Origin of the sequence: Providencia sp. PROV201 (assembly GCF_028479545.1) — a bacterium.
In the GTDB taxonomy this organism is placed as follows: Bacteria; Pseudomonadota; Gammaproteobacteria; order Enterobacterales; family Enterobacteriaceae; genus Providencia; species Providencia huaxiensis.
Window position 1 is genome coordinate 1 of sequence record NZ_JAMPNW010000031.1, and the last position, 48,344, is coordinate 48,344.

Consider the following 48,344-nt stretch of genomic DNA (forward strand, 5'->3'; position numbering starts at 1 on the left):
ATTAGCGGCCTATTTATTATTAAATGGAGAAGTTAGTGCTATTTATTATTGGCTAAATCAATCGGCTGAATGTTGCTTGTATCTGTATTGATGTTGTCATCTTCAGTAATCACTGAATCTAAAGTTTCATTTTTTGTTGAAAATGCATGAGCCAGCTTTTCTGTGTCGAGTTCTTTTTCCCAACGTGCAACAACGATACACGCACATGCGTTGCCGACTAAGTTAGTTAAAGCGCGGCACTCAGACATAAATCGGTCGATACCTAAAATAAGCGCCATACCTGCAACAGGAACGCTTGGTACCACCATCAAAGTGGCTGCTAAGGTAATAAAACCTGCACCCGTTACACCAGCTGCCCCCTTCGAGCTTATCATGGCAACTAGCAGCAATGAAATTTGTTCCCAAATAGTCAGTTCAATATTGGTGGCTTGGGCAATAAATAATGCGGCCATCGTCATGTAGATGTTGGTGCCATCAAGGTTGAATGAATAACCAGTAGGGATCACTAAGCCTACAACAGATTTTTCACACCCCGCATGTTCCATTTTTCGCATTAAACTTGGTAATGCGGCCTCAGAAGAAGAAGTTCCTAATACTAACCAGAGTTCATCTTTGATGTACTTAATCAGTTCAATGATTGAGAAACCGTTATATTTGGCTACCGCCCCCAACACCAGTAAGACAAATAGCAGTGATGTTATATAGAAAGTCATAATCAGCATCATTAAGTTGCCGATAGAGGATATTCCATATTTACCAATGGTAAATGCCATTGCACCGAATGCCCCGATAGGGGCGAGTTTCATTAGCATCGCCACCATCTTGAATACAGGTTCTGAGAAGTTTTGTAGCAGTTTTACTATTGGCTCACCGTGTTTACCTGTTGCTGCGAGTGCTAATCCGAAAATGATAGAAATAAACAGAACTTGTAGGATGTTACCGTTGACCAATGGACTAATGACGGTATCAGGGATGATATTCATCAAAAAGCTGACAATCGAGGATTCGTGTGCTTTTTCAACGTAGGTGGCAACTTTGCTGCTATCCAAAGTCGCAGGGTCAATATTAAGCCCCGAGCCTGGACGAATGATATTCGCGACGATAAGACCGATGATGAGAGCAATTGTCGAGAAAGTGATGAAGTAGAGCATTGCTTTACCTGCGACACTTCCCACGGCCTTCATGTTTGACATCCCTGATATACCGGTGACAACAGTTAAGAAGATAACTGGCGCGATAATCATTTTAACGATTTTGATGAATGCATCACCAAGCGGTTTTAATGACTCTCCAATGTCTGGAAAAAAGTGACCAAGTGCTATACCCAGAACGATGGCTACTATCACTTGAACATATAATATTTTATATATTGGTTGTTTTATCATGTTTCGCATAAATTTTCTCTGTAAAAATGTTGCGTTTGGCAATTTATAATTATTAGGTTTAAAACTTTTATTAGAGTTTTTGAGAGCTAATTTAGTTGGAATGGAGGAAGGGGCTGAATTCATTAGTACCAGGGAGTGATAATAATTTGACTGGTAATAATCATACCTAACTACAATTCTAGGGAAGGTTACCACTTTAAATGGTTACATAGAAATGATTGAAGTCACATATTTGATAGAAAAGTTACCTAAACGTAAATTTTATAGGGTAAATGTTGCCCTAAGATCACTTTTAGCGATTAAGTTGCTACTTATTTAGTGGTGTTGGGATTAAATAAATAAAGATATCGCCAAAAAATAATCAGTTAAGCTAAAAAACAGAGGTGAAAATATAGAAAACAGTGGAAATGAATCCCCTGTTTATTAAAAAACGAACGTGTCTGCTGTTTTTTTATTTTTTATTTCATTTATCAATAAAAGTGATAAGAGAGATTAGAGGTAGGGTTTTGTACATAAATACGTTATGCCTAAATGCACTGCGGGGTATTAAGGGAAATCTAATTTATGGGGGATTAAAGAGAGAATGGCTGGGGTACCAGGATTCGAACCTGGGGATGCCAGGATCAAAACCTGGTGCCTTACCGCTTGGCGATACCCCAACAAAAAGAAATGGTAGCTACGACGGGATTCGAACCTGTGACCCCAACATTATGAGTGTTGTGCTCTAACCAGCTGAGCTACATAGCCATTATAATTTCTTTGAAATGATTGTTTGCAACAAGAAGGGAAAGTAGATGGCTGGGGTACCAGGATTCGAACCTGGGAATGCCAGGATCAAAACCTGGTGCCTTACCGCTTGGCGATACCCCATCCGGGAAATTCTACTATTGATTGTATTAAGATGGCTGGGGTACCAGGATTCGAACCTGGGAATGCCAGGATCAAAACCTGGTGCCTTACCGCTTGGCGATACCCCAATCTTAAATTCAATACTACCGAGAAGGAAATGGTGCGGGAGACAAGACTTGAACTTGCACACCTTGCGGCGCCAGAACCTAAATCTGGTGCGTCTACCAATTTCGCCACTCCCGCAAAATAATGGTGGCTATGACGGGATTCGAACCTGTGACCCCAACATTATGAGTGTTGTGCTCTAACCAGCTGAGCTACATAGCCATCTTTTTTTGCATAACCTTCGTCGGCGTTGCGGGGCGCATTATGCTAATTACAGACACGACAGTCAACAGCTTTTTGCACTATTTTTCAGAAAATGCGTCTGTTTGTTTGATGAATAATCATTTTGTCGATAAAGTCAGCAAAAAACAAGCCCATATTTGAAAAAAATCACTTTTTATCTTACCTGTTAGATAAATGTAATTTGGTGACGCGTGAAGTAATACAGTGAAAGGGCGCAAAAATTTGTAACAGGAACAAAGCAGGAAGAATACGAAGCGATTGAAAAATAGCCTATGAAACGAAACGTTCAAATTATTGCTAATAAAAAAGCAGGTATCTCGACCTGCTTTAAAGAAAACAACGGTAAAAATTAGCTTTCAAACAGTTTTTGTAATAATTCACCATTGAGCATCGCGCGTTTTGTGAGAGCGAAAGCGCCTATTGCCGAGTTGTGAACCAACTGTGATGTCACGATAGGGAGATTTTCCCGAAACCCTTTTAAGGCTTGTGTGTCAATGCAGCTTTGAATCGCGGGTAATAGAATTTGTTCCGCTTCCGTGATATCCCCCGCAATAACAACTTTTTCAGGGTTAAATAAGTTGATTGTGATAGCAATCGCTTTACCAATTTGACGACCAACGTGTTGAATAACTTCCGTGGCAAGCGGGTCTCCTTTATTGGCGGCTTGGCAAATATGGGAGATCGTGCAAGTTTCCAGTGTAAGGGCGCTTGAATAGCCTTGTTCTAAACGTTGTTTTACGCGAGCTTCAATTGCTTGGTTTGAGGCAATGGTTTCTAAACAACCAAAATTGCCACAGTGGCAAAGCTCACCAAGTGGGTCAACTTGGATATGGCCGATTTCTCCGAGATTACCTCTATGGTTGAGCAATATCTCTTTATTGATGACTAAACCAGCTCCTGCGCCTCTGTGGATACGTACGAGAAGTGAGTCTTCGCAATCACGGGTTGCCCCAAAATAGCTCTCAGCGAGCGCTAGGCTGCGAATATCATGCCCTGCATAACACGTTATTCTAAAGTGTGCTTGTAAATTGTCGATGAGATGCCAATTGTCGACTTTAATATGCGGCATGTAGTAGACAATTCCACTATTTGGGTTAACTAACCCAGGGAGAATAATTGAAATTGCGATCAACTCTTTTAAGCGTTTTTGGTTGTGTTCGATAAAATCTTCAAGGGCGGCAATCAGCTTTTGTTCCACCGCTTGCTGAGAGGGTTCAGTGATAGGGTAATGAGCATCGATAATCATTTTGCCACCTAAGTCGTACAAGGCGATGGTGGCATCATAGCGGCCTAAGCGGACGCCAATCGTATGAAAATTTTTGTGCTCAGAAACAATAGATATGGCACGACGGCCCCCAGTGGAGGCCTGTTGGTCAACTTCTTTAATTAAACCACGTTCGAGTAGCTGGCGAGTGATTTTAGTTACACTGGCTGGGGCAAGTTGGCTTTGCTCCGCGATTTGAATTCTTGATATCGGGCCATGTTGGTCAATTAAACTATAGACAACAGCGCTATTTAGTTGTTTGACGAGATCAATATTACCAATTTGCTTCAGCGAGTGGCTTTGATTCATTAGCTAGTTACTCATTTTTTGTAGACTTCTGCTCCGTTAACATAGGTTGCGAGGACGTCGAAGTCGTGGTTAAACGCGGTTAAATTCGCAATTTTACCCGGAGCGATAGACCCTAAAGTCTCATCAACTCCTATGGCTCTTGCGGGGTAGAGCGTTGCCATTCTCAGTGTTTCATCTAATGGAATACCCACGTACTCTACACTGTTTCTCACTGCTTCTATCATGGTGAGTGATGAGCCGCTGAGTGTGCCATTTTCATCTACACATAATCCATCGCGGTAGTATATGGTTTTACCTGCGAAGATAAAATGATCCATTTCACCAGTTTGAGGATCTATTCCTGCGGGCGCGGTGGCATCAGTCACTAAAATTAATTTATCACCTTTCAAGTGTTTGCTATTACGGATATTTGCCCATTGGACATGTAAGCCATCAGCGATAATTCCTGCATACACTTCAGGAGTGTCATAAATAGCCCCGACTAAACCCGGACCACGGCCTGAAATATATGGCATGGCATTGAAAAGGTGCGTTGAAAAGCGAATTCCGGCTTTAAAACCCAGTTTGGCTTCTTCATATGTCGCATTTGAATGTCCAGCTGAAATAACAATGCCGGAGTCTTTCAGTTGATGAATGTAATCAAGCTCAACCATTTCAGGCGCTAATGTGATCTTCGTAATCGCATCTGCATGAGCAGCTAAATAATCAATCATCTGCCCGGATGGTTGACGGATAAATTCAGGGTTATGTGTGCCTTTTTTAATAACATTAATATATGGGCCTTCTAAATGAAGCCCGAGAGCTTGGTTTTTGTGGTCTTTTAAGTACTCGGTCATGACCTCAATACCATGCTTCATTAATTCGTCAGAGCACGTAATTAACGTTGGCAGGTAACTGGTACATCCCGTACGCTCATTGGCTTTTTGCATGATATCCAAATTCTTTAATGTGACATTTTCTTTATTATCATTGAATTGGACACCACCACAGCCATTGACTTGCAAGTCAATAAAACCAGCAGATAGGGTTGCACCTTGTAGGTCATGTTGTGGAATATCGGAAGGTACTTCAGAGACAGGACAAACATCTTTGATGATTTCACCATCGATGATGACCGCATGGTTATCCAGTCTTTCATGACCTGTATAAATAATGCAATTTGTTAATGCATACATGGCTTAAACTCCTGACCTCTGTAAGGTGGGTCACCGATCAGCCTTCGCTGATCGGGTGATTGATAAACATAATATTAGTTAAACTTTTCAATAATTTCAGATTCTAGCTGTTTGAAATATTTAAGCGTTTTGACTTTTAATTCGAGTGTTGCGGGTTCATCACAGACGATCAGTGCTTTTGGGTGCATTTGCACGCAGCTTACTGTCCACATATGGTTGATTGAACCTTCTACCGCAGCATGAACTGCATTTGCTTTATTCGCACCAGTCGCGAGTACCATTAACTCTTCAGCGTCCATTAATGTGGCAACCCCCACAGTTAAAGCGAATTTTGGTACTTGGTTGATATCATTATCAAAGAAGCGTGAGTTCGCTTGGCGTGTTTCGGGTGTTAATGTCTTAATACGGGTACGAGAGTTCAGTGAAGAACCGGGTTCATTAAAAGCAATATGGCCGTCGTTACCTACGCCGCCCATAAATAAATTAATTTTGCCGTAAGATTTAATTTTATCTTCATAGCGTTGGCACTCTGCATCAACATCAGGGGCATTGCCATTCAGTAAATTGATATTTTGCGCTTGAATATCGATGTGGTTAAAGAAATTCTCATGCATAAATGTGTGATAGCTTTGAGGATGATTAGCTGGAATACCAATATATTCATCCATATTAAATGTGACCACATGCTTAAAACTGACTTTTCCTGCGTTATATAAAGCAATCAGAGCTTTATAAGTAGCAAGAGGGGTACCGCCTGTTGGTAACCCAAGAACGAAAGGGCGCTCAGCAGTAGGGTTGAATGCGTTGATTTTATCAGCGATATACTGTGCGGACCAAATGCCGACATCATGCGCATTGTTAAGTGGAATTAGCCTCATGTCTCAATTACCTCTAATAAGTCTGTGAAATCTTTCATATATATATGTATCCCTGATGTTATTCATTAGATATAGGAATACTCGTTATACTACAAATTTATTACGCGTTGGTGTTGGTATACAGTGCCGTTTTAACGGCGACACCTGCATTTTAAACGCGCTGAGAATATACAGGTTAATAGTATAAAAAAGTTATTTTTAATAATAAAATAAGTTTTCAATAATAGCTAGTAATTTAGTCATATCGGTAACTCTTTCGTTGACATTTATCACAAATCGAACCTATTTATTTTGCATCGCGAAACAATTAATTTAGACTATAAAATTGATACTCTCAATAACCTAAATTATGATTTAGGTGTGTGAACAATAAGATCCCGTAAATGGGGCAAAAATAGGGCTATAAAGGGGGAGTTTGTGAATATTCTTAGCTACTTACAGCGGATTGGTAGGGCACTTATGGTGCCAGTTGCAGTACTACCAGCCGCAGCAATCCTGATGGGGATTGGCTATTGGATTGACCCAGATGGTTGGGGAGCCAATAGTGCAATCGCGGCGTTACTGATTAAATCGGGCGCGGCTATTATTGATAATATGTCCGTGCTATTTGCTATTGGTGTTGCTTATGGGATGTCAAAAGATAAGGACGGTGCGGCTGCACTGACCGGTTTTGTCGGCTTTTTAGTGGTGACAACACTGTGTTCTCCTGCATCTTATTCCATGATCATGAATGTTCCGTTGGAAAGCGTTCCTGCGGCATTCGGTAAAATAAATAACCAGTTCGTGGGTATTTTAGTTGGGGTTTTGTCTGCGGAATTGTACAACCGTTATAGTGGCGTAGAGCTACCAAAAGCGTTGTCTTTCTTTAGCGGCCGTCGCCTTGTACCAATTCTGACATCATTCTTAATGATCATCTTAGCCTTCATACTGATGTATGTGTGGCCAGTGGTCTATAACGGTTTAGTGTCTTTCGGTGAAAGTATTAAAGACTTAGGCTCAGTGGGTGCGGGGATTTACGCATTCTTCAACCGTTTATTAATTCCTGTTGGTCTTCACCATGCACTTAACTCAGTGTTCTGGTTTGACGTTGCAGGGATCAATGATATTCCAAACTTCTTAGGCGGTGCTAAGTCAATTGATGCAGGCCTGGCAACGGTGGGGATCACGGGTCGTTATCAAGCTGGTTTCTTCCCAATTATGATGTTTGGTCTACCTGGTGCGGCATTAGCGATTTACCACTGCGCACGTCCAGAAAATAAGGCAAAAGTTGCTGGTATTATGATTGCTGGTGCGTTTGCTGCATTCTTCACCGGGATCACTGAACCGCTCGAATTCTCTTTCATGTTCGTGGCACCGATTCTGTATGTAGTCCACGCATTGTTAACCGGTATTTCGGTTTATATCGCAGCAACAATGGAATGGATCTCAGGATTTGGTTTCAGTGCTGGTTTAGTCGATATGCTATTGCAATCACGTAACCCACTAGCTGTTCAGTGGTATATGTTGATTGTCCAAGGCTTAGTCTTCTTCTGCATCTACTATGTCATTTTCCGCTTCATGATCCGCAAATTCAACCTGTTAACACCAGGCCGTGAAGAGAGCGCAGGTGATGAAACGATTGATGGTTATGACGAAAGCATTAGCCCTGCTGATAGCAGTGACAGCGATATTCAAAAAGAAGCTCGCCAATATGTTGCAGCGGTGGGTGGTAGCGACAATATCGTTAGTATTGATGCCTGTATCACTCGTTTACGTTTAGGTGTTAAAGATTCAGCGGTTGTTAACGACGCCATGACAAAACGTTTAGGGGCTTCAGGTGTTATCCGCTTAAGCAAACAAAATGTTCAAGTGATTGTCGGTACACGTGCTGAATTGGTGGCAAAAGCAATGACTGAAGTGATTGCAAAAGGCCCAATTGCAGGCTCTGCTCCAGTTGCAGTAGCTGAAGAGAAAAAAGCCGCAGAGCCTGCAAAAGCAAAAGGTAATGTGATTTTATCTCTGGTTGCGCCAGTGAGTGGTCAAGTTTTCTCACTTGATGATGTGCCAGATGAAGCGTTCTCTAGCCGTATTGTGGGTGATGGGATTGCCATCAAACCAACAAGTAGTGAAGTGTTAGCCCCTGCATCAGGTACGGTAGTGAAAATTTTCGAAACTAACCATGCATTCTGCCTTGAAACAGAAAATGGCGTCGAACTCATTGTCCATATGGGTATTGATACTGTTGCACTGAAAGGCGAAGGTTGTGCACGTTTAGTGGAAGAAGGAGCTGAAGTAACTGCGGGTACGCCTATCCTAAAATTAGATTTACCGTTCCTTGAAGCGAATGCTAAATCAATGATTAGCCCAGTTATCATTAGTAATATCGATGACTTCGCTGGCGTTGAGATTTTAGTTGAAGGCGACGTGAAAGCAGGCGAAACGGTTATTTATAATGTTCTGAAATAATTCAGCTTAATATTATAAGTGAGTAAGAGGGTGGCTTAGGCCACCCTCTTTATTTATGTAGTTTAAATAAGAAAAAGATAATCATATAGGGCATAACAAATAATGATAATCAGTATAAATTGAGTTTGGTTTATAAATTAAATATAATTAATTGTTAGCTTTGTGGAGAGGCTGAAATACGAGAGTAATTAAAATAAAAGTGCCTAAAAGCAATATAACAAAGAATCTATACGGAGAAAAATGGGATTGAAAATTCATTTGGTTTGATAAACAAACCAAATGAATATGTTGGTGAAGAGTATTCTCTTGACTTAGGGGATGCTGGTAGCATTATAGAAAAAACTATTAACCCTGAATAAAATATTATTATAATGGTTGTTTTGATGTACTTTCTGATTGGGTCTCTAATCTTCAAAAGCATATAAAACATAAAGTTAAATTTAATAAATATGATTATCAAGTTTCATTAGATTATCGAGAAGAATGGTAATTATTTATATTTATAAATTATTAGTAAATCATTTAATTTGCTTATTTTTATGCAGGTTAATATTTTCCCATAAAAATAGGGGCTATTTAAAATAATTGGTAATTTATTTAAAATAAAGATAAAAATCTGTGGAAATATTAGGGATTTATTCAAAGTAATAACATAAAGAATATGTATTATGACAGAGTCAATAAAGCACCTACAGATCCATAAACTAGAAGATATGAATATACATAGAAACTTAGGCGCAGGTCATGACCCGATGCAGATAGGGCCACCCAGCATAACCATTCATGTGGCGCCTAAAGGTAGTCCAATTTACAATCAGTTAGGAGAAGACACGGGGAATACATCACAATGGGGACATACCTATATTAGTATTCGAGGCATTAATCCTGTGACACATAGTTATGAACAAATTAGCATGGGACTTAGTCCAGGAGAAGATTGGGGGTCATCAAAAGATAATTTGTCTTTTAATGATCATGTTCGTTATAAAAGTGCTTCCACATTGACGATAACATCAAATAATCAACAGTTTTTTAGTCATTTCAATAATCTGTATACGGCTATGCATGATTATAAAACAGGAAAAACGCAGCCTCCGAATTATAATCCATTTAGTTTAACTGGGGAAAAAACGTGCGGTAAATTTGTTCAGTCAGAGCTAGAAAAAGCAGGCATGCAAGGCATTAATATCCCTTTTTGGCCTGATGATGTTTATGAGAACTTAGACAATTTGGCTGATGATTACGAAACACCATTAGTAATTGACTTAGGTGGTAATGGTGTACAAACTTTAGTAGAAAGTTTTGGCGTTGAATTCGATTTTAAAGGAAATGCAATTAAGTCGCGAACAGGCTGGGTACACCCAGATGATGGATTACTGGTGTGGGATAAAAATAAAGATGGCATGATTAATTCAGGTAACGAATTGTTTGGTAACAATAGCCTACAGATTAGTAATACACAACTGAAAGATGGCTTTTCTGCTTTATCTGAATTGGACAGTAATACTGATAGAACTATTAATTCAAGTGATAAGTTTTGGTTGGAGTTAAAAGTCTGGCAAGATAAAAATTCGGATGGTATTAGTCAATTCCATGAATTAACAAATTTAAGTAATATGGGCATTAACGCAATTGAGTTGAATGCAAATGAGCTCAATTTTTATGATGAGAATGGTAATTTCCATAAATTAATGGCTAAGGTAAGTTGGGATAATAATAAGCAAACTGAAATCGTTGATGTATTATTTCACCAGCGAACGAATACGATTAATTTACAACAAAATTTTAATCGACTTATTGATAATATCGTTGGTTTTTCATTCCCCTCAAATGATGACTGTATCTTTTTAATTGCAGACACCATAACAAGCTATCCTCATGCAACTTCACTTTCTACCAATGATTTAGGAAAAATCTCGTGAGGTTGCTTTCATGGTCTATCGTTATAGGAGCGTTCATGATAGGGACTCCAACTTGGGGAGGAAATACAAATCCTCCTTTAATTCCAACTGTAAGAGATCGTCTATATACCATTGGGTATAATGAAACAGAACTACGTTATGACCCAGACCTACCTAAAAAAGTTTCTTATCCTGCAAACCAACAGCAAGTGCTTGAGTTATATCATCGGGCATTAAAAAATAATAATGAAGATGATAATTATGTTTTGTTTTCTTTTTTCAGAATTGGTTGCACCGATTTTAAGCATTTACATAATGTGAAAGCTGCAAAAGAAGAGTGTGCACTGGCAAATTTCTTTTTGAAGAGAGTATTAAAAATTAATTCTAACAATGGGTTAGCTCTGTTATTTACAGGGGTAAACTATCAGCATGGTAATGGGGGGGAAATAAATATGCCAGAAGCAATTTCATATTATGAACGAGCTTACCACCTTCATGGTAATAAGGTACTTGTCGCAGGAAAAAATCTTTCGACGATTTATTTACATGGACTCGGCGGGATCCCTCAGGACTTTAATAAAGCTAAATACTATTTAGAAATGGCCGCAAGAGATAACCCAAAGGGGCAAGATGCATATTACCTCAAGAATTTTGATACATATGTTGATTTACTCAAAATATCAAATGAAGGTGATAAATGTAAGCAACAAAACCCGAATAACCGTATCTGGGTAAAAGAATGTAATGATAAAGTAGAAAAGAAAATAGAAGCGTACTTAAAAAAACATAGAGGAAATCAGAAAGAGAAAGATGCGATTGGTTAATTTATCAAAATTTTATTTTATGACTAATATGAAAGGTCGTTATGAATAATACGTTAAAAGTTGCATTTATTAATAATATTGGCGAAATCTCAAACTAAGTTGTCAAGTTTGCATAAGCAAGGGGCTTTTTTCATCGATAAAATATTTTCTCAATAACTTGAGAGGGTTTATCTGTGGAACTGCTTTTGTGTTTATTTGGCTTTATTTCGGGGATCACCACCGCACTATTCGGCTTCGGTGGCGGTTTTATTACGGTTCCACTGTTATATGCCTTGATTACCTTAGTGTGGGGGCCGCAAAGCGATGCAGGCAGTGTGGCAATGCAAATTGCGGTGGCAACATCAACCTGTGTGATGATCTTTTCATCGACGCTTTCGAGTCGTGCTCATTACCTTAAAGGCAACCTGAGTTGGCCAATTATTCGCCCTTTTATTATCCCTATTTCAATTGGCGGAATTCTAGGGGCAATAGTGGCGTTATCCGTAGATAGTGCATTAATTCGTTGGATATTTATTGGTTATCTCGTCATCACTATTTTAGATTGTTTTATTCGTCCCGGCTTTATGAATACAGGATCTACAGGTATACAAGACTCCCGTGGCGGTATTTTTGCCGATACTCCTATTGGTGTGGTGATTGGTGCTGTTGCGGCATTTCTTGGGGTTGGTGGCAGTGTGATGACAGTCCCTTTAATGCGACGTAGAGGCGCGAGTATGATCCAAGCTGCTGCATTTGCGAACCCATTAACATTACCAATGGCAATCACGGGTACATTAACTTATTTTTATTTCGCCATTGATAAACATATTGACCTTGGAGCGGGTTTTCTGGGGATGATCTATATCAAAGGGGCGTTAATTTTAATTGCGACATCGTGGTTAGGGATCCGTTTTGCTTCTTTATTAATGCTTTACCTGAGCGATAAACGCCATGCCCAAAGCTATCCGCTACTGTTACTCGTGGTTTTAGCTGTCATGATACTGGCTTAGGATCGCGTATATTGGTGAGTAAAGATGAGGTTTTTGTCCTAAATTCCTACTGATCATCGCTTTTGCTGCACTTGGCGCAATCAAACGGTTGTTTCCTGATTGATTATGGTAGAATATATTTAATTACCACACGCTTTTAGCGCGCTTTTGGCATTGAGGAATGATGACAATGAATGAGGCAGATGCTCGCCCAACAAATTTTATCCGTCAGATCATAGATGAAGATCTGGCGACCGGAAAACACACGTCAGTGCATACGCGTTTTCCACCTGAACCGAATGGCTATTTACATATTGGTCATGCGAAATCAATCTGCTTGAATTTTGGCATTGCCAAGGATTATCAGGGCCAATGTAACTTACGTTTTGATGACACTAACCCGGTAAAAGAAGATGTCGAATACGTTAACTCCATTCAAGAAGACGTTAAATGGCTTGGTTTTGAGTGGAGCGGTGATGTCCGTTATTCCTCTGATTACTTTGATACCTTGTATCAGTACGCGATCGAGCTGATCAAAAAAGGCTTAGCTTATGTTGACGAACTCAGCCCAGACGAAATTCGTGAATACCGTGGGACACTCAAAGAGCCGGGTAAAAATAGCCCATACCGTGAGCGCCTAATTGAAGACAACTTAGCATTATTCGAAAAAATGCGTGAAGGTGGTTTCGAAGAAGGAAAAGCGTGTTTACGCGCGAAAATCGATATGGCATCCCCATTTATGGTGATGCGTGACCCAGTTTTATATCGTATTAAGTTTGCGGAACATCACCAATCTGGCAACAAATGGTGTATTTATCCAATGTATGACTTCACGCATTGTATTTCTGATGCATTAGAAGGCATTACGCATTCTTTATGTACGCTAGAGTTCCAAGATAACCGTCGTTTATATGATTGGGTTCTAGACAATATCACGATTGATTGCCATCCACGTCAGTACGAGTTTTCTCGTCTGAATTTGGAATACACGGTGATGTCTAAGCGTAAACTGAACCAATTAGTCACTGAAAAACATGTAAATGGTTGGGATGACCCACGTATGTTAACCATTTCAGGTTTACGTCGTCGTGGCTATACCGCAGCCTCTATTCGTGAATTTTGCCAACGTATTGGTGTTACTAAACAAGACAACAACGTTGAAATGGCCTCTTTAGAGTCTTGTATCCGTGATGACCTGAATGAGTCAGCACCGCGTGCAATGGCGGTTATCGACCCAGTTCGTGTGGTGATTGAAAACATGCCTGCTGGTGAAGAGATTTTAACAGCGCCAAACCATCCAAATAAACCGGAGATGGGTACGCGCCAAGTACCATTTAGCAATGAAATCTATATTGACCGCGCGGACTTCCGTGAAGAAGCGAATCGTCAATATAAACGTTTAGTCTTAGGTAAAGAAGTTCGTTTGCGTAATGCATACATCATTAAGGCAGAGCGTGTTGAAAAAGACGCTGATGGTAATATCACAACTATTTACTGTACTTATGATGCAGGCACATTGAATAAAGACCCAGCAGATGGCCGTAAAGTCAAAGGCGTTATTCATTGGGTTAGCGTCGCTCATGCATTACCGGCAGAAATTCGTCTGTATGACCGTTTATTTACAGTACCAAACCCAGGTGCAGAAGACGATTTCTTATCGGTTATCAACCCTGAGTCGCTGGTTATTCGCCAAGGCTTTGTTGAGCCGAGCCTGAAAGGTGCTGTGGCAGAAAAGGCGTACCAATTTGAGCGTGAAGGCTATTTCTGTGCTGACAACCGTTTAAGCAGTGCAGATCATTTAGTGTTTAATAGGACTGTGGGGTTGCGTGATACTTGGGCGAAGCTCGAGTCTAACTAAAATCCTCGTTATCCTTCGCGCTGTAGGTGTGTTAGCTTCACCCACTAGCCCTAGTCACATACTTATGTATGCTCCTAGGGTCTAGCGGTCTTGCTGCCTTCCTACAACACGAATGATTTAGAGGATTGCCCCTGACAAATAAATTATTTAGAGGGCTGTTCGAGAGCATTAGAACAAAAAAAGCCGTGATATTTCTAGTTAATATCACGGCTTTTTCTATGGGTAATACGACTTACTGAGATTTGTTATCCACTTTTTCTTTTAATAATTCATGCAGATATTCATTCGCGGAAGTCACATTTCCTTGTGCATCTTTGACTTGATACTCTTCACCCGTAACTGATGACTTTGAAGCAACGTTATCAATAAATTGTTCTGCAGTATTGAGGCGTTTCTCTGTTTTGCGTAATTTTAATCTCAAGTGAGACTCTGCATCGACAGCGGAATGTTCAGTACCATTACGGGTAAATGTAAGATTTTGCTGTTTACCAAGTGCTGCTAATAATGATTCAGTACGCATTTTTTCTTCAGGGCTTAATGCAAGGGCTTGAGTGGTAACAAAAACACTTAAAAAAAGTACTAATGCAGATGAAAAACGGTTTGATAGCTGGGTAGTAAGCATTTGCACGAATTTCTCTCCATAGAAATAAAGGTGAGAAAATTATAAGCAGACTTTTAATTTAAACTATCGGTAAGATTCTTAGAATTCAATTATTGATAGTTGATTAAGGCATAAAGCGATAACCAATCCCTGTTTCGGTTAATAAGTGAATAGGGCGAGCAGGGTCATTCTCCAGTTTTTGTCGTAGATGACCCATATAGATACGTAGGTAATGATTATGTTCCACATAATTAGGCCCCCACACTTGTAGTAACAAATGCCGTTGAGTCAATACTTTGCCACTGTTAGCCACCAGTTCACTGAGTAAACGAAACTCAATTGGGGTAAGGTGGAGCTCTTCACCTTGTTTGGTAACAATTCGATTAATAAAATCGATAGTGATATCCCCAAACTGGCATTTTGAGTTTTCTTGAGAAACTTTGCCAAACCGCCGTAAAGCGACCCTAACACGAGCCAGTAATTCACTAATACCAAAGGGTTTTGTCAGGTAATCATCAGCGCCTGCATCCAATGCAGCCACCTTTTGTGACTCCTCTTCACGAGCGGATAAAACAATGATAGGGATACTACTCCACTGGCGTAGTTCACGAATCAAATTGAGTCCATCGCCATCAGGTAAGCCAAGGTCTAAAATCAATAAATCAGGTTGCCGCGTACCGGACTCAATGAGGCCGCGTTGGTAATTTTCCGCCTCAAAGACCTTCCAGCCTTCACCTTCCAGCGCCAAGCGAACAAAGCGACGGATTTCTTTTTCATCTTCAACAACTAGAATTTGATGGCTAGTGCTCACAATATTGCTAATCCTTTATGTTTCTACTTCGATATCAGGTAGTTGCTTTAGGGGTAAGACAAAGTGGAAGCTGGCTCCACCTTTATCATTATTCTGCGCCCAAATTTCCCCTTCATGTAATTGAATTATAGCACGGCAAATAGCGAGCCCTAAGCCAACCCCTGGGATCGCTGACTCTTTTTGCGCTCGAGAAAATTTGTCGAAAATATTTTTTTCTTGCCCGTTTGGGATCCCATTGCTGGCATCCCATATTTCGATGTGAATTTTTTGACCTTCAACGGCAGCTCGAATACCAATCGGGGTATCGTTATGGCTGTATTTTACAGCATTTTCTAATAGATTGATTAGAACCCGTTCAATCAAATTAGCATCACAATAAAGTAATAAATCGGCTGGAATATCAATTTCTAAAGGGTGACTGTGTAAGGTGTAATCCAAAGTTCTAACGGCACTACTGGTAATTTCTTGCAGCGATTCCCACGCTAAATTGGGCTGAATACTACCAGATTGCAAGCGAGCCATATCCAATAAATTATTCACTAAACGCGAGGTGCTAAGCACTTGCTGGCGCATTTGGTTAACTTGCTCTGTAAGTGGTGAGTTTTCCGCAGATAAATTCAACATTAAAATTTCAGTTTGACCGAATAAAACGGTAAGCGGTGTTTTTAGGTCATGAGAAAGTGCAGCAAGTAACGAGTTTCTCAGTTGTTCACGTTCAATATCTAATTTGGCAGACTCAGCTTGTTTGGTCAGTTGTAGACGAGCAAGAGCACTAGCAATCAACCCCGTGAAGGTTTGCAGCATACGTTGTTGTTCTGGGATCAATAACTGGCGCATATTTCTTGGCTCAATGGCAAGAACGGCAAGAGTTTGATCTGCTGTAGTGATCGGTTGTAATTGATAAGGAACACTTGGCAAAGTATCCGTACCAGCACCGGCGGGCTGGCGTTTATCAAAACTCCACTTAGCAATGGCTTTATCAATTTGCATTGCAGTGTAGCCATCACATTGTAACGGTGTTAATTGGCCATCCTCATCAGGTAATAATAAGCAACTTTTGGCTTGGAAGGCATTATTGAGAAAATGATACCCTGTTTTACCGATATCATCTGTAGTGATGGCTTGGCCTAATTCTTTTGTCATTTCATATAGATGACGTGTCCGTTGTTCGCGATACCGAGCGATACGTGCTTGGTATCGCATACCCGCAGTTAGATTTCCCACAACAACCCCAACAATTAGCATCACCGTAAAAGTGACTAAATATTGCATGTCCATGATAGCAAGGGAAAAATGGGGTTGAACAAAGAACAGGTCAAAACTGATCACGTTGACCAGCGCGGCAAAGACAGAGGGGCGTCGGCCATAAAATAATGCGATTAACACGACACCTAATAGATAGAGTGTCACGAGGTTGGCTTTGTCGAGAGCCAATAAAAAAGTGCGAGAAAATAAAGTGATAGTGGCGCACATTACAATAGCCATTAAATAGCCATTCATATCTGATCGCCATTTTTCAGAGAACGGCTTTCTTTCCGGTTCTTTATCCCACTCACTTTTCTCTTCAAGTGCGACGATCACTAAATCCAGATCAGGGCCGAGCTTACCAAGGCGATCGGCAAAGCCGGGGCGCCAATTGAGCTTAAACCATTTGTTTGATTTATCACGTCGGCCAATTAATATCTTTCCTAAATTATGTTCTCGTGCATAACGTAATATCGCTTTTTCTTCTGAAGGGTCGGATAACGTTGCCGTCTCTGCCCCTAAGTCTTGAGCAAGGCGTAACGCTTTTAAGATAGCTCTGCGCTGGGTTTCAGGTAGCTGATGAAGTGCAGGGGTTTCAACATAAACAGCATGCCAGACACTACCGAATTTTGCAGCAAGCCGAGCAGCTGTACGAACTAACTTTTCATTTCCCCTATTATGGCCGATGCATAGCAATAGCCCATCGCGGGTATGCCAAACAGGTGCTTGGCCTTTACCGCCGCGAAATTCACGCATTTGGTCATCAACTCGGTCAGCTGTACGGCGAAGTGCGAGCTCACGAAGTGCAATTAAATTTCCTTTGCGGAAAAAATGTTCAATGGCGCGTTCGGCTTGCCCTGGTATGTACACTTTGCCTTCTTTAAGGCGCTGTCGTAGATCGTCAGGAGGAAGGTCAACTAATACCACCTCGTCAGCAGCATCAAAAATATGATCTGGAACCGTTTCACGTACACGAATACCTGTAATGCTTCCAACAATATCATTCAGACTTTCAATGTGTTGAACGTTAATGGTTGTCAACACATCAATTCCGGCATCAAGCAATTCTTCGACATCTTGCCAGCGTTTAGGATGGCGGCTGCCATTGGGGTTACTAAATGCTAACTCATCCATTAAAATTATGGCTGGATGTCTAGCAATTGCAGCATCAATATCGAAGCCATTTAGGCGACGACCGTGATGAATAATGCGTCTGGGTGGCAATAGAGAAAGGCCGTCAAGTAGCGCGGCCGTTTCTTCTCTTTCATGGGTTTCTACTACGCCAATCAGCACATCTAGCCCTTGTGCTCTGAGTCTTTGTGCTTCTTGGAGCATGGCATACGTTTTTCCAACGCCTGCACAGGCCCCGAAAAAAATCTTTAATTTGCCTCGTCCAATTTCATTGGCTTTGGCCAAGAGTTCATCGGGGTTAGGGCGGAGAGGTTCCTGATTGTTCATCATAGCCCCTAGTGAGTTTGACTATTTATTTGTTGTTGATATTCATCAAGTGCTAAGTTCAGTTTTAGCACATTAATGACTGGTTCGCCTAAAAAGGGTAACAGTGCCTGTTCAGTATGTGTTTCTATCAATGATTTTACCGCATCCAATGGAATTTGCCTGCTTTTTGCAATGCGTGGCGCTTGGTATAACGCTGCATCAATAGCAATATTGGGGTCTAAGCCACTGGCAGACGTTGTGAGTAAATCCACGGGAATTGCACGACTGGCATCGGGATTTTCTGCGCGCAGTTGTTCACTGCGTTCAGTCATAACTTGTTGTAATAATGGATTGCTGACCGCTAAATTACTTCCACCAGAAGCTAATGCATTGTAGGGGCTATCAATAGTTGAGGAGGGGCGACCGTGAAAGTAGCGGACGTTACTCACATTTTGCCCGACCAAAGCTGAGCCAACAATACGCTCATCTTGAGTGAGCAAAGAGCCATTAGCCTGCCATGGAAAGAAAACATGAGCGAGGCCCGTTACCATTAATGGGTAGGCTATACCGGTAAAAAGAGTGAGTATTAATAGCATAATAATCGATGAACGGATCATATTCATAATCAATACCTTAAATCCCAAAGAGACTAATAAATAGATCAATGAGCTTGATCCCAATAAATGGCACAATCAGCCCGCCTAAACCATAAATACCTAAGTTACGTTGCAATAATGATTGTGAGCTCATTGGGCGATAATTAACCCCTTTAATTGCTAGAGGGATCAGGAAAATAATAATTAATGCATTAAAGATCACTGCGGAAAGAATTGCAGAGGCAGGTGAGTGCAAATGCATTACATTTAATGCGTTAAGTTGTGGCCATGTTACGGCGAAGGCCGCAGGAATAATCGCAAAGTATTTAGCAATATCATTGGCAATACTGAACGTCGTTAATGAACCACGGGTCATCAGCATTTGTTTACCAATATGCACCACTTCAATCAGCTTGGTTGGGTTAGAATCTAAATCCACCATATTACCGGCTTCTTTTGCTGCTTGGGTACCAGAGTTCATTGCCACTGCGACATCCGCTTGCGCCAGTGCTGGCGCATCGTTGGTGCCGTCACCTGTCATGGCAACCAAGCGGCCTTCAGTTTGATATTGGCGGATCAACGCGAGTTTGGCTTCCGGTGTGGCCTCTGCAAGGAAATCATCCACTCCTGCTTCAGCTGCAATTGCCGCGGCTGTTAAATGGTTATCCCCTGTGATCATCACAGTTTTGATACCCATACTGCGCATTTGGGCAAAGCGTTCTTTCATACCCCCTTTGACGATATCTTTTAATGCAACAACACCTAAAACCGTCTTATTATCAACCACCACAAGTGGAGTTCCACCTAAATGGGCTACTTTTTCGACCAGTTGATCCGCTTCAACAGGGAATTTACCTTGGTTAGCTTCAATATAACGGCGGATCGCATCAGCAGAACCTTTGCGGATCATCCGTTCGCCAATATTGACTCCACTCATACGTGTCATCGCGGAGAAAGGAACAAAGGTTGCATTCAGGGCATGAATGTCTCTTTCGCGTAAATTGAACTTTTGTTTCGCTAGCACCACAATGCTGCGCCCTTCAGGTGTCTCATCGGCTAAAGAAGACAATTGTGCGGCATCAGCCAGTTGCTGTTCAGTGATACCCGTTAGCGGTAAAAATTCGGAGGCTTGGCGGTTTCCCAGTGTAATTGTCCCCGTTTTATCGAGTAATAGAACGTCAACGTCTCCTGCTGCTTCCACTGCGCGACCGCTGGTGGCAATCACATTTGCCCCTAACATGCGGCTCATCCCTGCCACGCCGATAGATGAAAGCAAGCCGCCAATGGTGGTTGGAATTAAACAGACTAATAGGGCAATCAATACTAAAATAGAAACCGCATCGCCAGCACCTGCATAATCTGCGGCAAAAAGGGTAAAAGGGTACAAAGTTGCACAAACGAGGACGAAAATTATCGTGAGTGCAGTTAACAAAATAGTGAGTGCGATTTCATTGGGTGTTTTACGGCGTTGCGCACCTTCAACCATGGAAATCATTCTATCTAAGAAGGTTTCACCGGGGTTAACGGTACATTCCACGATCAGCCAATCGGAAAGTACGCGAGTTCCCCCTGTTACAGAGGAAAAATCTCCACCGGATTCACGGATCACAGGGGCGGACTCCCCAGTGATTGCGCTTTCGTCCACCGAAGCACCGCCTTCGATGACTTCACCGTCACATGGAATGGTTTCTCCTGCACGGATCAACACTATATCGCCTTTACGTAACTGGTCTGAACTCACTATTTCTTGGCTCGCATCCAGTGAGGGCAAAGCTAAACGCGTTGCGCTACTTTGTTGTTTAACGCCTTTTAAGCTTTGGGCTTGTGCTTTACTTCGCCCTTCAGCAAGTGCTTCTGCAAAGTTGGCAAAAATAACTGTAAACCATAGCCAAAGGGTGATCATTCCACTGAACCAAGCACTGCCTTGTGTGTAATCCATTACCATGGCTAACCAGAGAAACGTAGTGATAATACTGCCAATAAAAACTACAAACATCAACGGGTTACGCCATTGTGCTTGTGGTGTACATTTTTTGATAGACTCAAAAATAGACTGCTTGATTAGCTTATTATCGAATAATTTAATATTTTTATTGTTCATATTTTCCTCCTCATCATCCCGCAAAACCAATGTGTAATTGTTCAGCAATTGGACCTAAAGCAAGGGCTGGTACAAAGGTTAGGGCACCAATGAGAAGCACAGTGAAAATCAGTAACCCAATGAATAAAGGGCCTGTCGTTGGTAAAGTGGCGTGGCTTTGGGCTTGTGGTTTTTTATTGGCCATAGACCCCGCGATCGCTAGAACAGGAAGAATGACACCAAAGCGACCGATAAACATAGCTATTGCAAGTAGCACATTGTAGTACGGGGTATTTGTGCTGAGACCTGCAAAAGCGCTACCATTATTATTGGCAGCAGAAGAAAAAGCATATAACACTTCACTAAACCCATGAGCGCCTGGATTTAAAATCCCTGCCCGCCCAGCTTCGCTCATTAATGAAATAGTTGTACCTAGCAGCACTAAGGTTGGGGTGACCAAAATTGCCAGTGCAACCATTTTCATTTCACGCACTTCGATTTTTTTACCGAGGTATTCAGGGGTTCGACCAATCATCAGGCCAGCAAGGAATACAGCAAGTAGCACAAATAGCAACATACCGTATAAACCTGAACCGACACCACCAAATACGACTTCACCAATTTGCATTAACCACATTGGTACCATCCCGCCCATTGCGGTAAAGGAGTCATGCATTGCGTTAACCGCACCACAAGATGCCGCGGTGGTAACGACGGCAAATAAAGCGGAGCCAACTATACCGAAGCGACTCTCTTTTCCTTCCATATTGGCGGAGCTCGTTGCGTGTAGTTCGGTTAAAAATGGGTTTCCCACATATTCCGCTTTAACCACGACGATGACAGCAACCACAAAAATGATCCCCATAACCCAGAGTAAAGTGTGGCCTTGTTTGTTGTTACCAACAACACGGCCAAAAGCAAAGCAAAGCGCGGTAGGAATGAGGAAAATCGCTAACATCTGTACAAAATTACTGAGTGCCGTTGGGTTTTCAAAAGGATGTGATGAGTTAGAGCCAAAAAATCCACCGCCATTTGTGCCGAGCAATTTTATCGCTTCCTGTGATGCAACGGGCCCCATAGGGAGTAGCTGTTCACTGCTATCTAAAGGATGAATAAGTAAATAACTGGAAAAATTTTGAATAACACCTTGGCTGACAAAAAAGAGCGCAAAAATAACCGCTAAAGGGAAGAGTAAATACACCGTAATTCGGTAAATATCTAACCACGCATTGCCGACAGTTTTACTGCCATGGCGTGAAAAAGCACGAATAATTGCGAAGGCAACGGCAAGCCCTGTGGCAGCAGACAGGAAGTTTTGGACTGTCAGCCCTGCCATTTGGCTTAAATAGCTTAATGTATTTTCGCCACTATAGGCTTGCCAGTTTGTATTAGTAATAAAACTAACCGCGGTATTGAAGGCTAAGTCCCAGCTCATTCCCCCAAAATGTTGTGGATTAAGCGGTAAATAGCCTTGATTCATTAAAATAGCGAATAATAGAATAAAACCTAAAAAATTAAATAATACAATCGCTAAGGCATATTGCTGCCAATTCATCTCAGCCATGTGTCTTCCCGGCTGTTTGACACCTGTTAAACGCCAAAGTAGGGATTCACTGGCTTCTAATCGACGGGGTATGTCATTGTCGATTAACCGAGCAATACCATTACCTAAAGGTTTTGCTAAGATGAATAGGATCAGTAAAAAGCTACCTAAAAATAGCAATGTGGTAGTCGCCATATCAGAAATCCTCCGCGTTAAGCAGGGCATAAATCAGATACGCTAGCAGTAAAACGACGAGAACTGCCCCAGTAATGGAAAGTAATGACACAGTGTTTTCTCCTTATTATTTCCATGTGATAAGGCTAAAGGGTTCACTGTAAAGAAGCTGATAAAAAGCACGGGCTGGGTGTAAAAAAAGTATAAAAATGACGATTTATTTGCTTGAAAGAGTACGTGGTTATCTCTGAAGGGAATTGCCAATTGTTATGTGATTGTGATTTTTATGTTTATATAAAACATAATTCGGTTAAATTATGTAGTAAAAATACGGAATGGTCCGTTTTTTTAGTCATATTTACATTTAAAGTGGTCAGATGAGTGGTTTTATTACACAATTTGCGATATTCTATTCACAGTCAATATTTTTCATATTATCTGCTCGGTTTTAGTCGCTCTTTACTACTGTGTTAATGGGAAATGTGTGTTAATGGGGAATGATAGAGCAACGCTGGGATCGACAAATAAAGTGGCAACTGAAGGAGGATATCGATGTCCACATATCGCGAATATTCCCGTAATCAGGTACTTGCACGCCGCACTGCTGCTGTAACAGCTGGCATTATTGCGTTTCCGGTTATGGTTTTTTATCCAAAAAGAGCAAAATTTTATAGCCATTTACATAAGGTTTGGGCTAAGACTAGCGATAAACCCGTTTGGTTAGAACGCTCAGAGACAACACTGGAAAGTCATCGCTAATTTAGAGTTGAGTGCCTAGTAATAACCCCTACAATGTTGAATTGTGGGGGTTTTGTTTTTTTATCTTCCATTCTTTATTTTATGATCAGTTATTTTCCATGGGGCAATACCCGCGATTTGCTCTAAATAACACAGAAAAAAATCATGTTTCCGTTTATGCTTATTGATTATCAGTTAATTACGTTCAAACTGGTGGGTAAACAGTTTAGCTGTGCAGTAAAAAGGACAATATAATGCATAACTTAAGATTAGAAGAAATCATTAATGATGAATTGAAAGTTAGTGAGTTCCAAGATTTTGCACCGAATGGATTGCAAGTTGAAGGGCGGCCACATGTACATAAAATCATCACCGGTGTGACAGCTTGCCAAGCATTGCTAGATGCCGCTGTTGAAAAGAAAGCCGATGCCATCATTGTTCACCATGGCTATTTTTGGAAAAATGAGCCAGCCATTATCAAAGGGATGAAAAAAAATCGCTTAAAAACATTATTAGCGAATGATATCAACCTATATGGTTATCACCTCCCATTAGATGCGCACCACAAATTAGGTAATAATACCCAGCTTGCTTATATTATGGGGGTGCAGGTGAATGGCCAAATCGACCCATTAATGCCATTTGGTTTTTTTGACCAACCCATTACGCCTTCAGAGTTAACGTCTCGTTTAGAAACTCGTCTTGGCCGTAAAGTCCTGCATTGTGGTGATAATGCAAAAGAAGAAATTCGCCAAATCGCATGGTGTACAGGGGGAGGGCAAGGCTTCATTCTACAAGCAGCTGAATTTGGTGTAGATGCCTTTGTAACAGGGGAAGTTTCTGAGCAAACCATTCATATAGCAAGGGAAATGGGGATCCATTTCTACAGCGCAGGGCATCACGCAACGGAGCGTTATGGGATCAAGGCGTTGACTAAGTGGCTCGTAGATGAACATGGGTTAGATGCCGAATTTATCGATATCGATAACCCTGCCTAATCTTCTTCGTCTTTCAAACCACAGCGTTGTTGGCTGCATTCGTGAACCCTAGTCACATACTTGTGTATGTTCCTAGGGCTTCACTCTTTTGCCGCCTAGCTGTGATTCGAAATACTTAGAAGATTGATAATCTATTGAAAATAAAAATAAAAATAGCTATTGGGTTCGGTATTTTAACGATGCGAAAACTAATACTGCACTTGAAATAGTTAACACTAAACCTAAGTGTTGGCTCCAGCCAGCGACCATTAGACCGATGGCGAGTCCGATGTAGTAAAATAAACCTAAAATTGCGCCAGCGGTGCCTTTTCTGTCACCATAACGGTTTAATGCATGGGCAAGTATGTTCGGGATCGCAATTCCGTAACCAATAACGACTCCGATAACGGGTAAAACGAACCAAATTGAATCCATTAGCACAAAAACCAAACAGCCACTCACCAAGGAAATCACGCTAGACAGTTTTACAAGCTGCTCAGATGTGTGTTTTTTAGCCAATAAATAGCGATTTGATATCGAACCTAAACCAACCCCAAGCGCTAATAATATCCCTGTTAATCCAAACTGTTGTTGAGTGAGCATTAATTGTTCAAAACTGAATGGAGCCAGCTGATAATAGCTAAATAAATTAATATTGAAAAATGCAATCAAGATCACATTTCTAGCAATTTCTTTATCAGCGATCATGCGTAAAAATGTCTCAATAAATGAGACTTGCGTCACGTTTTCAGGCTTGGTCTCAGGTAAACGACAGGCTGACCAGAGAAAAAGCACCACAGCTAAAATAGCTAAGCCGATAAAAACGGTTCGATAACCGCCAAAACTGACGAGTCCAGCACCAGATAACATTCCCAACGCAGGGCTGATTGCTAAAGCAACACCCATGATAGAAAAAACTTTCGCTAATTCATGGCCTTGGTAGCTATCACGCATAGCGGTTTGTGTACCGATTGAACCGACGGCAGCGCCAAATGCAGACAACATTCTCATTAATAATAATAAATAAAAATGTGTGACAAATAATGCACCAACAGACGCAATACCGTAAATCAATAAACCCGCCAAAATAGTCGGGCGACGCCCTAAGGTGTCACACATACGTCCCCAAAACACCACGCCTAATGCAAAAGCAAAGAAATAAAGCGACAGTGTTTGTGAAGCTTGTTCCGCATTTACTGAGAAAGCGCTGGCAATATCAGTGAGAGCGGGGCTGTATATGGTTTCCACAATTTGAGGAAACATCATTAAGGCAACAGCAAGCCATAATGAAAGAGGGTGTTTCATACTTTTTCCTACCAATCGACTAAAAATAAAGGGTCTAATTAGATACAACGATTTAATAGCAGGTAGTTTAGTGTTATTTTCATTGTCTTATTACAATAATAAAGACTATAAATATCAAAAAAGAGACATTATGGCTTGGCTAAATCAAACAGATAAATTTCAAACTCATTGGTATCGTGCGCCAGTATTGGGGATCGCGGCAAAAATGGGGCAGCATGACTCTGGTTTTCATAAACATGAAATGGGGCAGCTTTTGTTTACACAACAAGGGTGTATACGAATTTCACTGGAAAATCGCCTGTCTTTGCTTCCCCCTGGTAGAGTGGCTTGGATCCCTCCATTTGTTCTTCATCGGGCACAAATGCAGGCATCCGTGGGGTATCGATCGGTTTATTTATCAGAAGAATATGCCAAAAAAATCGGGAACGATGTGGTTATTTTGAATATTTCCCCATTACTAAGGGAAGTGCTAGAACGTATTGCTATTGCGCCGTTTGAGAGTGATTGGCAGCAGGGGCGTTTGGCCAACTTATTACCGGTATTTATCGATGAGCTACAAAGTGCAGCTTTAGAGCCAACACTGTTGCCATTACCGCAAGATAGACGCTTTAAAGGGATTGATATCGAGCAATTACCACCGAATTTAAACCAGTTAGCGCAGACTATCGGTGCGAGTGAGAAAACAATCACGCGTATTTTCTTGAAAGAAACAGGCATGACATTTCAAACATGGCGACAACAATGGCGGTTTATTAAAGCGATTGAGTTGCTTGCACAAGAAAAACCTTATCACTATATTATTCAAGAGCTTGGTCTAACAAGTGATAGCGCGTTTATCAGTTTTTTCCGCAAAATGAGCGGAATGACACCAAGGGAATATCAACAGCAGTAAGCTAAATGACATCAGTAAAAAAGAAAAAAGCCCCGAAAATTCGAGGCCTTAGCATATGTAGGGTTCAGATTTAATTAAATATTATTTTTTTGCTAATTCAGAGTTGAATTCACGTTTGTCATAGCCGGTATATAGCTGGCGAGGACGAGCAATTTTCAGGCCGTCATCGTGCATTTCATTCCAATGTGCAATCCAGCCAATGGTACGTGCAATGGCAAAAATAACAGTAAACATTGAAGATGGAATACCCATTGCTTTCAAGATGATACCTGAGTAGAAGTCAACGTTCGGGTACAGTTTTTTCTCAATGAAATACGGGTCGTTCAATGCGATACGTTCCAGCTCCATAGCGACTTCCAGCAAGCTGTCATTCAAGCCAAGTTCATTTAGAACTTCATGGCAAGTTTCACGCATTACCGTTGCACGTGGGTCATGGTTTTTATAAACACGGTGACCGAAGCCCATCAAGCGGAAAGAGTCATTTTTGTCTTTAGCGCGCTCGATAAATGCAGGAATGTGCTCAACAGTTTGGATCTCTTCCAACATACGTAAGCAAGCTTCGTTAGCACCGCCGTGAGCAGGCCCCCACAGTGAAGCGATACCTGCCGCGATACAAGCAAATGGGTTTGCACCGGATGAACCCGCAGTACGTACAGTCGAGGTTGAAGCGTTTTGTTCGTGGTCAGCGTGTAGGATTAAGATACGATCCATTGCGCGTTCTAAAACAGGATTAACTGTGTATTCTTCACATGGTGTCGAGAACATCATATGCAAGAAATTACCCGCGTATGACAGGTCATTACGTGGATAAACAAAAGGTTGGCCAATTGAATATTTGTAACACATCGCTGCGACTGTTGGCATTTTCGACAGCAGGCGATAAGCCGTAATTTCACGGTGGCGTGGGTTGTTAACATCTAATGCATCGTGATAGAAAGCTGCTAGTGCGCCAGTAACACCGCATAATACAGCCATTGGGTGTGAGTCACGGCGGAAACCATTAAGCATGCGAGTAATTTGCTCATGGATCATGGTATGGCGAGTCACCGTATTTTTAAATACGTCATATTGTTCTTGAGTTGGTGCTTCACCGTATAGCAGGATATAACAAACTTCGAGATAAGAGGCTTCAGTGGCGAGTTGATCGATAGGGAAACCACGGTGCAACAGGATGCCTTGATCACCATCGATATAGGTGATTTTTGATTCACAGGATGCAGTAGAAGTAAAACCAGGGTCGTAGGTAAAAAACCCTTTAGAACCTAAAGTTCGGACATCGATAACGTCTTGACCAATCGTTGGGCTTAAAATATCTAGGTCAATATCACCCTTACTACCAGTCGTTAGCTTAGCTTTGTTATCAGCCATTACGGTCTCCTTAGCGCTTGATAATCGACACCCAACAACCCAGAAGCTCAGCGTTATACTGTGTCTTCATGCATTGTTCTACCGGTATGCTTTGGAAATCAGCTCGCTATCACATAAAACCTGAAATCTGAGACCGACGACAATGTAATTAGGTTGTTTATGAGTGTGTAGATGTTATGTTCTTTTTGTTGTTTTCCCTACAATATCATTATTTGTGGTAAGGGGAACAACTTTCATAACTTTTGTTATTAATACCCATCATAGTTCAAATTGAAGAGTACTTAACATTGCAACATTCACGTTTTTTTCTTTTACGATGAAGTGTCAACAGCACCGTTAAGATAATTCTGCCAGACCTATATGTAAGATAAATGTTGAATCATTGTCAAATAAGATAAGCACATTTATACAAAATGTTTAAATCGTGATCCCTCTCACTGTTCGGGCTAAATGTCTCCAAACATTTTGTGTGGGAATTGTAATGGCATTGTGAAGACTTTATACTAGCGGCAGGTCTCCGGATTACCCTGTAGTAGGAGTTCCCAGCGTGATCAGTATGCAACTTTATTTAAACATGATGGATTAGAGTTTGTGTTAAGTTGCATTTTGTACCCCTGTCGCTGTCTGATTTCCACCCCAGGTCCGGAGGATGGAAAATAATAAAGAGCTGTGTGGGCAAAATTGTGAAAAAACAAAGACCTGTCAACCTTGATTTGCAGACGATTCACTTCCCGATCACTGCAATATCTTCGATCTTGCACCGTGTCTCTGGCGTCATTACTCTCATCGCAGTTGGTATTCTGCTTTGGTTGTTAGGGACATCTCTCTCCTCTCCAGAAGGTTTTCAATACGCGTCTGAAATAATGACTGGCTTTTTTGCTAAGTTCATTCTTTGGGGCATCTTGACAGCTTTGGCTTACCACATTTGTGGTGGTATTCGTCATATGCTAATGGATTTCGGTTGTGTTGATGAAACGCTTGCTGCTGGTAACTCATCTGCAAAAATTACATTTGTCATTACCGTGATTTTAGCAATTCTGGCGGGGATTTTAGTATGGTAAGTAATGCTTCAGCTTTAGGCCGTACTGGTATCCAGGACTGGCTATTAATCCGTGGTTCTGCGATTGTCATCGCGCTCTACGTACTCTACATTGTTGGTTTTGTTGCTATTAATGACATTACCTATGACGTCTGGCGTGGCTTTTTTGCCTCTTCTGTGACGAAAGTATTCACTATCCTCACGTTGTTCTCGATTCTTGTTCATGCGTGGATTGGCATGTGGCAAGTGCTGACTGACTACGTTAAACCTTTAGCAATTCGTTTAGTATTGCAACTGGTTATCGTTGTAGGTCTGTTGGCTTATTTAATTTACGGAACAATTGTTGTGTGGGGTGCATAAATGAATCTGCCAATCAGAGAGTTTGACGCTATCGTTATCGGTGCGGGTGGCGCAGGTATGCGCGCAGCACTTCAAATTTCACAGATGGGCCTATCTTGTGCGCTTCTGTCAAAAGTTTTTCCAACTCGTTCTCATACTGTATCAGCGCAAGGTGGTATCACGGTTGCTTTAGGTAACACGCATCCTGATAACTGGGAATGGCACATGTATGACACCGTTAAAGGTTCCGACTACATCGGTGACCAAGACGCTATCGAATACATGTGTAAAACAGGGCCAGAGGCTATCCTCGAATTAGAACATATGGGGTTACCGTTCTCGCGCCTTGATGATGGAAGTATTTATCAACGTCCATTTGGTGGTCAGTCTAAAAACTTCGGTGGTGAGCAAGCTGCGCGTACTGCAGCTGCAGCTGACCGTACTGGCCATGCACTGTTACATACCTTGTATCAGCAGAACTTAAAAAACCACACAACCATTTTTTCTGAATGGTATGCCCTTGATTTAGTTAAAAACCAAGACGGCGATGTTGTAGGTTGTACTGCAATTTGTATGGAAACAGGCGAACTGGTTTATTTCAAAGCGAAGGCAACTATTTTAGCAACGGGTGGTGCGGGTCGTATTTACCAATCAACCACTAACGCACACATCAATACGGGTGATGGCGTGGGAATGGCTGCTCGTGCAGGTGTTCCACTGCAAGATATGGAAATGTGGCAATTCCACCCTACGGGGATCGCTGGCGCGGGTGTTCTCGTGACAGAAGGTTGTCGTGGTGAAGGTGGTTACCTGTTGAATAAAGACGGCGAGCGTTTCATGGAGCGTTATGCGCCGAACGCGAAAGACCTTGCGGGCCGTGACGTTGTTGCGCGCTCAATCATGATTGAAATTCGTGAAGGTCGTGGTTGTGATGGCCCATGGGGTCCACACGCCAAGCTGAAACTGGATCACTTAGGAAAAGATGTTCTGGAATCTCGTTTACCGGGTATCCTTGAATTATCTCGTACCTTTGCTCACGTTGACCCAATCAAAGAGCCAATCCCTGTTATTCCTACCTGTCATTACATGATGGGCGGTATTCCAACGAAAGTGACGGGTCAAGCTCTGCGTTATAACGAAAAAGGCGAAGATGAAGTCATTCCTGGTCTGTTTGCGGTCGGTGAAATTGCCTGTGTATCAGTACATGGTGCTAACCGCTTAGGGGGTAACTCACTTCTCGACTTAGTGGTATTTGGTCGCTCAGCGGGTCTGCATTTGAAAGAATCCATCATGGAGCAAGGTTCAATGCGTGATGCATCTGAATCTGATATTGATGCAGCGATGACACGTTTTAACCGTTGGGAAGGTGCGCGTACGGGTGAAGACCCAACTGAAATCCGTAAAGCACTGCAAACCTGTATGCAGCATAACTTCTCGGTATTCCGTGAGGGTGATGCAATGGCGAAAGGTTTAGAAGAGCTGAAAGTGATCCGTGAGCGTCTGCAAAATGCACGCCTTGATGATACTTCGACTGAATTTAATACTCAGCGTATCGAATGTTTAGAACTGGATAACCTGATGGAAACGGCTTATGCAACGGCACAAGCTGCAAACTTCCGTACAGAAAGTCGTGGTGCGCATAGCCGCTTTGACTACCCAGAGCGAGATGATGCGAATTGGTTATGTCACTCATTATATTTACCGCAATCTGAAACGATGACGCGTCGTGAAGTCAACATGCAGCCAAAACTGCGTGAAGCCTTCCCACCGAAAATTCGTACCTACTAATGCGTGGTGTTAATCCAGTTGCGGAGAAATAAACTATGAAATTACAATTTTCGATTTATCGCTACAATCCTGATGTGGACAACGCACCACGTATGCAAGATTACACGCTAGAAGTTCCTGAAGGGCGTGACATGATGTTGCTGGATGCGTTAATCCAAATCAAAGAGCAAGACCCAACACTCTCTTTCCGTCGTTCTTGTCGTGAAGGGGTATGTGGTTCCGATGGCCTGAACATGAACGGTAAAAACGGGTTGGCGTGTATTACGCCATTATCTGCTTTAATCCGTGGTGGGAAGAAAATTGTCATTCGTCCATTACCGGGTCTGCCTGTTGTGCGTGACCTGATTATCGATATGACTCAGTTCTATACCCAATACGAAAAAATTCGTCCATATCTGATTAATGATAACAAAAACCCACCAGCGCGTGAGAATTTACAAACTCCTGCACAACGTGAAAAACTCGATGGTTTATATGAGTGTATTTTGTGTGCTTGTTGTTCGACTTCTTGCCCATCGTTTTGGTGGAATCCAGACAAGTTTATCGGGCCTGCAGGCTTGTTGGCAGCGTATCGCTTCTTAATTGATAGCCGTGATACTGAAACCGATTCACGATTAGATGATCTGAACGACGCTTTTAGTGTCTTCCGCTGTCATAGCATCATGAATTGTGTCAATGTATGCCCTAAAGGGCTAAATCCAACGAAAGCTATCGGTCATATTAAATCTATGTTACTAAAACATAGCGCTTAATTATGCATATTTAACCCACAGTGCTCAGGTGCTGTGGGTTAAAAGAGAAATAGCACAAAATAAAAACATAAGTAAAAAGAAACGCGTAAAGTAAAAGCAATAATAGGTTTTTAATGCGCGGAAGCTCACAAAAGCACGAAAACGAAATACCAACAAAGGGCGTCAGAAAGTAACATTGTCACCCATAAAAAGTAGTACTTATTAAAACGTTGTCATTACAAAAGCGTAAAAAAGTGAAAGCAAAGAAAGTAACAGTAAAAAGTAGAAAAAATAGCCAACTGCAAAAGATGAAGACGACAGCCCAAGCATAGGGGCCTTTAAAAACCGCAGCCAGTTTTTAAAGGTTCCTTAAAAGGGAAACCCTTACTGATAAAGGGCCTCCCAAAGAGAGAACATGCATAAAGCACGTCCAAGAGAACCTTTATCGAGGTCGCTTAAATGCGGCAATTAGTTAACCACGGCGAAAACTAAAGCTTTAAAAGCTTAAGGGATCACAATGCAGAACGGCGTAATGAAGGACTGGCTGGATTCAAGCTTTCTGGCAGGCGCGAACCAGACTTATATAGAACAGCTCTATGAAGATTATCTGACTGACCCTAACTCTGTCGATGCCGAGTGGAAAGCAATTTTTGAGCAACTTCCTGGTGCAGCATTAGGCACTAGCGGTGAACAATTCCACTCCCAAGCGCGCGATTACTTCCGCCGCTTAGCAAAAGACTCTACACGTTATCACACCTCTGTTAGCGATCCAGCTATCGACGCAAAACAAGTTAAAGTTTTGCAATTAATCAATGCGTTCCGCTTCCGCGGGCACCAAAATGCGAATCTTGATCCGTTAGGTCTTTGGAAACGTGAATCTGTTCCAGATTTAGACCCAGCATTCCACAACCTGACGAAAGAAGACTTCAACGAAACTTTCAACGTGGGTTCATTTGCGATTGGCAAAGAAACCATGAAGCTGAGTGAGCTATATGACCACCTGAAACGTATTTATTGCGGTTCTATCGGTGCAGAATATATGCATATCACGAATACAGAAGAAAAACGTTGGATCCAACAGCGTCTTGAGTCTGTTGACGTTTCTAAAATTTTCTCAGTAGAAGAGAAAAAACGCTTCTTAGCTGAATTAACGGCAGCTGAAGGGCTTGAGCGTTACATCGGGGCTAAATTCCCAGGTGCAAAACGTTTCTCATTGGAAGGTGGTGATTCACTGATCCCAATGCTGAAAGATTTAATCCACCACGCAGGCAAGCAAGATACCCGTGAAGTTGTTTTGGGTATGGCTCACCGTGGTCGTTTAAACGTTCTAGTTAATATCTTAGGTAAAAAACCGGGCGAATTATTTGATGAGTTCGCGGGTAAACATAAAGACCACTCAAGCGCGGGTGATGTTAAATATCACCAAGGTTTCTCCTCTGACTTTGAAACCGCAGGCTCTCGTGTTCACTTAGCGTTAGCATTTAACCCGTCTCACCTTGAGATTGTTAGTCCAGTGGTTATCGGCTCAGTGCGCGCACGTCGTGACCGTCTGGATGAAGGCCGCAGCAACATGGTTCTGCCAATTACCATTCATGGTGACTCAGCAGTAACTGGCCAAGGTGTTGTACAAGAAACACTGAACATGTCTCAAGCTCGTGGTTATGAAGTTGGCGGTACGATGCGTATCGTGATTAACAACCAAATTGGTTTCACGACTTCAAATCCAAAAGATACACGTTCGACAGAATACTGTACTGACATCGTTAAAATGGTGCAGGCACCAATTTTCCACGTGAATGCGGATGACCCAGAAGCGGTGTCTTTCGTGACTCGTTTAGCGCTTGATTTCCGTAACACGTTCAAACGCGATGTTATGATTGATTTAGTCTGTTATCGCCGCCATGGCCATAACGAAGCGGATGAGCCAAGTGCAACTCAGCCTGTGATGTATCAAAAAATCAAACAGCACCCAACACCACGTAAAATTTATGCAGATCGTTTAATTGCAGAAAACGTATTAAGTGCTAATGATGTCACTGAAATGGTTAATCTGTATCGCGATGCGTTAGATGCAGGTAACTGTGTGGTTGAAGAGTACCGTGAAATGGGGCTGAACTCATATACATGGGCTCCATATTTAAACCATGAATGGGATGCATCCTATAAATCAACAGTTGATATTAAACGCTTAACGGATCTGGCTGTTAAAGTCAGCACTATCCCAGAAGGCGTGGTTGCGCAATCTCGTGTTGAGAAAATTTATACCGACCGTGCCGAAATGGCAAAAGGTGAGAAATTACTCGACTGGGGCGCGGCTGAAACTTTAGCGTACGCAACGTTAGTTGATGAAGGTATTCCTGTGCGTTTGTCCGGTGAAGACGCAGGCCGTGGTACATTCTTCCACCGTCATGCAGTTATTCACAACCAAACAAATGGTTCAGTTTACGTTCCACTGCAAAATATCCATAACGGCCAAGGCGTCTTTAATGTTTGGGACTCTGTTCTGACTGAAAACGCGGTATTAGCATTCGAATATGGCTATGCCACTACTGAGCCTCGTGCACTGACTATTTGGGAAGCCCAATTTGGTGACTTTGCTAACTGTGCTCAAGTGGTTATCGACCAATTTATTAGCTCTGGTGAGCAAAAATGGGGTCGTATGTGTGGTCTGGTAATGCTACTGCCTCATGGTTATGAAGGTCAGGGGCCAGAGCACTCATCTGCACGTTTAGAACGTTACCTGCAACTGTGTGCTGACCAAAACATGCAAGTGTGTGTGCCGTCAACACCTGCTCAGGTTTATCACATGTTGCGTCGCCAAGCCTTACGTGGCATGCGCCGTCCTCTGATTGTGATGTCACCAAAATCTCTGTTACGTCACCCATTAGCGGTCTCTAGCATGGAAGAATTGGCAAACGGTACATTCGAGCCAGTTATCGGTGAAATAGATGATATCAATCCGAAAAATGTGAAACGCGTCGTTATGTGTTCAGGTAAAGTCTATTACGATCTGTTAGAACAACGTCGTAAAAATGAACAAACTGACGTGGCTATCGTGCGTATCGAACAGTTATATCCGTTCCCACACGAAGATATCCAAAAAGCGTTGGCGCAATTTACTGATGTAAAAGACTTTGTATGGTGTCAAGAAGAGCCATTAAACCAAGGTGCTTGGTATTGCAGTCAACATAACTTCCGTGAAGCTATCCCAACAGGGGCAACTTTACGTTATGCAGGTCGAGCTGCTTCTTCATCTCCAGCAGTTGGCTATACGTCCGTACACCAGGAACAACAGAAAGCCCTGGTTAATGACGCTTTGAACATTGAATAATTAAAGGATAGAAAATGAGTAGCGTAGAAATTCTTGTTCCCGATCTTCCTGAGTCCGTTGCAGATGCTACGGTTGCCACATGGCATAAAAAACCAGGTGACAGTGTTCAGCGTGACGAAGTACTGGTTGAGATCGAAACAGATAAAGTCGTATTAGAAGTTCCTGCAAGTGAAGCTGGTGTATTAGAAGCTATCGTTGAAGATGAAGGTGCAACGGTATTGTCTAAGCAATTACTGGGTCGCATTCGTTTAGGCGATAGCACAGGTATTCCTGCTGAAGTGAAAGAAGCACAAGAGTCAACACCTGCACAGCGTCAAACGGCAAGTTTAGAAACTGAAAGCAATGATGCTCTGACCCCTGCGATCCGTCGTTTGATTGCAGAGCACGACTTAAACCCAGCTGACATCAAAGGTACGGGTGTTGGTGGTCGTTTAACGCGTGAAGATGTTGAAAAACATTTAGCTGCAAATAAATCTGCGGCACCTGCGGCGAAAGCCCCAGCGGCTCCTCAAGCGCCTTTAGCACACCGTAGCGAAAAACGTGTTCCAATGACGCGTTTACGTAAACGTATTGCTGAGCGCCTGTTAGAAGCGAAAAACACGACCGCCATGTTGACGACCTTTAACGAAGTCAATATGCAACCAATCAAAGACTTACGTAAACAATATGGCGAAGTATTCGAAAAACGTCATGGTGTTCGTTTAGGTTTTATGTCTTTCTATGTGAAAGCTGCGGTTGAAGCACTGAAGCGCTACCCAGAAGTGAATGCTTCTATTGATGGCGATGATGTGGTTTACCATAACTATTTCGATATCAGTATTGCGGTTTCAACACCACGTGGTTTGGTAACACCAGTTCTGCGTGATGTCGATGCAATGAGCATGGCAGATATCGAGAAGAAAATTAAAGAACTGGCTGTTAAAGGTCGCGACGGTAAATTAACTGTCGAAGACTTAAGTGGTGGTAACTTCACTATCACTAACGGTGGCGTATTTGGTTCTCTGATGTCTACACCTATCATTAACCCACCACAGAGCGCGATTTTAGGCATGCATGCCATTAAAGACCGCCCTATGGCTGTAAATGGTAAGGTAGAGATTCTTCCTATGATGTATTTAGCACTGTCTTACGACCACCGTTTAATCGATGGTAGTGAGTCAGTTGGCTTCTTAGTCGCTATCAAAGATATGCTGGAAGATCCAACTCGTTTACTGCTGGACGTATAGCAACATAACAGGGCAGGGTACAACTTGCCCGGTCTGAAGTAACCGATGCAACCCGTTCGCGGGTTGCTAAATCAGTAACAATTGCAGGAGGCGAATAAACGCCTCTTCAGACTCAATTATGGATAGAACATCATGAATTTACACGAGTACCAGGCAAAACAGTTGTTTGCACGTTATGGGATGCCTGCACCGACAGGTTATGCCTGTTCATCAGTCGCTGAAACCGTCGATGCTGCTAAAAAAATTGGTGACGGCCCTTGGGTAATTAAATGCCAAGTTCACGCAGGTGGACGTGGTAAAGCTGGCGGCGTAAAAGTCACTAGTGATATCAACGAAGTGAAAGCATTTGCAGAACACTGGTTAGGTAAAAACTTAGTTACCTATCAAACAGATGCAAACGGCCAGCCTGTTAACCAAATTCTGGTTGAAACGGCAACTGATATCGCTAAAGAACTCTATTTAGGTGCGGTTGTAGACCGTAGTACTCGCCGCGTTGTATTCATGGCATCTACCGAAGGTGGCGTGGAAATCGAGAAAGTCGCAGAAGAGACTCCAGAGTTAATTCACAAAGCGATTATCGACCCACTGACTGGCCCAATGCCTTTCCAAGGCCGTGAGTTAGCATTTAAATTAGGCTTAACTGGCAAACAAGTTAGTCAATTCGCGAAAATTTTCATGGGTCTGGCTACATTATTCCTAGAACGCGATTTAGCATTAGCGGAAATCAACCCACTGGTTATCAGCACTGCGGGTGATTTAGTTTGCTTAGATGGTAAATTAGGTATCGATAGCAACGCGTTATATCGTCAACCAGAGATCCGTGAACTACGTGATGAATCACAAGAAGATGCACGTGAAGCACAAGCCGCTCAGTGGGAACTGAACTACGTTGCGTTAGACGGCAACATCGGCTGTATGGTTAACGGTGCGGGCCTTGCAATGGGTACTATGGATATCGTTAAGCTGCACGGTGGTGCACCGGCTAACTTCTTAGATGTTGGCGGCGGCGCGACAAAAGAGCGTGTAACTGAAGCATTTAAAATCATTCTTTCTGATGAAAACGTGAAAGCCGTTTTTGTTAACATCTTTGGTGGTATCGTTCGCTGCGACCTGATTGCAGACGGCATCATTGGTGCAGTAGAAGAAGTTGGCGTAAATGTACCAGTCGTTGTGCGTTTAGAAGGTAACAATGCAGAGTTAGGTGCTAAAAAACTGGCAGATAGCGGCTTGAATATTATCGCTGCAAACAGCCTGACTGATGCAGCTAAGAAAGCAGTAGCAGCAGCGGAGGCTAAATAATGTCTATTTTAATCGATAAAAACACCAAAGTAATTTGCCAAGGTTTCACTGGTGGCCAAGGTACATTCCACTCAGAACAAGCGATTGCTTATGGCACGCAAATGGTCGGTGGTGTGACGCCAGGTAAAGGTGGCACTGTTCACTTAGGTCTGCCTGTATTTAACACTGTTCGTGAAGCTGTAGAAGCAACGGGCGCAACAGCCTCTGTTATCTATGTTCCAGCACCATTTTGTAAAGATTCTATTTTAGAAGCTATCGATGCTGGCATTAAGCTGATCATCACTATCACTGAAGGTATTCCAACTCTGGATATGCTGACAGTTAAAGTGAAATTAGACGAAGCAGGCGTTCGTATGATTGGCCCTAACTGCCCTGGTGTTATCACGCCGGGTGAATGTAAGATTGGTATCCAACCTGGCCATATCCATATGCCAGGTAAAGTCGGTATCGTTTCACGTTCAGGTACGTTGACTTATGAAGCAGTTAAACAAACAACAGATGCAGGCTTAGGCCAATCGACTTGTGTAGGTATCGGTGGTGACCCAATTCCAGGTTCAAACTTCATTGATATCCTGAAGTTATTCCAAGCAGATCCACAAACTGAAGCTATCGTGATGATCGGTGAAATCGGTGGTAACGCAGAAGAAGAAGCAGCTGAATATATTAAAAAGCATGTTACTAAGCCTGTTGTAGGCTATATCGCAGGTGTAACTGCACCAAAAGGCAAACGTATGGGCCACGCAGGTGCAATCATCGCAGGCGGTAAAGGGACTGCTGATGAGAAATTTGCTGCACTAGAAGCTGCTGGCGTGAAAACCGTTCGTAGCCTTGCAGACATCGGTGATGCAGTCAAATCTCTGCTGAATAAATAAGTAATTCGCTAGGCAACTAGCAAGAGTAAGAGACGAAAGCCCGTGCTCATGTGAGCACGGGTTTTTTTATGCCTTTTAAATATTTTTATAGGGTTATGCGGTTTTTTGAAATGTGTGTCTATACTTAAAAGTGCGTTCTATAGGCTTATATGAAGGAAAATTGATAATAAAAAGGCAATTTAGGTGAGCAGGGTAGTGCTAATAGCACTTTATGCAAAAAAAAGCGAAATTGCGGCATATCAATTTTATAATATTGACGGTAATTCAATTAAGCCAATATAACAGTTTAGTTGAGAAAACGGCTATATTAATAAAATTCATAATAAGTTTAAAATAAGATACTATTACAAATTAAATATTCTTTTTTCGAGTCGTTAATTCAATGATTATATTTTTTGTTAATCTTTGGAAAAATTAAGAACATTTATATCATTATCAATAACAGCAATTTAACAAGTAAATAACCATTAATTGACTGACAGGTATAGCAATTAACAACAGGAAAAAAATTGACGCAAATCAATTCATTGCCTCTGGCTTTATTTGTTCAAATTGCTTAAATTGGTGCTCGATCAAATACTCGATTTTCTATTAAAGGGTATAATTATTGATGTAAATTCAGAATTCAAATCTGAGTCACGTAAAAGAAGTTTATTGTGTGTGAAGATAAGCGTACTATTATTATGGTAACGTTTGTTCTTTTAATTTTGTTAATTTTTTGTTGTTTTGAGGCATTTTTTGCTGGTAGTTAAGAGGCTTTCTAAGTATTTAAAACTGGAAGCTGGGTTGCCGCAAGTCGGTGTCTTCCTGCTAGGAGCAAGGAGTCAAGATGTTTGATATTGTCGAACTGTCACGATTACAGTTTGCCTTAACTGCGATGTATCACTTCCTGTTCGTACCATTAACGCTAGGTATGGCGTTTTTGCTTGCGATCATGGAAACGGTATATGTACTGTCAGGCAAGCAAATTTATAAAGATATGACTAAGTTCTGGGGTAAGTTATTTGGTATTAACTTTGCTCTGGGTGTTGCAACGGGTCTGACCATGGAGTTCCAATTCGGTACTAACTGGTCTTACTACGCGCACTATGTTGGAGATATCTTCGGTGCACCTCTTGCAATCGAAGGTCTGATGGCGTTCTTCTTAGAATCAACGTTTGTCGGTTTATTCTTCTTTGGTTGGGATCGTTTAAGCAAAAAACAACACCTAGCTGTAACATGGTTAGTTGCTTTAGGTTCTAACTTCTCTGCTTTGTGGATCTTGGTTGCGAACGGTTGGATGCAAAACCCAATCGCTGCTGATTTCAACTTCGAAACAATGCGTATGGAAATGGTTAGCTTCTCTGAGCTAGTCTTAAACCCAGTTGCGCAGGTTAAGTTCGTCCACACAGTTGCTGCGGGTTATTGTACCGGTGCAATGTTTGTCCTTGGTATTAGCTCTTACTACCTGCTTAAAGGTCGTGATGTTGCTTTTGCTAAACGTTCTTTTGCTATTGCTGCAAGCTTTGGTATTGCTGCTGTTCTGTCTGTTATCGTTCTTGGTGATGAATCAGGTTACGAAATGGGTGACGTTCAGAAAACCAAACTGGCTGCTGTTGAAGCAGAGTGGGAAACCCATGCTCCACCAGCTGCGTTTAACTTAATCGCTTGGCCGGATACTGAAAAGCAAGAAAATAAATTTGCTATCTCGATTCCTTGGGCGATGGGTATTATTGCAACCCGTTCAATCGATACGCCTGTATTAGGTCTGAAAGACTTAATGAAACAGCACGAAGTTCGTATTCGTAACGGTATGATTGCATACGGTCAGTTACAAGAGCTTCTTGCAGGTAATAAAGATCCTGAACTGCGTTCGGCATTTGAAGTAAACAAAAAAGATCTCGGATATGGCCTTCTGTTAAAACAATATGCACCAAATGTTGTTGATGCAACTGAAGCTCAAATCCAAAGAGCAGTGAAAGATAGTATTCCTAACGTTGGGCCTCTGTTCTGGGCATTCCGTATCATGGTTGGTGTTGGCTTCCTATTACTGTTGATTATTGGCTGGGCATTCCTGTCAGTAGTTCGTAACCGTATTGGTCAAAATAAACTATTGCTGCGTATTGCACTATTCGGTATTCCACTACCATGGATTGCAATTGAATCAGGTTGGTTCGTTGCGGAGTATGGTCGTCAGCCATGGGCAATCGGTGAAGTGTTACCTGTTTCGGTTGCACACTCCAACTTGACGACTCATGACCTGATCTTCTCTATGGTATTGATCTGTGGTCTGTACACACTGTTCTTAATTGCTGAAATGTTCTTAATGTTCAAATTCGCTCGTAAAGGGCCAAGCAGCCTAAAAACTGGCCGCTATCACTTTGAACAGAAAAACCCTTCTGCACACGACGTTCAGTAAATAGGAGCCACTTATGTTTGATTATGAAGTTCTTCGGTTTGTGTGGTGGATCCTTATCGGTGTATTACTGATTGGATTTGCTGTCACAGATGGCTTTGACATGGGCGTTGGCTTCTTATTACCTATTTTAGGTAAAACGGATACTGAACGCCGTATCATGATTAACGCTGTTGCACCTCACTGGGATGGTAACCAAGTTTGGTTAATCACAGCTGGTGGTGCGATGTTTGCTGCCTGGCCACAGGTCTATGCTGCATCATTCTCCGGTTTCTATATCGCGATGATTTTAGTGCTAGCAGCATTGTTCTTCCGTCCGGTTGGTTTCGACTACCGTTCAAAACTGGAGAACCAAAAATGGCGCAATATGTGGGACTGGGGTCTGTTCATCGGTGGTTTCGTTCCACCATTAGTTATCGGTGTTGCGTTTGGTAACCTGTTATTAGGTGTTCCACTGCAAATTGATAACCAACAGTATTTGACCTACACGGGTAACCTGTTTGGTCTGTTAAACCCATATGGTCTGTTGGCGGGTGTCGTTGGCTTAATGATGATTGTTACCCAAGGTGCAACTTATCTGCAAATGCGTACCACTGGCGAACTGTACTTACGTGTGCGTAAAGCAACCTATATCTGTGCGTTAGTTACATTGTTAGCGTTTGCGGGTGCAGGTGTTTGGTTAGTCATGGGCATTGATGGTTATGTTATCACTTCAACTATTGATACTCTGGCGGTGTCAAACCCACTGAACAAAACAGTTGCAGTTGAATCAGGTGCTTGGTTGACTAATTTCAATACTTACCCAATCCTGTGGGCATTGCCTGCTCTGGGTGTAGGATTGCCGTTAATCACAATGCTGTTTAGTAAAGCAGACAAAAATGGTTGGGCGTTTGTGAGTTCTTCATTAACTATCGCTTGTATCATTTTAACCTGTGGTGTAGCAATGTTCCCATTCATCATGCCTTCAAGCATCATGCCAAACGCAAGTTTGACCATGTGGGATGCAACATCTAGCCTGTTTACTCTGCAAGTGATGACTGTTGTTGCTATTATCTTTGTACCAATCGTACTGGCATACACCGCATGGTGTTACTACAAAATGTTCGGTCGTTTGGACAAAAACTTCATCGAAGGCAACAAGCACTCACTGTATTAAGGAGCATAACTATGTGGTATTTCGCCTGGATCCTCGGCACGCTGTTAGCTTGTAGTTTTGCAGTGATTGCAGCATTAGCGTTAGAGCACTCTGAAGACTCTAAAGCCGCTAAAGATGGTGAGTAATAAAAATGCTGGTGGATAAAACCTATCAGCTATTGGATAAGGGGCCGATAAGGGCCCTTATCCTTATTTTAGCTTTAGTCACAGCAGGTGCAGTCATGTGGGATCCAACCCTATTTGCTGCGAAGACCAGCTCATTTCAAATATGGCAAGGGTTATTATTAATATGGGCAACGTGTACCGCGATGATTTTTGGTGTTGGTTTTAAACCCCAAAAAGTTATCTTTCGTGCAATTTTTCACCCATTACCTGCAGCCATCATTCTTATTTGGGGACTTTTTCAGGTCTTTAGATAATTCTAATTGCTAATTATGGGTCAATGGACCCATAATTATTTTTGATATCTTTACTTTCAAAGTGATTCCAAACTGGCACTGTCTTGCGTATAGTGGCACCGTTAATTAATTTAACCTAAGACGGAGTGATTGTTATGTTATTTCGCTGGCCTGTTCGCGTGTATTATGAAGATACAGATGCGGGCGGTGTTGTTTATCATGCACGCTATTTAGCCTTTTTTGAGCGAGCAAGAACCGAAATGCTGCGAAATAAAGGTATCAATCAACAAAGTATGCTTGCTGAGAACCTTGGCTTCGTTGTGCGAAGCATGACAATTGATTTTGTCAAAGGGGCGAAGCTGGATGACCTGCTGGAAGTTGAAACACAAATTATTGAAATGAAACGTGCTTCACTCACTTTTCAGCAAAGGTTAGTTGATTCGCAAGGTAACCTGCTTTGTGGGGCAAATGCCCTTATTGCTTGTGTGGACACATCAAAAATGAAGCCGATTGCGCTTCCTAAGTCTATTGTCGCGGAGTTTAAACAGTGACTGACATGAATATCCTGGATTTATTCCTTAAAGCGAGCCTTTTGGTTCAGCTCATTATGTTCGTTTTGATCGGTTTTTCTATCGCATCATGGGCGATCATTATTCAAAGAACGAAAATTTTAAATGCGGCAACGCGTGAGGCGGAAGCATTTGAAGATAAGTTCTGGTCAGGTATCGAGCTATCGCGCTTATATAAAGAAAGCCAAGCTCGCCGTGATGAATTGAGTGGTGCCGAACAAATTTTCCATTCTGGTTTTAAAGAGTTTGTTCGTTTACACCAAGCGAATATTCATGCACCAGATGCGGTCGTGACAGGTGCTTCTCGAGCAATGCGTATTTCAATGAATCGTGAGCTTGAATCAGTTGAAGCGCATATCCCATTTTTAGGTACTGTTGGTTCAATTAGCCCATATATTGGTTTATTTGGTACCGTTTGGGGGATTATGCATGCGTTTATTGCATTGGGAGCGGTAAAACAAGCAACATTACAAATGGTTGCACCGGGTATTGCTGAAGCATTGATTGCAACCGCAATTGGTTTGTTTGCAGCGATCCCTGCAGTTATGGCATTTAACCGTTTGAACTTACGTGTCAGCAAATTAGAGCAAAACTACGATAACTTTATGGAAGAGTTTTTGGCCATCTTGCATCGTCAAGCCTTCTCTGCTGATAAGAAATAAGACGGGGAGATAAGCGAATGGCGCGCACAAGTCGCAGACGTGAGCTGAAATCCGAAATCAACATAGTTCCATTACTGGACGTATTGTTGGTACTGTTGCTGATATTTATGGCAACAGCACCGATTATTTCTCAAAGTGTGGAAGTTGAGCTGCCGGATGCAACAGATACACAAACCGTATCATCAAGTGATAACCCACCGATTATTTTAGAAGTGTCGGGGGTTGGCCAATATAACATGCGCCTTGATGGTGAGGTTTTAGAATTGCTACCACCAGAGCAAATTGCTGCAGAAGCAAAATCTCAATTAGAGAAAAACCCCAAAGCAGTTTTCTTGATTGGTGGAGCAAAAGAAGTCCCTTATGAAGAAGTGATTAAAGCGCTGAACATATTACACAGCGCAGGGATAAAATCAGTTGGCTTGATGACTCAGCCTATATAGGCTGGGTTATTGTCGTTTGAATAAGTCACAATTCTTTTTTTGGATACCAGAGTGGGAAAGACAAAAGAGAAAAAAGATAACTTAAATCGATCATTAGTGATGTCAATTGTATTGCACGTCCTATTGATCGGCTTGATTGTTATAGGTTCTTTAGTTTCCGTCGTCAAACTTGGTGGTGGCGGGGAAGAGGGAACTGTCATCGATGCGGTGATGGTTGACCCTGGCGTGGTTGTTGAGCAATATGAAGAAATGCAAAGGCAGCAAAATAACGTCAGACAAGCGGCGAAAGAGCGTAAAGAGCAAGAACAAAAGCAAGAGGCTGAGCTCAGAGAGCAGCAAGAAAAGGAACAAAAGCGTCTTCAGCAACTTGAAGAAGAGCGTATAAAGACTGAACGTGCAACGGCAGAACAACAAAAGCAAGCCGAAGAACAACAGAAAATAGCATTAGAAGCGGCTAAAAAAGCGAAGGAAGAGCAAAAAATAGCCGAAGAAGCTGCCGCGAAAGCGAAAGCAGAAAAAGAAAAATTAATTAAAGAGCAGGCTGCTGAAAAGGCGAAAGCTGAGGCGCAGGCTCAGAAAGAAGCGGAAGCAGCGAAAGCCAAAGCAGAAAAAGAAGCTAAAGAAAAAGCAGAAAAGGACGCGAAAGTAAAAGCTGAAAAAGAAGCTAAAGCTAAAGCCGATAAAGAAGCCAAAGAAAAGGCTGACAAAGAAGCGAAAGCAAAAGCAGCAAAAGCCAAAGCTGAGGCAGCAAAAAATGCCGCTTCTGTTGACGATTTACTCGGCGATTTAACGGCATCAGGCCCTAGCAAGCAAGGTGGCGAAGCTGCAGCTGGAAAAGGCGGCGGTAAAAAATCGGGCGCATCGAATGCTGATGTAGACAGCTATGCTGGTAAGGTGAAAGCGGCTATCCAAAGTAAGTTTTATGATTCAGATACTTTTCGTGGGCGTACTTGTGAACTTCAATTGAAGCTCGCACCTGATGGGCTATTAGTGAGTATTACACCAAAAAATAGCCCAGCCAATGACGCAGCGCTTTGTGACGCCGCAATCCGAGCAGCAAAACTTGCAACGATGCCTAAACCACCTAGCAGAGAAGTCTATGATACGTTTAATAAAGCAGGTAGCACAGTTGTGTTTAAACCTTAATTTTCAATAACTCAGACCAGTCTGTATTGATATTATTAAGGCAATAGAATAAATAGTTTGTGTGGTATCTAGTTTTGTTATTATACCTTTGTTAAAATTCAGCGAATTATTGCGGTAGTAAATAATCCGCAGTAAGGGAGATAAGAATGAAGCAGGCTTTTAAAGTAGTTTTAGGGTTCCTAATGCTATGGGCGACAGTGGCTCAGGCTGAAATACGTATTGAGATCACTGAAGGTGTTAACTCAGCTCAACCTATTGGTGTTGTGCCGTTTAAATGGTCAGGTGCGGGTGCTCCACCACAAGAAGTTGGCCAAATAGTAGGCGCTGATTTACGCAATAGCGGAAAATTTAACCCTATTGAGCCAAGCCGTATGCCTCAACAACCGGGTACCGCTTCTGAAGTGATCCCTGAAGCGTGGACAGCGTTAGGTATTAACGCAGTGGTTGTGGGCCAGGTGCAGCCTGCCGCTGATGGCAGCTTTGTCGTTAGCTATCAGTTAGTTGATGTCGCGGCTAACCCAGGTGCTGTTTTATCTCAGAACCAATATAAAGTAACAAAAGAATGGTTACGCTATGCAGCGCATACTGCAAGTGATGAAGTCTTTGAAAAATTGACGGGTATTCGTGGCGCATTCCGTACACGTATTGCTTATATTGTTGTCAACAAAGGCGCTCAGTATCCATATGAATTACGTGTTTCTGACTATGACGGTTTTAACCAATTTACGGTTCACCGTTCACCAGAACCTTTGATGTCGCCAGCTTGGTCACCAGATGGTGAAAAACTGGCTTACGTTACATTTGAAAGCGGTAGTTCAGCACTTGTCATTCAAACCTTATCGACAGGAGCAGTTCGTCAGGTAGCATCATTCCCACGTCACAATGGGGCACCTGCATTCTCTCCTGATGGGACTAAACTGGCATTTGCATTGTCTAAAACAGGCAGCTTGAACTTATATATAATGGACTTAGCGAGTGGGCAAATTCGTCAGGTAACCGATGGTCGTAGTAACAATACCGAGCCAAGTTGGATGCCAGATAGCCAAACTTTAGTCTATACTTCAGATCAGGCGGGACGTCCGCAGATTTATAAAATCAATATTAATGGTGGCAGTCCTGAACGTGTTTCTTGGGAAGGAACACAAAATCAGGACGCTGATGTTAGCCCGGATGGTACTTTCTTAGTGATGGTCAGCTCCGGCGGCGGTCAGCAACATGTCGCCAAACAAGATCTGGCAACGAATAACGTTGAGTTTTTAACGAAAACGTTCCTAGATGAAACGCCGAGTATCGCACCTAACGGCACTATGGTAATTTATAGCTCCTCTCAAGGCTTGGGGACTATATTGCAGCTAGTTTCGACCGACGGGCGTTTCAAAGCGCGTCTTCCGGCTACCGATGGACAGGTTAAATTCCCTGCCTGGTCGCCGTATCTGTGATGCATAATAATAATGTGTGGCAAAAAATATTAAGGATCAAAACGATGCAACTGAATAAAGTGCTTAAAGGGCTGATGATCGCGTTACCAATCATGGCAGTCGCAGCTTGTAGCTCTAACAAAAACAATGACCAAGATGGCGTAGATACTTCTACTAACCAAACTAACACTGGTCTGTCTGCGGAAGAGCTGGCACGTCAGCAAATGGAACAGCTGCAACAAAACAACACTGTTTACTTTGGCTTTGACAAATACAACGTATCTCCAGAGTACGCTGAAATGTTAGATGCACACGCAGCATTCCTGCGTAGCAACCCATCTGTACGTGTTGTTGTTGAAGGTCATGCGGATGAGCGTGGTACTCCAGAATACAACATCGCGCTGGGCGAGCGTCGTGCTAATGCAGTTAAAATGTACCTGCAAAGCAAAGGTGTTTCTGGTGACCAAGTTTCACTGGTTTCTTACGGTAAAGAAAAACCAGCTGTGTTAGGTCACACTGAAGCAGACTACGCGAAAAACCGTCGTGCAGTCATTGCATACTAATAGATAAGCGAAATTATCTATTATGAACAGTAACTTCAGACACTTACTAGTCGGTCTGTCGTTATTGGTTGGCGTAGCGGCCCCTTGGGCCGCTATTGCCCAAGCGCCAATCAACAATGTCGGATCTGGTTCAACAACAGACCGCCTTACCCAACTTGAGACAGCAGTTAGCTCTCAAGGTCAAATTATGTATCAAATCCAACAGCAACTCGCTGACAACCAACGCGACATCGATATGTTACGTGGCCAGATTCAAGAAAGTGAATACAAATTGAATCAAGTCATTGAGCGTCAGAAAGATTTATACATGCAATTAGACAATGCAGGCGGTGGTAATTCAGCAACCTCAGGCGATACAGCAACACCTGACACTAGCGCATCAAATGGAACATCTTCCTCTACGACACCTACGGCAGCGGCCAATACGGGTGGAAATGAGAAAGATGATTACAATGCGGCAGTCAAATTAGCAATGGAAAGCAAATCCAAAGCTCAAATTGACCAAGCAATCGGTGCATTACAAGGTTTTATTAAAGCCTACCCTAAGTCTGGGTATCAATCTAATGCCAACTATTGGTTGGGGCAGTTAAACTACAACAAAGGTAGCAAAGACGATGCTGCTTTTTATTTTGCCACTGTAGTTAAGCAGTATCCTAAATCCCAAAAAAGCAGCGAAGCCTTATATAAAGTTGGGCTGATCATGCAAGATAAGGGACAAAAAGATAAAGCAAAAGCTGTTTACCAACAGGTATTGAAACAATATCCAAACAGTGCTGGTTCAAAATTAGCCGAAAAAAAGCTGAGTACACTTTAATTTATAGCCCCGAAGCAATATTACCGAATATTTCGGGGTTATCAGTATGATAAGTGTGCATTTAAACTTTTTTTTAAAAAAAATCGTTGCACCCTCGTCAGAAATCAGTAATATAGGCCGCCGTTGAGACGAGAATGTGGTTAGCCAAAAATCTCGAGATACAAAAAGAAATTTAGTTAGAAATGTTG

Annotated in this window: 42 protein-coding genes and 6 tRNA genes; 29 read left to right on the plus strand and 19 right to left on the minus strand. The window is 42.1% G+C overall.

From position 1 onward, the window contains the following. Nucleotides 1–38 precede the first annotated feature (38 nt). The 10 genes from PR809_RS18530 to nagB form a co-directional block, all read right to left on the minus strand. A complete protein-coding gene (locus PR809_RS18530) occupies nt 39–1,394 on the minus strand; it encodes a dicarboxylate/amino acid:cation symporter (RefSeq protein WP_206277018.1) in 1,356 nt (451 codons plus the stop codon). A gap of 575 nt (nt 1,395–1,969) precedes the next feature. Next, nucleotides 1,970–2,044: transfer RNA gene (locus PR809_RS18535), tRNA-Gln, on the minus strand. Between the two features lie 11 nt (nt 2,045–2,055). Next, a tRNA-Met gene (locus PR809_RS18540) sits at nt 2,056–2,132 on the minus strand. 48 nt (nt 2,133–2,180) lie between these two features. Continuing rightward, nucleotides 2,181–2,255: transfer RNA gene (locus PR809_RS18545), tRNA-Gln, on the minus strand. Between the two features lie 32 nt (nt 2,256–2,287). Beyond that, nucleotides 2,288–2,362, minus strand: a tRNA-Gln gene (locus PR809_RS18550). 30 nt (nt 2,363–2,392) lie between these two features. After that, nucleotides 2,393–2,477 (minus strand) — tRNA-Leu (locus PR809_RS18555). Nucleotides 2,478–2,484: 7 nt separating this feature from the next. Then, nucleotides 2,485–2,561: transfer RNA gene (locus PR809_RS18560), tRNA-Met, on the minus strand. A 370-nt stretch (nt 2,562–2,931) separates the two neighbouring features. After that, a complete protein-coding gene (gene nagC / locus PR809_RS18565) occupies nt 2,932–4,155 on the minus strand; it encodes a DNA-binding transcriptional regulator NagC (RefSeq protein WP_102138312.1) in 1,224 nt (407 codons plus the stop codon). Between the two features lie 11 nt (nt 4,156–4,166). Next, entirely contained in the window at nt 4,167–5,330 is a 1,164-nt protein-coding gene (gene nagA, locus PR809_RS18570) for an N-acetylglucosamine-6-phosphate deacetylase (RefSeq protein ID WP_206277019.1), read from the minus strand. 74 nt (nt 5,331–5,404) lie between these two features. Further along, the gene (gene nagB / locus PR809_RS18575; RefSeq protein WP_102138314.1) at nt 5,405–6,208 is read right to left on the minus strand and encodes a glucosamine-6-phosphate deaminase; all 804 of its coding nucleotides are present in this window, start codon (nt 6,206–6,208) and stop codon (nt 5,405–5,407) included. A gap of 417 nt (nt 6,209–6,625) precedes the next feature. Here nagB and nagE point away from each other — a divergent pair, with 417 nt between their 5' ends. From nagE to glnS, 7 genes are all read left to right on the plus strand, one after another. Next, entirely contained in the window at nt 6,626–8,653 is a 2,028-nt protein-coding gene (gene nagE, locus PR809_RS18580; RefSeq protein WP_166266310.1) for an N-acetylglucosamine-specific PTS transporter subunit IIBC, read from the plus strand. 263 nt (nt 8,654–8,916) lie between these two features. Then, nucleotides 8,917–9,012, plus strand: a complete 96-nt coding sequence (locus PR809_RS20090) for a colicin E3-like toxin immunity protein (RefSeq protein ID WP_336298725.1) — start codon at nt 8,917–8,919, stop codon at nt 9,010–9,012. Then, nucleotides 9,009–9,143 (plus strand): colicin E3-like toxin immunity protein, encoded by a 135-nt coding sequence (locus PR809_RS20095; RefSeq protein ID WP_256372929.1) that lies wholly within the window; start codon nt 9,009–9,011, stop codon nt 9,141–9,143. Before PR809_RS20090 ends, PR809_RS20095 begins: the two co-directional genes overlap by 4 nt. 178 nt (nt 9,144–9,321) lie before the next feature. Then, nucleotides 9,322–10,575, plus strand: coding sequence for a hypothetical protein (locus PR809_RS18590; RefSeq protein ID WP_272524628.1), 1,254 nt, complete (start codon nt 9,322–9,324; stop codon nt 10,573–10,575). Between the two features lie 35 nt (nt 10,576–10,610). Continuing rightward, nucleotides 10,611–11,378 carry an SEL1-like repeat protein gene (locus PR809_RS18595; RefSeq protein ID WP_166266316.1) on the plus strand — a complete coding sequence of 256 codons (768 nt, stop codon included), beginning with the start codon at nt 10,611–10,613 and terminating at the stop codon, nt 11,376–11,378. 173 nt (nt 11,379–11,551) lie between these two features. Next, a complete protein-coding gene (locus tag PR809_RS18600) occupies nt 11,552–12,367 on the plus strand; it encodes a sulfite exporter TauE/SafE family protein (RefSeq protein WP_206276591.1) in 816 nt (271 codons plus the stop codon). A 169-nt stretch (nt 12,368–12,536) separates the two neighbouring features. Next, nucleotides 12,537–14,204 (plus strand): glutamine--tRNA ligase, encoded by a 1,668-nt coding sequence (gene glnS / locus PR809_RS18605; RefSeq protein ID WP_148241592.1) that lies wholly within the window; start codon nt 12,537–12,539, stop codon nt 14,202–14,204. 232 nt (nt 14,205–14,436) lie between these two features. Here the strand turns inward: glnS and PR809_RS18610 are convergent, their stop codons facing one another. The 7 genes from PR809_RS18610 to kdpF form a co-directional block, all read right to left on the minus strand. Beyond that, nucleotides 14,437–14,826 (minus strand): DUF5329 family protein, encoded by a 390-nt coding sequence (locus tag PR809_RS18610; protein ID WP_206276596.1) that lies wholly within the window; start codon nt 14,824–14,826, stop codon nt 14,437–14,439. 103 nt (nt 14,827–14,929) lie between these two features. Then, nucleotides 14,930–15,616, minus strand: coding sequence for a two-component system response regulator KdpE (gene kdpE, locus PR809_RS18615; protein WP_229597550.1), 687 nt, complete (start codon nt 15,614–15,616; stop codon nt 14,930–14,932). Nucleotides 15,617–15,631: 15 nt separating this feature from the next. Continuing rightward, a complete protein-coding gene (gene kdpD, locus PR809_RS18620) occupies nt 15,632–18,319 on the minus strand; it encodes a two-component system sensor histidine kinase KdpD (protein WP_206276592.1) in 2,688 nt (895 codons plus the stop codon). An 8-nt stretch (nt 18,320–18,327) separates the two neighbouring features. After that, nucleotides 18,328–18,921 carry a potassium-transporting ATPase subunit KdpC gene (kdpC, locus tag PR809_RS18625; protein ID WP_206276593.1) on the minus strand — a complete coding sequence of 198 codons (594 nt, stop codon included), beginning with the start codon at nt 18,919–18,921 and terminating at the stop codon, nt 18,328–18,330. A gap of 10 nt (nt 18,922–18,931) precedes the next feature. Beyond that, on the minus strand, nt 18,932–20,995 hold the full coding sequence (gene kdpB, locus PR809_RS18630; protein WP_272524630.1) for a potassium-transporting ATPase subunit KdpB: 2,064 nt from the start codon (nt 20,993–20,995) through the stop codon (nt 18,932–18,934). A 13-nt stretch (nt 20,996–21,008) separates the two neighbouring features. Beyond that, the gene (gene kdpA / locus PR809_RS18635) at nt 21,009–22,712 is read right to left on the minus strand and encodes a potassium-transporting ATPase subunit KdpA (RefSeq protein ID WP_206276594.1); all 1,704 of its coding nucleotides are present in this window, start codon (nt 22,710–22,712) and stop codon (nt 21,009–21,011) included. A gap of 1 nt (nt 22,713) precedes the next feature. Continuing rightward, complete coding sequence (gene kdpF, locus PR809_RS20150) at nt 22,714–22,803, minus strand: K(+)-transporting ATPase subunit F (RefSeq protein WP_102138324.1); 90 nt, start codon at nt 22,801–22,803, stop codon at nt 22,714–22,716. 440 nt (nt 22,804–23,243) lie between these two features. Here kdpF and PR809_RS18640 point away from each other — a divergent pair, with 440 nt between their 5' ends. Further along, nucleotides 23,244–23,450, plus strand: coding sequence for a YbfA family protein (locus PR809_RS18640; RefSeq protein WP_036957942.1), 207 nt, complete (start codon nt 23,244–23,246; stop codon nt 23,448–23,450). A gap of 233 nt (nt 23,451–23,683) precedes the next feature. Next, nucleotides 23,684–24,427: a type 2 GTP cyclohydrolase I gene (locus PR809_RS18645; RefSeq protein WP_102138325.1), complete on the plus strand. Its 744-nt coding sequence runs from the start codon at nt 23,684–23,686 to the stop codon at nt 24,425–24,427. Between the two features lie 156 nt (nt 24,428–24,583). On the opposite strand, the gene PR809_RS18650 is transcribed toward PR809_RS18645, so the two are convergent. Beyond that, complete coding sequence (locus PR809_RS18650) at nt 24,584–25,711, minus strand: multidrug effflux MFS transporter (protein ID WP_166266328.1); 1,128 nt, start codon at nt 25,709–25,711, stop codon at nt 24,584–24,586. A 130-nt stretch (nt 25,712–25,841) separates the two neighbouring features. Here PR809_RS18650 and PR809_RS18655 point away from each other — a divergent pair, with 130 nt between their 5' ends. Next, the gene (locus PR809_RS18655; RefSeq protein WP_102138327.1) at nt 25,842–26,603 is read left to right on the plus strand and encodes an AraC family transcriptional regulator; all 762 of its coding nucleotides are present in this window, start codon (nt 25,842–25,844) and stop codon (nt 26,601–26,603) included. A gap of 81 nt (nt 26,604–26,684) precedes the next feature. Here the strand turns inward: PR809_RS18655 and PR809_RS18660 are convergent, their stop codons facing one another. After that, nucleotides 26,685–27,971, minus strand: a complete 1,287-nt coding sequence (locus PR809_RS18660) for a citrate synthase (RefSeq protein WP_004909058.1) — start codon at nt 27,969–27,971, stop codon at nt 26,685–26,687. 671 nt (nt 27,972–28,642) lie between these two features. Here PR809_RS18660 and sdhC point away from each other — a divergent pair. The 19 genes from sdhC to cpoB all read left to right on the plus strand — a co-directional run bounded on the left by sdhC (nt 28,643) and on the right by cpoB (nt 48,156). Beyond that, nucleotides 28,643–29,032, plus strand: coding sequence for a succinate dehydrogenase cytochrome b556 subunit (gene sdhC, locus PR809_RS18665; protein ID WP_004909059.1), 390 nt, complete (start codon nt 28,643–28,645; stop codon nt 29,030–29,032). Continuing rightward, entirely contained in the window at nt 29,026–29,370 is a 345-nt protein-coding gene (gene sdhD, locus PR809_RS18670) for a succinate dehydrogenase membrane anchor subunit (RefSeq protein WP_206276595.1), read from the plus strand. Before sdhC ends, sdhD begins: the two co-directional genes overlap by 7 nt. Then, the gene (gene sdhA / locus PR809_RS18675) at nt 29,371–31,137 is read left to right on the plus strand and encodes a succinate dehydrogenase flavoprotein subunit (protein WP_102138328.1); all 1,767 of its coding nucleotides are present in this window, start codon (nt 29,371–29,373) and stop codon (nt 31,135–31,137) included. Nucleotides 31,138–31,172: 35 nt separating this feature from the next. Continuing rightward, nucleotides 31,173–31,889 (plus strand): succinate dehydrogenase iron-sulfur subunit, encoded by a 717-nt coding sequence (locus PR809_RS18680; RefSeq protein WP_004256824.1) that lies wholly within the window; start codon nt 31,173–31,175, stop codon nt 31,887–31,889. Nucleotides 31,890–32,385: 496 nt separating this feature from the next. Further along, a complete protein-coding gene (gene sucA, locus PR809_RS18685) occupies nt 32,386–35,199 on the plus strand; it encodes a 2-oxoglutarate dehydrogenase E1 component (protein ID WP_102138329.1) in 2,814 nt (937 codons plus the stop codon). 14 nt (nt 35,200–35,213) lie between these two features. Next, nucleotides 35,214–36,425 carry a 2-oxoglutarate dehydrogenase complex dihydrolipoyllysine-residue succinyltransferase gene (gene odhB / locus PR809_RS18690; protein ID WP_102138330.1) on the plus strand — a complete coding sequence of 404 codons (1,212 nt, stop codon included), beginning with the start codon at nt 35,214–35,216 and terminating at the stop codon, nt 36,423–36,425. A gap of 132 nt (nt 36,426–36,557) precedes the next feature. Beyond that, nucleotides 36,558–37,724: an ADP-forming succinate--CoA ligase subunit beta gene (gene sucC, locus PR809_RS18695; RefSeq protein ID WP_004909077.1), complete on the plus strand. Its 1,167-nt coding sequence runs from the start codon at nt 36,558–36,560 to the stop codon at nt 37,722–37,724. Beyond that, a complete protein-coding gene (sucD, locus tag PR809_RS18700; RefSeq protein WP_102138331.1) occupies nt 37,724–38,596 on the plus strand; it encodes a succinate--CoA ligase subunit alpha in 873 nt (290 codons plus the stop codon). The genes sucC and sucD overlap by 1 nt, the downstream gene beginning before the upstream one ends. An 829-nt stretch (nt 38,597–39,425) precedes the next feature. Next, nucleotides 39,426–40,994: a cytochrome ubiquinol oxidase subunit I gene (cydA, locus tag PR809_RS18705; RefSeq protein ID WP_206275912.1), complete on the plus strand. Its 1,569-nt coding sequence runs from the start codon at nt 39,426–39,428 to the stop codon at nt 40,992–40,994. A gap of 13 nt (nt 40,995–41,007) precedes the next feature. Continuing rightward, entirely contained in the window at nt 41,008–42,147 is a 1,140-nt protein-coding gene (gene cydB / locus PR809_RS18710; RefSeq protein ID WP_102138333.1) for a cytochrome d ubiquinol oxidase subunit II, read from the plus strand. Nucleotides 42,148–42,158: 11 nt separating this feature from the next. Then, nucleotides 42,159–42,272 carry a cytochrome bd-I oxidase subunit CydX gene (gene cydX, locus PR809_RS18715; protein WP_004909083.1) on the plus strand — a complete coding sequence of 38 codons (114 nt, stop codon included), beginning with the start codon at nt 42,159–42,161 and terminating at the stop codon, nt 42,270–42,272. A 5-nt stretch (nt 42,273–42,277) separates the two neighbouring features. After that, nucleotides 42,278–42,565, plus strand: coding sequence for a cyd operon protein YbgE (gene ybgE, locus PR809_RS18720; protein WP_102138334.1), 288 nt, complete (start codon nt 42,278–42,280; stop codon nt 42,563–42,565). Between the two features lie 134 nt (nt 42,566–42,699). Continuing rightward, entirely contained in the window at nt 42,700–43,095 is a 396-nt protein-coding gene (gene ybgC, locus PR809_RS18725) for a tol-pal system-associated acyl-CoA thioesterase (RefSeq protein ID WP_004256789.1), read from the plus strand. Then, nucleotides 43,092–43,775, plus strand: a complete 684-nt coding sequence (gene tolQ / locus PR809_RS18730; RefSeq protein WP_004256787.1) for a Tol-Pal system protein TolQ — start codon at nt 43,092–43,094, stop codon at nt 43,773–43,775. The genes ybgC and tolQ overlap by 4 nt, the downstream gene beginning before the upstream one ends. 17 nt (nt 43,776–43,792) lie before the next feature. After that, on the plus strand, nt 43,793–44,215 hold the full coding sequence (gene tolR / locus PR809_RS18735; protein WP_102138335.1) for a colicin uptake protein TolR: 423 nt from the start codon (nt 43,793–43,795) through the stop codon (nt 44,213–44,215). Nucleotides 44,216–44,266: 51 nt separating this feature from the next. Further along, complete coding sequence (tolA, locus tag PR809_RS18740; protein WP_206275911.1) at nt 44,267–45,361, plus strand: cell envelope integrity protein TolA; 1,095 nt, start codon at nt 44,267–44,269, stop codon at nt 45,359–45,361. Between the two features lie 146 nt (nt 45,362–45,507). Further along, entirely contained in the window at nt 45,508–46,800 is a 1,293-nt protein-coding gene (gene tolB / locus PR809_RS18745; protein WP_206275910.1) for a Tol-Pal system beta propeller repeat protein TolB, read from the plus strand. A gap of 44 nt (nt 46,801–46,844) precedes the next feature. Then, a complete protein-coding gene (pal, locus tag PR809_RS18750) occupies nt 46,845–47,342 on the plus strand; it encodes a peptidoglycan-associated lipoprotein Pal (protein ID WP_004909091.1) in 498 nt (165 codons plus the stop codon). A gap of 22 nt (nt 47,343–47,364) precedes the next feature. Next, nucleotides 47,365–48,156, plus strand: coding sequence for a cell division protein CpoB (cpoB, locus tag PR809_RS18755; protein WP_166266340.1), 792 nt, complete (start codon nt 47,365–47,367; stop codon nt 48,154–48,156). Nucleotides 48,157–48,344: the final 188 nt, after the last annotated feature.

Bases quoted from the DNA above. Each gene is read 5' to 3' on its own strand.
- odhB (WP_102138330.1), top strand. From the start codon at position 35,214: ATGAGTAGCGTAGAAATTCTTGTTCCCGATCTTCCTGAGTCCGTTGCA.
- cydA (WP_206275912.1), top strand. From the start codon at position 39,426: ATGTTTGATATTGTCGAACTGTCACGATTACAGTTTGCCTTAACTGCG.
- PR809_RS18610 (WP_206276596.1), bottom strand. From the start codon at position 14,826: ATGCTTACTACCCAGCTATCAAACCGTTTTTCATCTGCATTAGTACTT.
- kdpA (WP_206276594.1), bottom strand. From the start codon at position 22,712: ATGGCGACTACCACATTGCTATTTTTAGGTAGCTTTTTACTGATCCTA.
- PR809_RS18650 (WP_166266328.1), bottom strand. From the start codon at position 25,711: ATGAAACACCCTCTTTCATTATGGCTTGCTGTTGCCTTAATGATGTTT.
- sdhD (WP_206276595.1), top strand. From the start codon at position 29,026: ATGGTAAGTAATGCTTCAGCTTTAGGCCGTACTGGTATCCAGGACTGG.
- pal (WP_004909091.1), top strand. From the start codon at position 46,845: ATGCAACTGAATAAAGTGCTTAAAGGGCTGATGATCGCGTTACCAATC.
- kdpB (WP_272524630.1), bottom strand. From the start codon at position 20,995: ATGAACAATAAAAATATTAAATTATTCGATAATAAGCTAATCAAGCAG.
- PR809_RS18640 (WP_036957942.1), top strand. From the start codon at position 23,244: ATGTCCACATATCGCGAATATTCCCGTAATCAGGTACTTGCACGCCGC.
- PR809_RS18595 (WP_166266316.1), top strand. From the start codon at position 10,611: ATGATAGGGACTCCAACTTGGGGAGGAAATACAAATCCTCCTTTAATT.
- PR809_RS18655 (WP_102138327.1), top strand. From the start codon at position 25,842: ATGGCTTGGCTAAATCAAACAGATAAATTTCAAACTCATTGGTATCGT.
- kdpD (WP_206276592.1), bottom strand. From the start codon at position 18,319: ATGAACAATCAGGAACCTCTCCGCCCTAACCCCGATGAACTCTTGGCC.
- cydB (WP_102138333.1), top strand. From the start codon at position 41,008: ATGTTTGATTATGAAGTTCTTCGGTTTGTGTGGTGGATCCTTATCGGT.
- sdhA (WP_102138328.1), top strand. From the start codon at position 29,371: ATGAATCTGCCAATCAGAGAGTTTGACGCTATCGTTATCGGTGCGGGT.
- cpoB (WP_166266340.1), top strand. From the start codon at position 47,365: ATGAACAGTAACTTCAGACACTTACTAGTCGGTCTGTCGTTATTGGTT.
- nagA (WP_206277019.1), bottom strand. From the start codon at position 5,330: ATGTATGCATTAACAAATTGCATTATTTATACAGGTCATGAAAGACTG.
- PR809_RS18660 (WP_004909058.1), bottom strand. From the start codon at position 27,971: ATGGCTGATAACAAAGCTAAGCTAACGACTGGTAGTAAGGGTGATATT.
- cydX (WP_004909083.1), top strand. From the start codon at position 42,159: ATGTGGTATTTCGCCTGGATCCTCGGCACGCTGTTAGCTTGTAGTTTT.
- kdpC (WP_206276593.1), bottom strand. From the start codon at position 18,921: ATGAATATGATCCGTTCATCGATTATTATGCTATTAATACTCACTCTT.
- tolR (WP_102138335.1), top strand. From the start codon at position 43,793: ATGGCGCGCACAAGTCGCAGACGTGAGCTGAAATCCGAAATCAACATA.
- sucC (WP_004909077.1), top strand. From the start codon at position 36,558: ATGAATTTACACGAGTACCAGGCAAAACAGTTGTTTGCACGTTATGGG.
- sucD (WP_102138331.1), top strand. From the start codon at position 37,724: ATGTCTATTTTAATCGATAAAAACACCAAAGTAATTTGCCAAGGTTTC.
- PR809_RS18590 (WP_272524628.1), top strand. From the start codon at position 9,322: ATGACAGAGTCAATAAAGCACCTACAGATCCATAAACTAGAAGATATG.
- nagC (WP_102138312.1), bottom strand. From the start codon at position 4,155: ATGAATCAAAGCCACTCGCTGAAGCAAATTGGTAATATTGATCTCGTC.
- PR809_RS18530 (WP_206277018.1), bottom strand. From the start codon at position 1,394: ATGCGAAACATGATAAAACAACCAATATATAAAATATTATATGTTCAA.
- nagB (WP_102138314.1), bottom strand. From the start codon at position 6,208: ATGAGGCTAATTCCACTTAACAATGCGCATGATGTCGGCATTTGGTCC.
- ybgE (WP_102138334.1), top strand. From the start codon at position 42,278: ATGCTGGTGGATAAAACCTATCAGCTATTGGATAAGGGGCCGATAAGG.
- ybgC (WP_004256789.1), top strand. From the start codon at position 42,700: ATGTTATTTCGCTGGCCTGTTCGCGTGTATTATGAAGATACAGATGCG.
- glnS (WP_148241592.1), top strand. From the start codon at position 12,537: ATGAATGAGGCAGATGCTCGCCCAACAAATTTTATCCGTCAGATCATA.
- PR809_RS18645 (WP_102138325.1), top strand. From the start codon at position 23,684: ATGCATAACTTAAGATTAGAAGAAATCATTAATGATGAATTGAAAGTT.
- sucA (WP_102138329.1), top strand. From the start codon at position 32,386: ATGCAGAACGGCGTAATGAAGGACTGGCTGGATTCAAGCTTTCTGGCA.
- tolB (WP_206275910.1), top strand. From the start codon at position 45,508: ATGAAGCAGGCTTTTAAAGTAGTTTTAGGGTTCCTAATGCTATGGGCG.
- PR809_RS18680 (WP_004256824.1), top strand. From the start codon at position 31,173: ATGAAATTACAATTTTCGATTTATCGCTACAATCCTGATGTGGACAAC.